Genomic DNA, 57,671 nt, shown 5'->3' with positions numbered 1-57,671 from the left:
GCTACAATCGTTATTATTTTATACTACCGCAGCTTGGATTCCTGAAATTTATATTGCACAAGGCGTAGCCGCTGATCGTGCGGGTTGGATGTTTTCCATCATGCAAATTTCACAAGTGCCTATGGCATTAGTTGTGCCTATCATTGCTAGCAAAATGACATCTCAGCGACCACTCGTTTTAATGTTTACAGCATTTTATGTCATCGGTTTTACAGGCGTTGTGATGGAATGGACTAGTCTTGCTGTGTTATGGATGATATTGCTTGGTTTAGCAGGTGGGGCTTCATTTGCACTTGCCATGATGTTCTTTACATTACGTACACGTACAGCTTTTGAGGCGGCAGATTTATCTGGCTTTGCACAATCATTAGGTTATTTATTAGCCGCAGTTGGTCCAATTTTATTTGGCTATTTACATGATTTATTTGGCGGCTGGGATATCGCTGGGTGGCTATTTGTTGCCGTTACAGCTCTACTCTTCTTCTGTTCATTTAGAGCTTCTAAAAATGAATATATCAATTAATACGAGGCAGTTCATTTTCTACAATGAGCTGCCTCTTCATCATTAGTATGGGGGTTTTTGGTAAAAATAATTAGGTGTATGATAGACATTTACATACGGCTTATGGAAAATATGTGTCGTTGCAGGCGACAATGGTGGAATCAACCAAGTCCAGTTGCCTGTTAAATCGCGCCCTGCCTTGTGCTCTGCTTCTTCAAATAGCTTAAATTGCTGTGCTGCGGTATGATGATCAACAATACTTACGCCATCTTCTTTAAAGGAATGAAGAACAGCAATATTTAATTCTACTAGCGCACGATCACGCCAAAGAGATGCTTGCTTTGTTGTATCAAGATTAAAAATTTCTGCTATCTTCGGTAACATATCATAACGATCATGATCAGCTAAATTCCGTGCTCCAATTTCTGTCCCCATATACCAGCCATTAAAGGGGGCTGCCTGAAAGTCAATACCCGCCATTTGAAAGCGCATGCTCGATATAATTGGCACCGCATACCACTTCATTCCTAGTTCTTCTACCTTAGGATGTTCAGGGTGACGAATCACAACCTCTAATACATCACCACTTGGGATTGGAAACCATTGCGGTTTTCGGCTATCTACTTGAATCACGAGTGGTAGCACATCAAATGCTGTTCTTGCTCCCTGCCAGCCAAGTGACTCGCACACTTTTGTAAATGGCACCGAATGGGAATCACCAATAATCCCTGCTTCTGTTTCATAACCTGCATAACGTATAAGCTGGTGATTCCATATTTTTACTCTATCAGAGGCAAATACCGTTATAGTCGGACGAATCTTACCGCCATTTGTTGCATATCGAATATGGTGAAGTAATTTCTCAAAAATAGCATGCTCATCTAAAACCTCACGAGCATCCTCAACATGAAGTGATTGCCAAAATAATCTCCCAATACATTTATTACTATTACGCCATGCTACTCTTGCGCCAAAAGTAAGCTCTTCCGTTGTAGGAATATATGCTCCCTCTGTGACAACTTGCTGTAATCTATTTGTAAGCCATTGTTCTGACTCATTTTGTTCCAATTGATAAAGTGCTAAAAAACGTTGTACCTCTTGTAAATTCATATCGTTTTCCTCCATCTATCCCCATATTAGATGAACAGCATACAATTCACCACGAAAAAATCCGTAAGAAAACATACATCTTTTATATATGAAATACTTTGTTCAAATTTAAAACGGCAAATTAAAAGTTAGATGATTTACACAATACTTAATGCCTTAATGACAATAATTAAATGCTTAAAAAACAAAAAAAAGCATGTAGCAAAATTTGCTACATGCTTGATGACCTACGGGATTCGAACCCGTGTTACCGCCGTGAAAGGGCGGTGTCTTAACCGCTTGACCAAGGTAGTGGCTCCGAAGGCAGGACTCGAACCTGCGACAACCTGATTAACAGTCAGGTGCTACTACCAACTGAGCTACTTCGGAATAATTTTAAAATGGTATAAATGGACTCGAACCATCGACCTCACGCTTATCAGGCGTGCGCTCTAACCAGCTGAGCTATAGACCTCTTGGAGCGGGTGATGAGAATCGAACTCACGACATCAGCTTGGAAGGCTGAGGTTTTACCATTAAACTACACCCGCAAAAATGATGGGTCAGGACGGAATCGAACCGCCGACACTTAGAGCTTCAATCTAATGCTCTACCAACTGAGCTACTGACCCGGAAAATGGAGGAGGTAGAGGGATTCGAACCCCGCGCGGTGTTACCCGCCTGTCGGTTTTCAAGACCGATCCCTTCAGCCAGACTTGGGTATACCTCCGGAATAAAACAATTATGGTGGAGCCTAGCGGGATCGAACCGCTGACCTCCTGCGTGCAAGGCAGGCGCTCTCCCAGCTGAGCTAAGGCCCTATTTGTTAAAAAGATGGTCGGAATGACAGGATTCGAACCTACGACCCCTTGGTCCCAAACCAAGTGCTCTACCAAGCTGAGCTACATTCCGTTCATTTATTGGCGCGCCCGGCAGGAGTCGAACCCACAACCTTCTGATCCGTAGTCAGACGCTCTATCCAATTGAGCTACGGGCGCTAAATATTAAAAATGGTGCCGAGGGCCGGAATCGAACCGGCACGGTAGTCACCTACCGCAGGATTTTAAGTCCTGTGCGTCTGCCAGTTCCGCCACCCCGGCACATTTGGAGCGGAAGACGAGGTTCGAACTCGCGACCCCCACCTTGGCAAGGTGGTGTTCTACCACTGAACTACTTCCGCATGTGCATAAGATTATTTATCCTGGCAATTATAAATTTAAAATATAGATGATGCGGGTGAAGGGAGTCGAACCCCCACGCCTTGCGGCGCTAGATCCTAAGTCTAGTGCGTCTGCCAATTCCGCCACACCCGCAAATATGATGAGCCATGAAGGACTCGAACCTTCGACCCTCTGATTAAAAGTCAGATGCTCTACCAACTGAGCTAATGGCTCATATTAAGAAATAAATGGCTGGGGTACTAGGATTCGAACCTAGGCATGACGGAATCAAAATCCGTTGCCTTACCGCTTGGCTATACCCCAATATTTTATTATGGGGCGACTGATGGGAATCGAACCCACGAATGTCGGAACCACAATCCGATGCGTTAACCACTTCGCCACAACCGCCATATGTAATATAACAGTAGTCTAACCTAAAAAATTTGGCAGGGGCAGTAGGAATCGAACCCACACCAAAGGTTTTGGAGACCTCTATTCTACCGTTGAACTATGCCCCTATTGAATAAAGAGCTGGTGGAGGGGGACGGATTCGAACCGCCGAACCCTAAGGAGCGGATTTACAGTCCGCCGCGTTTAGCCACTTCGCTACCCCTCCAAGGGATGGTGCCGGCGATAGGAGTCGAACCCACGACCTACTGATTACAAGTCAGTTGCTCTACCAACTGAGCTACACCGGCACAAATAAGGACGGTCCCGACCGGGATCGAACCGGCGATCTCCTGCGTGACAGGCAGGCATGTTAACCGCTACACCACGGGACCTTAATTTTATTTGGTTGCGGAGACAGGATTTGAACCTGTGACCTTCGGGTTATGAGCCCGACGAGCTACCACTGCTCCACCCCGCGATAATAGTACTTTCATAATAAATAAATGGTGGAGGATGACGGGCTCGAACCGCCGACCCTCTGCTTGTAAGGCAGATGCTCTCCCAGCTGAGCTAATCCTCCACATAAAAAATAAGCGAAGCGACGTCCTACTCTCACAGGGGGAAGCCCCCAACTACCATCGGCGCTAAAGAGCTTAACTTCCGTGTTCGGTATGGGAACGGGTGTGACCTCTTTGCCATCATCACTTCACTTATTCAGTTGAAAGAACTCGTTCTCTCAAAACTGGATAAACGTTCATTGAATGTTTCAAACTTTTTGGTTAAGTCCTCGATCGATTAGTATTCGTCAGCTCCATGTGTCACCACACTTCCACCTCGAACCTATCTACCTCATCGTCTTTGAGGGATCTTACTTACTTGCGTAATGGGAAATCTCATCTTGAGGGGGCTTCATGCTTAGATGCTTTCAGCACTTATCCCGTCCACACATAGCTACCCAGCGATGCCTTTGGCAAGACAACTGGTACACCAGCGGTGTGTCCATCCCGGTCCTCTCGTACTAAGGACAGCTCCTCTCAAATTTCCTACGCCCACGACGGATAGGGACCGAACTGTCTCACGACGTTCTGAACCCAGCTCGCGTACCGCTTTAATGGGCGAACAGCCCAACCCTTGGGACCGACTACAGCCCCAGGATGCGATGAGCCGACATCGAGGTGCCAAACCTCCCCGTCGATGTGGACTCTTGGGGAGATAAGCCTGTTATCCCCGGGGTAGCTTTTATCCGTTGAGCGATGGTACTTCCATGCGGAACCACCGGATCACTAAGCCCGTCTTTCGACCCTGCTCGACTTGTAGGTCTCGCAGTCAAGCTCCCTTGTGCCTTTACACTCTACGAATGATTTCCAACCATTCTGAGGGAACCTTTGGGCGCCTCCGTTACCTTTTAGGAGGCGACCGCCCCAGTCAAACTGTCCGCCTGACACTGTCTCCTGCCCCGCTAAGGGGCATGGGTTAGAATTTCAATACAACCAGGGTAGTATCCCACCGACGCCTCCTTCGAAGCTGGCGCTCCGAGATCTCTGGCTCCTACCTATCCTGTACAAGTTGTACCAAAATTCAATATCAGGCTACAGTAAAGCTCCACGGGGTCTTTCCGTCCTGTCGCGGGTAACCTGCATCTTCACAGGTACTATAATTTCACCGAGTCTCTCGTTGAGACAGTGCCCAGATCGTTACGCCTTTCGTGCGGGTCGGAACTTACCCGACAAGGAATTTCGCTACCTTAGGACCGTTATAGTTACGGCCGCCGTTTACTGGGGCTTCAATTCGCAGCTTCGCTTGCGCTAACCACTCCTCTTAACCTTCCAGCACCGGGCAGGCGTCAGCCCCTATACGTCACCTTACGGTTTTGCAGAGACCTGTGTTTTTGCTAAACAGTCGCCTGCCTATTCACTGCGGCTCTCATGCGCTTGCACGCTCAAGAGCACCCCTTCTCCCGAAGTTACGGGGTCATTTTGCCGAGTTCCTTAACGAGAGTTCTCTCGCACACCTTAGGATTCTCTCCTCGACTACCTGTGTCGGTTTGCGGTACGGGCACCTCTCACCTCGATAGAGGCTTTTCTTGGCAGTGTGAAATCAGGAACTTCGTCCATACGGACTCGCCATCACAGCTCAACGTTACAGTGTGCGGATTTGCCTACACACACGCCTTACTGCTTGGACGCGCACAACCAACGGCGCGCTTACCCTATCCTACTGCGTCCCCCCATTTCTCAAACGGTGAGGAGGTGGTACAGGAATATCAACCTGTTGTCCATCGCCTACGCCTATCGGCCTCGGCTTAGGTCCCGACTAACCCTGAGCGGACGAGCCTTCCTCAGGAAACCTTAGTCATACGGTGGACGGGATTCTCACCCGTCTTTCGCTACTCATACCGGCATTCTCACTTCTAAGCGCTCCACCAGTCCTTCCGGTCTGACTTCAACGCACTTAGAACGCTCTCCTACCACTGACATCGTAGATGTCAATCCACAGCTTCGGTGAATCGTTTAGCCCCGATACATTTTCGGCGCAGCGTCACTCGACCAGTGAGCTATTACGCACTCTTTAAATGATGGCTGCTTCTAAGCCAACATCCTGGTTGTCTGTGCAACGCCACATCCTTTTCCACTTAACGATTACTTTGGGACCTTAGCTGGTGGTCTGGGCTGTTTCCCTTTTGACTACGGATCTTATCACTCGCAGTCTGACTCCCGTGTATAAATATCTGGCATTCGGAGTTTGTCTGAATTCGGTAAACCGGGATACCCCTAGTCCAAACAGTGCTCTACCTCCAGTATTCTCATCACGAGGCTAGCCCTAAAGCTATTTCGGAGAGAACCAGCTATCTCCAAGTTCGATTGGAATTTCTCCGCTACCCACACCTCATCCCCGCACTTTTCAACGTGCGTGGGTTCGGCCTCCAGTAAGTGTTACCTCACCTTCACCCTGGACATGGGTAGATCACCTGGTTTCGGGTCTACGACCACGTACTAATTCGCCCTATTCAGACTCGCTTTCGCTGCGGCTCCGCCTTCTAAAGCTTAACCTCGCACGTAATCGTAACTCGCCGGTTCATTCTACAAAAGGCACGCTATCACCCATTAACGGGCTCTAACTACTTGTAGGCACACGGTTTCAGGATCTCTTTCACTCCCCTTCCGGGGTGCTTTTCACCTTTCCCTCACGGTACTGGTTCACTATCGGTCACTAGGTAGTATTTAGCCTTGGGAGATGGTCCTCCCGGATTCCGACGGAATTTCACGTGTTCCGCCGTACTCAGGATCCACTCTGGAGGGAACGAACTTTCGACTACAGGGCTTTTACCTGCTCTGGCGGACCTTTCCAAGTCGCTTCATCTAACTCATTCCTTTGTAACTCCGTATAGAGTGTCCTACAACCCCAAGAGGCAAGCCTCTTGGTTTGGGCTCTTCCCGTTTCGCTCGCCGCTACTCAGGGAATCGATTTTTCTTTCTCTTCCTCCAGGTACTTAGATGTTTCAGTTCCCTGGGTCTGCCTTCAAGACGCTATGTATTCACGTCAAGATACTACGCGATTAAACGTAGTGGGTTCCCCCATTCGGAAATCTCCGGATCAAAGCTCACTTACAGCTCCCCGAAGCATATCGGTGTTAGTGCCGTCCTTCTTCGGCTCCTAGTGCCAAGGCATTCGCCGTGCGCCCTTAATAACTTAACCTATCGGCTTCCAATCCACTGCGCATTTCGTTGTCAGCTTCTCTCGTTCAATCAGTCACGTACGTAAGTACGCTCCTTCATTCACTCGTTCGCTTCCTAGAACTGCTTGTGTCTTGAAACCCTATTTAGTTATTAAGCCTAAAAAACTTAATTAAAAAATAAATGTGTTTGTTACAATTTCAATGTCGTTTTATCCAGTTTTCAAAGAACAAATTTTGAAGTGTTTCATTCAGAAGAATGAACCTTCAAAACTGAACGCAAAACGTAATCTTACAAACCCAAGGTTTGTATTCCGAAAATATCCTTAGAAAGGAGGTGATCCAGCCGCACCTTCCGATACGGCTACCTTGTTACGACTTCACCCCAATCATCTATCCCACCTTCGGCGGCTGGCTCCAAAAGGTTACCTCACCGACTTCGGGTGTTACAAACTCTCGTGGTGTGACGGGCGGTGTGTACAAGGCCGGGAACGTATTCACCGCGGCATGCTGATCCGCGATTACTAGCGATTCCGGCTTCATGTAGGCGAGTTGCAGCCTACAATCCGAACTGAGAACGACTTTATCGGATTAGCTCCCTCTCGCGAGTTGGCAACCGTTTGTATCGTCCATTGTAGCACGTGTGTAGCCCAGGTCATAAGGGGCATGATGATTTGACGTCATCCCCACCTTCCTCCGGTTTGTCACCGGCAGTCACCTTAGAGTGCCCAACTAAATGATGGCAACTAAGATCAAGGGTTGCGCTCGTTGCGGGACTTAACCCAACATCTCACGACACGAGCTGACGACAACCATGCACCACCTGTCACCGTTGTCCCCGAAGGGAAAACCATATCTCTACAGTGGTCAACGGGATGTCAAGACCTGGTAAGGTTCTTCGCGTTGCTTCGAATTAAACCACATGCTCCACCGCTTGTGCCCGTCAATTCCTTTGAGTTTCAGTCTTGCGACCGTACTCCCCAGGCGGAGTGCTTAATGCGTTAGCTGCAGCACTAAGGGGCGGAAACCCCCTAACACTTAGCACTCATCGTTTACGGCGTGGACTACCAGGGTATCTAATCCTGTTTGCTCCCCACGCTTTCGCGCCTCAGTGTCAGTTACAGACCAGATAGTCGCCTTCGCCACTGGTGTTCCTCCAAATCTCTACGCATTTCACCGCTACACTTGGAATTCCACTATCCTCTTCTGCACTCAAGTCTCCCAGTTTCCAATGACCCTCCACGGTTGAGCCGTGGGCTTTCACATCAGACTTAAGAAACCACCTGCGCGCGCTTTACGCCCAATAATTCCGGACAACGCTTGCCACCTACGTATTACCGCGGCTGCTGGCACGTAGTTAGCCGTGGCTTTCTAATAAGGTACCGTCAAGGTACAGCCAGTTACTACTGTACTTGTTCTTCCCTTACAACAGAGTTTTACGAACCGAAATCCTTCTTCACTCACGCGGCGTTGCTCCATCAGGCTTTCGCCCATTGTGGAAGATTCCCTACTGCTGCCTCCCGTAGGAGTCTGGTAGTGTCTCAGTCCCAGTGTGGTGATCACCCTCTCAGGTCGGCTACGCATCGTTGCCTTGGTGAGCCGTTACCTCACCAACTAGCTAATGCGCCGCGGTCATCCTATAGCGACAGCGAGATGCCGTCTTTCAGTATTGTCCCATGAGGGACAAAAGATTATTCGGTATTAGCCCCGGTTTCCCGGAGTTATCCCAAACTATAGGGTAGGTTGCCCACGTGTTACTCACCCGTCCGCCGCTAACGTCAAAGGAGCAAGCTCCTTCTCTGTTCGCTCGACTTGCATGTATTAGGCACGCCGCCAGCGTTCGTCCTGAGCCAGGATCAAACTCTCCATAAAAGAAATTTGATTAGCTCAAATTGTTTTGCTGGCATCAATTTTGATGTCCAAAATTTTGTTTTGTTCACTAACGAAGTTAGCTAGTAAAAACTATATTGATTACGTTTTGCTTGTTCAGTTTTCAAGGTTCATTTTGTCACCGTTTGTTTTTAGCGACTTTTATATAATAACATTTTCTTTTTTTATTGTCAACAAGTTTTTTTAAAACTTTTTATCTTCTTTCAGAAGCGACAACTTTTATATCGTACTATTTACAAACATTCTTGTCAACACTTTTTTGTAATGTTTTTAAGAAGTTTGTGTTATTAATGTTACGTCGTCTTAGCGACAAGTAATAATTTATCATGATTCTATAACCTTTGCAAGTGTTTTTTCTATAAAAATATCAAATTATATTAAATACCTTTATATAATTATACTTTATAAATTAGAAAATCGAAAACCTTCCTATATATATGCCCAATTTTTTTATTGTCCTATTAATTCTACTTTCTTTTTAAAACGCGCATCTTTCTTTACTCGAATGCCTAGCTTTACATAAAGGATTATTCCTAAAATAAATAAGTTCTTATATAAAACAAACCTCATCCCTCTTTCTCGTTTTCATTATACAAATTTCTATTTGCTTTAAATCTAATGCCATTGCTTTTCGCTTTCCACTGTAGCTTAACTAACACTACAGTGGAAAACAGCAAGAAACTAAACAAAAATACAAATTCTAAAATGGAAAGAAAAATGGCACTGCAAGCATCATCACAATAAACATAATAACTTGTAAAGGTACGCCAATCTTTACAAAATCCATAAATTTATAGCCACCAGCAGTCATAACTAACGCATTAGTAGGTGAGGCAATTGGCGTGGCAAACGCCATACTTGCTGCTACCGCTACACCAATCATAAAGGTTGTAGGATTTGCATCCATTGCAATCGCTGCGTTCATAGCAATGGGTGCAAACAAAACAGCGGTTGCGGTATTACTAATAAATTGACCAAAAATAACTGTCAGTACATAAATACCTATCAATACCCCGTAAGGACCGTATTTACCAAGAACATCAATGATGCCGTTGGATAAAATAACCATGCCCCCTGTTTTCTCTAATGCTGTAGCCATCGGAAGCATTGCCGCAACGAGTACAATACTTTCAAAATTCATATTGTTATACGCATCTTCCATATTCCGCAAACAGCCAGTTATAATCATCAATACTGCCCCAACCATAACGGAAATAACAGCAGGGAATACTTCAAAAGCCATGAGCCCAATCATTAAAAGCATAATCGCACCAGCTATTCCTGCTTTACCAGTTGCCGCTGCAACACTCGCATGCTCTTTCGGTTGACCGACAACAACAACGTCCTGTGTCTCTCGAGCAAGCACTAATATTTCATCCCATGCGCCTTGTACTAAGATGGCATCTCCAAATTTCAACTTATGCGTCACCATATCTTGAAGCTTATAGCTACCTCTATGGTTAATGCCAATAATATTGAGATTATACTTTTCTCGGAATCCTAGTGAACTGACCGTCTCATTAATAAAACTTGAATTTGGCGTTAATAGCACTTCCGCAATACCAAGATGCTTTGTTACCAACTCATCCGCTTCATTCTCAGTCAATTCTTGCATCACTAAACCGTAATCTGCAGTTAAATTACCAATCGCCCCTTCCTCACCTTGTACATAGAGCTCATCTAAAGCATGGATTACACTCGTTGGGCCTGCCATTTCTTGATAGGTCATCGGGAGTAAATTGATTCCATCTTGTGATTTACGGTGAATTTTCATCATACAAAGTCCATATTTTGCGGGAAGCTTTAATTCTGCCAGTGATGTTCCTATAATTGTAGAATCCTCAGGTACAAACACCTTAAATAATCGATTGTTTAAATCATATTGCTTCATAATTTTCTTTGGCGAGAGCTTATAGCCAGTAGATGTTTGCGTTCTTTTTTTATCATTTGGTAACAGAATATTACGCACAAGCACCAAATATAAAATACCGACAATCATCCCAACTAGGCTAATAGGCGTCACCTCAAAAAACCCAAGCTTCGGATAGCCTTGATCGACTAAAAGCTGGCTGACAATTAAATTGGGCGGGGAAGCAATTAATGTCATTAAGCCCGATAAACTAGCGACATAAGATAGTGGTAATAAAAACTTTGAAGGACTTTCCTTCATACTAATCGCGATGCTGACAACAATCGGCATCATCAAAGCAACTGTACCCGTATTACTCATAAAAGCACCTACAGAGCCTACAATAATGAGCAATAGGATAAATAACTTGAGCTCGCTATTACCTGACCATTTCAATAATAGTTGTCCAGCCATTGCTGCAAGACCCGTACGCAAAATACCAGCACCAACTACAAAAAGGCCAGCAATCATTAGCACAACCGAATTTGAAAAGCCTGCCAAAGCCTCTGCTGGCGTTAAAATATTAGCGATAACAAATGCGAGAAGAGAGACAATAGCAACAAAATCTGCACGCACTCGATTCGTCATAAATACAATAATCGTCATTCCTAAAATAAGAAATGTTAATGTTAGCTGCACGCAAAGCATTCCTTTCTAACTATAGTAACAACTACATTCTATACGAAAAAAAGCATAAATAACGGAATTCTCCCTATTTATGCTTTTTCTGTAATATTTAATTGGTAAATCTATGCACAACTGAGATTAATCGTTCACCAAAACTCTTTATTTATTACAAAAGAATACCATGACGCACTACAACTTGCCCTTTTTTAATTACCGTATCGGTATGATTCATGCCGTAAAAGTATTGTAGCTGTTTGTAATTGGCAACATCCAATATAATAACATCCGCTTGTTTACCCGCTTCTAGCGTACCAATCTGGTGGCCTCTGTTCAATGCATGCGCGGCATTAATGGTCGTAGCAGTGATTACTTCCTCTAATGTCAACCCCATATGCATACAAGCTAAATTCATTATAAATGGCAAACTCATTGTCGGCGAAGAGCCCGGGTTAAAGTCTGTTGAGATGGCTACTGGCACTCCTTCATCAATCATTAACCTGCCTCTAGCAAACGGTGCGCGTAAGAAGAAGGCAGTGCCAGGTAGCAAGACGGCAATCGTTCCTGCTTCAGCCATATTTTGAATACCTTCATCCGAAGCAACTAACAAATGCTCTGCCGAGATAGCTCCCACATCAGCGGCTAATTCCGCACCGTTATACGGCTCTATTTCATCAGCATGAATTTTCGGTGTTAGTCCAAGCGCTTTACCCGCCTCTAAAATGCGTCTAGATTGCGCTGGTGTAAATACGCCTTTTTCACAAAACACATCATTGAATTCTGCAAGCTCTAATGCCGAAACTTTTGGCAGCATATCATTAATAATAACGTCGACAAATTCATCTTCTCGTCCTTTAAAATCGCGTGGAACCGCATGTGCGCCCATAAAGGTACTGATGACATCTACCACATGTGTGTCCTGTAGCTTTTTAGCTACTTCCAGTTGTTTCTTTTCCGTTTCCCAATCCAGACCGTAACCTGACTTCGCTTCCACAGTAGTCACACCATGCTTTAAAAAAACATCTAAATGGTGCATCGTTTTTTCATATAACGCTTCAAAACTTGTTTCTCGTGTGCGCTTTGTTGTAGCATGAATGCCTCCACCTGCATTCATAATGTCCATATAAGTGGAACCGTTAAGTCGCATATTAAATTCCTGCTCACGTGTACCGCCATGCACTAAATGTGTATGGCAATCCACAAGACCTGGCATGACAATCTTTCCAGATGCATCTATAACCTCTGCTTCCTCCACTAAATGAGGGAAATCTATAACTAACTGCTCGTAAGCCCCGACAGCGACAACCTGACTTCCCGCTACGAGCACACTTCCCTTTTCTACAACGGCAATCTCTCGCATTTGTTCTTTTATTCGAGGCTCTTGTAAAGCGCTTTTCAAAGTAATGACTTCATTTGCATTTTTAATTAAAAGGGTCATTTCACATCATCCTTTAACATTGGCATATGGACACCCTTATTCTTTGCTGTATTGATAGCAATGTCATAACCTGCATCTGCATGCCGAACAATGCCCATTCCAGGGTCTGAAATCAACACGCGCGCTATTTTCTCAGCCGCTAGTGTTGATCCATCAGCAACTAACACTTGACCTGCATGCTGTGAATAGCCCATTCCTACACCGCCACCATGGTGAACACTTACCCAGCTAGCTCCACTCGCTGTGTTAACAAGTGCGTTTAAAATCGGCCTATCGGATACTGCATCTGACCCATCCAACATTCCTTCTGTTTCACGGTTGGGAGAAGCCACCGAGCCAGAGTCTAAATGATCCCGTCCGAAAACAATTGGTGCAGACAACTCGCCATTTGCCACCATTTCATTTACCTTCAATGCAAAGCGATGGCGATCACCATACCCTAACCAGCAAATACGTGCAGGTAGTCCCTGCCATTTCACCATTTTTTGCGCCATATCAATCCAATTGACAAGACCTTCATCTTCAGCAAACATTTCTTTCGCTAAAGCATCTGTTTTATAAATATCTTCCGGATTACCAGAAAGTGCTGCCCAACGGAACGGCCTCTTACCTTCACAAAACAATGGACGAATATACGCTGGTACAAAGCCTGGGAAGTCAAAAGCATTTGTCACACCCATCTCTTTTGCGTAAGCACGAATATTATTACCGTAATCAAATACTTCAGCACCCGCCTGTTGAAATTCAAGCATTGTACGAACATGCTCTGCCATCGTTTCTTTCGCCTTATGCTCATACGTTTTGACATCATTTTTCCGTAACGCTAACGCTTCTTCAAACGTCATACCATTCGGTACATAGCCATTGATAGGGTCATGCGCAGATGTTTGGTCTGTCACAAAATCTGGAATGATACCTCGGTTTAACAATTCACGGTTAACATCTGCACAGTTGCCAACTAGCCCAATTGACGCTGGCTCCCGTTGAGCACGGAGTTGATTGACTAATGCCACCGCTTCATCTACTGTCTCAACAAGATAATCACAGTAGCCTTCTTTTATTTTTCGTTCAATACGAGCACGTTCCACTTCCACTACTAAAATGACTGCCCCTGCCATTTTCCCAGCTAAAGGCTGTGCACCACTCATACCACCCATACCACCAGTAAGAATGAATTTCCCGCGTAAGTCCGCACTACCAAACACTTTCTTTCCAGCCTCTACAAACGATAAATATGTGCCTTGTAAAATACCTTGAGCACCAATATATATCCAACTACCAGCAGTCATTTGACCGTACATCATTAAATCACGGTCCTCTAGCTCATAGAAATGCTCCCAATTGGACCATGCAGGCACTAAGTTTGAATTGGCGATTAAAACGCGTGGTGCATGTTCATGCGTACGGAAGACAGCTACTGGCTTACCCGATTGAATAAGCAATGTTTCATCATTCTCTAATTCTTTTAAAGAAGCAATGATTTGTTCATAGCTTTGCCAATTTCGCGCCGCTTTTCCTATTCCTCCATACACAATAAGCTCATCAGGATTTTCTGCAACTTCAGGATCTAGATTATTCATCAGCATGCGCATCGCCGCTTCCTGTGTCCAACCTTTACATGTTATTTCATTCCCTCTTGGTGCACGAATATTAGTTTTATATACCATTAAAAACACGCTCCTTTAAAATAGTAAAAATGCTATTGGTGTTACAATAATTAAAGATAAGACGACACGCTCAAACCAAATCAGCAAGATTTCACGCAATGTCAATGGAATTTCTGATGATAAGATCAGTGGAATCACAGCAGAAAAGAATAATATTGAAGAAATAGATACGACAGACACAATAAATTTCGTTATCAATGTTGCTTGTGTGACAACAAGTGCTGGTAAAAACACTTCCGCCAACGATAAAGACAATGCTTTCGCTGTTAAAAATGGTTCTGGAACTTGTAATACATATGTAAAAGGAACAAAAATATACGCAAGCCAATCAAAAACAGGCGTATATGTTGCGAGTACAAGCCCTAGAAGACCAATTGATAAAATAGAAGGCATAACAGCCATTGCCATCACAAGGCCATCCTTTAAATTCATCCATAAAATTTTTGCTAACGGCGGATTTTGCTCAACCGCCACCATCGCTTGACGCCACGCTTCTTTAAAACGATTTTGCATTACTATTTTTTCTGGCATCGGTGTCGAGCCTGCAAAGTATTCATCCTTCATTGAACGCAGTGGATACATACGTGCTGTTATTGCCGTAACTAGAAATGTCACAACGAGCGATACCCAAAAAAATGTATTCCAATGTGGCATAATATCGAGCGTGCTTGCAATGACAACCATAAATGTGGCAGATACAGTTGAAAAGCCTGTTGCAATAATTGCGGCCTCCTTCGCTGTATAACGACCTTCCATATAGACACGGTTCGTTAAAAGTAACCCGACTGAATAACTGCCAACAAATGAGGCTACTGCATCTACTGCCGAACGGCCAGGCGTCTTAAAAATAGGTTGCATAAAACGCTGTGTTAAAACACCAATAAATTCAAGTAACCCAAAGCTAACAAGAATAGCTAAAAATAAAGAGCCTATTGGAATAAGTACCCCTACTGGCTTAATTAGTTTCTCCATTAAGTAAGGGCTTATATTTTCATTGGCAAGCCATGCAGGAGCAACATTAAAAATTAGCAAAACCCCAGCTACCATTCCACCCACTTTAAAAATTGACAACAACATATCGATTGACGACTTTTTCCACCTATAAGAAATAAATGGATAGATTGCTCCTCCAACAAGCATCATAACCACATAAACAGTGACAAGCGAGGGTGCTTCTGTACGAATATAATTCACAATATGATCGATTAGAATTGTGTTTTTTCCATGCCATTCAAACGAAATGAAAAAGCTGAATATTCCGACTAAGCTACAGATAACCATTTTTATAATTGAGGAAACTCTAAATGACGAGTCGTGCCTCAACGCCTGTTGCTTATAATCCATCGCCGTCCTCCTTGCTTATTTATAGCAAATCAGTCACCCAATAGTGCCCACCAAATTCATTTAAGTAAAAGAACTTGGCGGGAACATAAAGGATGTTATGCAAGAAGCTTAAATGCTCTCATCTAATAGAACATCACTTGCTAATAAGTACTTCGCTAATGCTTCAATTTCGTCACCAATAGGTTGATCTGCCAATAAAGGCGGACAGAATTCACGCACTTTTTCTAAATACTTTCTTGTTGTTGGCGCTAACTGCTCTTCCGCCTTATCTAGATGGATAGCTTGCGACGCACAAATCATTTCTATTGCAATAACCCGAGCTGCATTGTGGACAATTTGTCGCACTTGACGAGCGGATGTTGTCCCCATACTGACATGATCTTCTTGATTGCCTGATGTAGGTATCGAATCCACACTTGAAGGATGTGCCAGCACTTTGTTTTCTGACACAATCGAAGCAGCTGTATATTGTGCAATCATCAGTCCACATTCAATACCAGGATTTGTTGCTAAAAATGGTGGCAAACCATCATTAAGTTGCGGATTGACCATGCGCTCTGTACGTCTTTCGGAAATATTAGCCCATTCACTGACCCCAACCTTTAAAAAGTCCATAGCTAATGCTATCGGCTGACCGTGAAAATGACCTCCTGATAGAACTTCTCCATTTTCTAAAACGATAGGATTGTCTGTCGTAGCGTTCATCTCTATTTGCACACGCTGCTCCGCATAGATAAATGATTGCCAAGATGCCCCGTGTACTTGGGGAATGCATCGCAGAGAATACGCATCCTGCATCCTTATTTCCCCCTGCTTGGTCACGCGTTTACTACCATCAAGCCATTTGCGAATACGCCCTCCTACCAACTCTAATTCTGGATGTGGTCTTACAGCTAATAGTGCCGGATCAAATGCAGACGTAATCCCTTTTAACGCCTCTAATGACAGACTCGCAGCCATATCCGCGGCAAGCCCAATACGCTCCGCCTCGTTTAATGTCAAAACGCCAATACCAGTCATTGCTTGCGTACCATTTACTAGCGCCAATCCTTCCTTTGCCTGTAATCGCACAGGTGTTAAGCCTGCTTTCTGTAATGCGATGTCACCTGACACAAGCTCGCCCTTAAATTCAGCTTTCCCTTCACCTACAAGCACTAATGCTAAATGCGATAATGGTGCTAAATCTCCACTTGCTCCAACTGATCCTTGGGATGGCACGATTGGATGTACCCCTTTATTGATGCAGTCTAGCAATAATTGCAATGTTTCTTGTCGAATACCCGAAAACCCACGTGCTAATGCATTTGCGCGTAAAATCATCATCGCACGCACGACATCCGTTGGAAATGGTTCGCCAACACCTGTAGCATCTGAACGAAGTAAATTTAATTGCAGTAACTCAATATCTGATTCTTCAATTCGTATATTACTTAACTTGCCAAACCCAGTATTGACACCGTAAATTACTTGCCCCTCTGCTAAGCGTTTTTCAATTCTTTCTCTACTTGCTCGAACGCGTTCCGTACTGTCAGCAGATAATACGACCGAAGCCTGCCCCCTCACGATTTTCTCAATTTGTTGCCTTGTTAACGTATTGCCATCAAGTTCGATGATTGTTTGCATACGATATCCCCCTATCCTTAACAGCTTATGTAAATGTATTTGTATAAAAAAGAATTTCTCTATATCCATTGTACAAACTACTTTTTTCAGAAAATATAGAATTTTAAAAGAGAAAACAGGAATTATTTCAGATTTTTATGTTATTTTTAATAATATAATCGTATTTTTTTACGAAACAGGATTTTTTTAAGAAAGGCTGATTTAAATGAAATTATTATTAATTGATCGAGATCTTACGGAACTTTCGGGCATTCGTTGGTTTTTACATACATACTTTCCAGGAGAATTATCAATTGAGATGTGCACGACTATTTCCGAGGCTGCAAAAAGCATTCAACAATTTGTACCAGAAGTTATTTTGTTAAATATCGACATGCTACCGAATAATCGTTTAACAGCTCTGTACGGGCTTTTACAAAAACACTCAGGAAAAATCCTAGCCATCACCACAGAGCCGTTATTTAAAAACGCATTAAAAGCAATAGATTTACAGGTGGCGCATCTTTTTGTAAAACCAATAGATTTAGAAGTTTTAAAGCAAAAGCTTAGTGCTATTTCGCTTCATACACCTCAAATCCCAAAAGTTAGTGCTGATGCTAAAGGTGAATCTTTTTACTATCAATTATTTTTAGAGAACACAACTAACTCATTAACAACCGATATCCAGTTCACAATGATTGAACCTGAGCATCCAGAAACATTAAATAAATTGTTCATTTGGCTTCAACAAACACCGATTTATTATCAAATGAGCATTTATCCGTTATCAGGTGCAATCATCTGCCTCTTTCAAACAAGCGATTTAAAAATTATTGAAAAAGATATAAGAACCTTGCTAAAGGAATGGCAAATGACGAATAACGGCGCTCTGAATATCGGCGTTTATGATGGTGCGCCGACAACTTTAAAAGAAATGTATGCATTAACAAAGCGAGCCCTACTGCAAAGCTTTTATGAAGGCTACGGCCATATTTTTTATGCAACGAAACAATACCAAACACACCCTCTCGACCCTTTACTGACACCAGAGGAGCAACAATTACTTATTAAAAGTTTAGAGGAAGGTAATATTGAAGCAGTAAAAACGTTCTTATATCGCTTATCAAATGGAGGTATCTATTACGAGCAAGATGATTTGCGCATCCACCTTACCAGTGTACTGGCGCAAATCCGCCGATTTATGCTGAAATACAAACTGCATGAAAAAGCTGCTATCGAGCAAAATTATCGGCAACTTTTTCATTTGATTATTGAACACCCTATATTCTATACAATTCTCAATGGCATTATTTTATTCACACAGCGACTTATTGAATTGGCACGTGAAGCTCGAATGGAGAAAAAAGCGGACTATATAGAATTAGCTTTGGAAATAATCGATCATCAATATCATAATCATGAACTATCCTTACCATTTATCGCAAATAAGTTAGGGATTAGCCCCAATTATTTAAGTACAATATTTTCACGAAAACAAGGCCAGCCATTCAAACGCTATTTACAGCAAGTTCGTATTCATAATTCAACTAAAATGCTTATTGAAACCGATTTTGCCATTAGTGAAATTGCGCTGTTAAATGGCTTTGATGATCCGAATTATTTCAGCAAATTATTCAAACAGCTCATAGGGACTACACCTAACCGCTATCGAAAAGGATGGAAAAATCAAGGAGGCATTATCCAATCGTAATTTTCATTTAGACTACCTTATTTTCAATATCAATATTAAATAAGAAGGATTCCCAAATATACTTTGTCTTTAATCTTATATACTTGCAAATCACTTATTCCTTTAAAATAACCGTAAAAACTATAAAAACAGTGAAAATATTCTAAAAAAATATGTATATTGGTTGAAAGCTATGCATATATTTATAGTTTATACATTGCTATATAAATTCTTTAACAATAATTATTATAATGTACTAGCAATTCTATTTTATATTTGTTATAGTTATTTACGAGGAGTTTGACTCACAATATTTTTCAGGAGGTAAACTAATATGACAAACGCAAATGATCGTAGCCGTCGTTTCACAACAGCAGGTGGTGCTCCAGTAGTAAGCAACCACGACTCTATGTCTGCAGGTCCTCGTGGTCCACTTTTACTTCAAGATGTATGGTTAGTTGAAAAATTAGCAAACTTCAACCGTGAAGTTATTCCGGAGCGCCGTATGCATGCTAAAGGTTCAGGAGCATTCGGTACATTCACTGTGACACATGATATTTCTCAATATACGAAAGCTAAAATCTTCTCTGAAATCGGGAAGAAAACACCAATGTTCGCTCGTTTCTCAACTGTAGCGGGAGAACGCGGTGCTGCAGATGCAGAGCGCGATATTCGAGGCTTTGCATTGAAATTCTATACAGAAGAAGGTAACTGGGATTTAGTTGGTAATAACACACCTGTATTCTTCTTCCGTGATCCGTTACACTTTACAGATTTAAACCACGTAGTAAAACGCGATCCACGCACAAATATGAAAAACGCAAACTCTAACTGGGATTTCTGGACTTTATTACCAGAAGCGTTACACCAAATTACAATTGTTATGTCTGACCGTGGTATTCCAACAGGTTATCGTAATATGCATGGTTTCGGCTCACACACTTACAGCTTCATCAATGCACAAAATGAGCGTGTATGGGTGAAATTCCACTTCCGTACAGAGCAAGGCATTAAAAACTTAACAGGTGCTGAAGCAGCTGAAATTATCGGTAAAGACCGCGAATCTTCACAACGTGACTTGTACGAAGCTATCGAACGAGGCGATTTCCCAAAATGGAAAATGTACATTCAAGTCATGACAGAAGAACAAGCGCGTGAATTACCTTATAACCCATTCGACTTAACAAAAGTTTGGTATAAAAAAGACTTCCCACTAATTCCAGTTGGCGAATTCGAGTTAAATAAAAACCCTGATAACTACTTTGCAGAAGTAGAACAATCATCGTTTGCACCATCTAACATTGTGCCTGGTATCAGCTACTCTCCAGACAAAATGTTACAAGCTCGTATTTTTGCATACGCAGATGCAGCTCGCTATCGCTTAGGCGTAAACCACCACAGTCTGCCTGTAAACGCACCAAAATGCCCATTCCGTTCATTCCACCGCGATGGCGCTATGCGTTTTGATGGCAATCTCGGTTCTACATTAAGCTATGAACCAAACAGCTACGGTGAATGGGAGCACAATCTAGACTATAAAGAGCCACCATTACGTATTGATGGTCATGCTGATATCCACGACTTCCGAGAAGATGACAATAACTACTTCGAACAACCAGGTAAATTATTCCGTCTGTTATCTGCGGAAGAGCAACAACGCTTATTCGAAAATACAGCAAATGATATGGCTTCAGTTGAAGAATTCATCAAACGTCGCCACATCTTACACTGCTATTTAGCTGACCCTGCATATGGTGAGGGTGTAGCGAAAGCAATGGGTCTATCATTAGAAGGTATGGATCTTTCAAATCCGTATGTAAAAAAAGAAGTAAAACAAGTAGCAAACATCTAATATTCCCCTATATTGATATCCAATAATACTTGCAGTCATTGGCAAGTAGACAAAAGGTAGCGAGAATGTGCATTTCTCGATGCCTTTTGTCATTTTTACTTCGTTATTTTGCTAGTCCCAATAAGCTTTATAACAAGTAGCTACATTGGAAGACTATCGTACATATTTCAATCTTCCTTCGTTCTAAAGCTTTCGCATCTGTCACTTAGACTATCTTTACCGTTTACTATTCAGTAGATTGGCGTAAGCTGCCTCAACTGACTTAAAGGTAACTCCCCCACTCACTGAAAAAGTAATATGCAGTGGAATTCATTTTTTATTGTTTCCTTTTACTATGTATATCTGTCATCGTCATATAGGTGTTCTTGTATACCATTTATATGAAAATTCCACAACTTTGTACTGTTCTTATTCCTAATGTCGATAAAATTTTTTGGGCATTGATACGTGACAACTATTACAAAACTGGAATGGAGGAAAAAAGATGTCGATTCGAATGAAACTATATATTGGATTTAGTACAATCATTCTTTTATTACTAACTATTTCCTCAATCGCTTACTACCAACTGAATCACATTAATAATTTAAATAAAGACTTATTTGAAAACCGTGTTTATAAGCTGATTCAAGTCGATAAAATTGTCATTGCTTCTTCAATGCAGAGCAACTATCTTCGTTCATATATTCTCGAACCCAATGAAGCAACCATTAAAAACCTCGATGACCAAGAAAAGTTGATTCAAGACAAGGTGGAAGAGCTAGATAGCTTATTCACTTCAGAAACGACACAAAAGCAAATGGAAGTTATTAAAGCCAATCAGGCGATTTTTGAAAAAGCAGCACTGGAGATTATTAATACATACAGTCCCGATAATTTACAACCTGCCATTGACATTCTTCGAACAAAAGCACGCCCTGCTGCTGCTGCAATCCAACAAGCCGCACATGAAATTGCATTTTATGAGGAAAGACAAGTACAGTTAGCACGTGCTGAGTCGTCAAAAGTGGAAACTATAAGCTCATCGATTATCTTAATTCTCGCTGCCTTTTCCACAAGTTTAGCCTTTCTCATCGCCTTCATTATGACAAGGATTATTACAAAGCCTGTCAATCGCCTAGCTAAGGCAGCAAATATCATTGCTACCGGTGATTTACGTCAAGAGGATGTGAAAGTAAAGACAAAAGATGAGATTCGAAAGTTAGCCGATTCATTTAATGTAATGAAAGCAAATTTGCGCTCTCTCATTGACAATATAGCGATCAATGTAGAACATACTACTACAAGTGCAGGAGAATTAGCCGCAAGCACTGACGACGTTACTTCTTCTTCAAATGACGTTGCTAAACGCGTAGAATTAATGGCTCGAGGCGGTAGTCAGGCTGTCATGACAGGGCAAGAAACCGCTATGGCCATGGACGAAACTGCACGTGGAGTCCAGCGCATCGCTGAAGCCACACAGATGCTTCATTCGAAAGCGCTTGATACACAAAGCGTTGCGACTAATGGTGAAAAGATGTTGCAAAAGACCGAAAATCAAATGATGGTTATTCAACAATCTTCAGATAAGACAAATGCGCTTATTAAACAGTTAAGTACGCAATCGACTGAGATTGAAAATATAACGAAAGTCATTACTGAAATTACCGATCAGACCAACCTACTAGCTTTGAATGCTGCCATCGAAGCAGTGCGGGCTGGCGAACATGGGCAAGGATTTGCTGTCGTGGCAGATGAAGTACGTAAATTAGCGGAGGAATCCAAAATATCAGCCAACCAAATCATTAACTTAATTAATGATATTCAGCAAAATACATTGGAAGTCGAAAAAGCGGTGAGCGTTACAGTACAAAATATTGATGAAGGCGTTTCATACATTCAACATGCGCAAAACGCATTTAATGGCATTATGGGCGCAATTGAAGATATGGCATCCGAAATAGAAGACGTTTCTGCTTCTACTCAACAAATTTCTGCAAGTACTGAAGAGGTTGCTGCATCTGTCAATGAAATGTCTGCGGTAGCAAAAAACGTGGCAGAACAATCCGAAACGATTTCAAGCGCAATTGAAGAACAAACATCCACCATCCAAGAAATGAATGCTGTTGCACAATCTTTAAACGACGGGGCTACCACCCTTCAAGCACATATAAATAAATTTAAAGTCTAAAAAGCTAAGACAAAAAAGTGTTAGATTGATTGCAGTCAATCTAACACTTTTTGCTACTATGGTGAATCGGATGTTGTCCGCGGTTTATCGGTGATTTCTTTTGTTACTGATACAATCGGCTACCAGCTTTTTTAAACTCTTGAGCCTTTTCCTTCATTCCTTGATGGATAGCTTCTGTCGTATTTAAATCTTTTTCTTTAGCATAGTTACGAATATCTTGAGAAATTCTCATACTGCAAAACTTAGGGCCACACATTGAGCAGAAATGGGCTGTTTTTGCTCCCTCTGCGGGTAATGTTTCATCGTGGTATTCTACTGCTCGTTCTGGGTCTAATGATAAGTTAAACTGATCGCGCCAGCGGAACTCAAATCGCGCTTTGGATAGCGCATCATCTCTTTGTTGTGCCCCAGGGTGCCCTTTCGCTAAGTCAGCCGCGTGTGCCGCAATTTTATAGGTAATGACCCCTACACGAACATCTTCTCGATTTGGTAAGCCTAAATGTTCCTTCGGTGTCACATAACATAGCATCGCTGTGCCAAACCAGCCAATCATCGCTGCGCCAATGGCAGATGTAATATGGTCATAGCCTGGCGCGATATCCGTTGTAAGAGGCCTCAATGTGTAAAAAGGTGCTTCTTTGCAAACTTCCAATTGTTTGTCCATATTTTCTTTAATGAGATGCATCGGTACGTGCCCAGGTCCCTCTACCATTACTTGTACATCGTGCTTCCATGCAATTTGCGTTAACTCTCCTAACGTATCAAGCTCCGCAAACTGTGCCTCATCATTGGCATCAGCAATTGAACCTGGGCGTAAACCATCCCCTAATGAAAAAGCAACATCATACGTTTTCATAATTTCACAAATTTCTTCAAAATGAGTATATAAGAAGTTTTCTTGGTGATGGAATAGGCACCATTGCGCCATAATCGAACCACCACGCGACACAATGCCCGTTACGCGATTAGCTGTGAGTGGTACATAACGAAGCAACACGCCTGCATGAATCGTAAAGTAATCCACCCCTTGTTCAGCTTGCTCGATCAACGTATCACGATACACTTCCCATGTTAAATCCTCGGCTACACCATTGACCTTTTCGAGTGCCTGATAAATTGGCACAGTTCCTACAGGTACAGCTGCATTCCGAATAATCCATTCGCGGGTTGTATGAATATGCTTGCCAGTAGATAGGTCCATTATATTATCTGCGCCCCATCGTGTAGCCCATGTCATTTTTTCAACTTCCTCTGCTATAGAGGAAGAAACAGCCGAATTACCAATATTGGCATTAATTTTGACATGAAAGTTTCGGCCAATAATCATCGGCTCTGCCTCTGGATGATTAATATTGGATGGCATAATGGCACGTCCTGCAGCAATTTCTGCACGTACAAATTCTGGTTCTACATGTTCACGAATCGCTACAAATTCCATTTCCGGGGTAATAATCCCTTGTCTTGCATAATGCAGTTGTGTCACGTTGCGACCTTTTTTTGCACGTAATGGTTTTCGGGAAAGCTCCGGAAAAACGTTTTCCTTCATACGAGGGTCGTCTGCTTTGCGGAAGCCATTATCCTCTGGTTTAATCGTCCGCCCTTCGTACTCCTCTACATCTCCACGTTCTTTTATCCACGCACTACGCAATGCAGGTAAACCTTTTGTAATATCCACTTTGTAAGTTGGATCCGTATAAGGACCGCTCGTATCATAAACACGTACTGGTGCATTATCTTCTTCTCCAAAACTACCCGTTGTTGGGCTTAGCTGAATTTCACGCATCGGTACTAAAATATCTGGGCGTGTTCCTTCTACATATACTTTTTTACTTCCGTCAAAACTTGTCATAATGGTAATGTTCTTTTCGCTAACTGTTGTCATATACTATTCCGCTCCCTTTTCCATAAATTTTCAAAAAGGACCGAATCTAGCTCACGCCAATAGGTAGCATTACAAATAAAAAAGCCGAATCCAAAAATATTGGATCCGGCTGTACATGTAAGGTTTATTTATCGCAAAAAATTCTAGGAGTGCGATGTTCATTAACTTTCCCACGCTGGTATGAGCCAGATCAGGTCCAAAGGGTCAAGAAACCTCTATGCGTTTCCCTCTCAGCCCGACTCATCGGACTCCCCTAGTTATAGCTATTAAGTTTGATGATAGTGTAACAGATTTTTCTAATAGATGGAAGTTATAATTAGATTTATCTTGCTATTATCCTCGAGTAATTACGTAAATAGCAGTTCTGCTAGATAAATGACAATTGTTACTGTTAGACAGCTAACAATCGTGGAAAAAAGAACCGTTTGCGCAGCAGTTGCCGACTCAACATCATATTCTAATGCCAAGCTAGAGCTATTGCGTGAGGTCGGAAATGCACTTGCAATGAAGAGTGACTGAGCGACAACACCATCTAAACCGAGGACAAAAATAATAAGCAATGCAACGGCTGTACTACTACTAGACGTGTAATGCAGCTAACAAACACCGTTTTATTGAACATGGACTTGATTTCAAGCTGTGATAGTTGTGCACCCAGTGTAATAAGCGCTACGGCAATAAAGCCATCAGCTACGTGGTCAATTGGAATACGGATAAATTGTGGAATGCCAATATTAAAAAAATTCATTGCCACGCCTATTATAAGGGCATGAATAATAGGCATTTTCAGGAAGTCCTTTATGATCGCCATCCCTGATTTAGTCGAAGAGATTAAATTATATAAACCATATGTATAGGTCGTCATATTTTGAAAAATAACGAGAATCACTTGGATTGCCACCCCAATGGGCTGCGTTGCAAAAATCATTTGTGCAACTGGAATACCATAGTTGCCGGAGTTAATTAGGACAACACTATTTTTAAACACTGCCGTCTCTGTTTTCGCTAGACCAAGCCCCTTCGCTAAAAAATGACTAAGCACCATTTGACTGCCGATAAAGAGCACAATAAATAATGCCACTTCCCCCAGCACTGATAACTCCACACTTGTTTCATATAAATTCACAAATACCGCAGCTGGCATAAAACAATACGTAATGAGCTGAGATAATGCTTTTAAATTAAAAGAAAATTTCTTTTGTAAAAATGCACCAAGTACAAGCAACACTAAAATAGGGGCAACTATTTTAAAGAAAATCATACCGAGATACATCATGGAGGTGACCCCCTTTCATCTCTTTCTATAGTAAAACTGTTCACGACATGGGTCAATGCTCCCCCGCTAGTATAAGTTTACATAAAAAAGAACTGCCCCTTGCTAGGACAGCTCCTTTTTATGTTTGTAGGTTTTTGCTTTGCTTTGGGGTATTTAATCTTGCTTCGCGGGTAAATCTCTTTGCTTCACGGGTATCACCCTGCTTCACGGGTAAATCACTCTGCTTCGCGGGTAAACCTCCCTATTTCCCGGATAAATCGCCCTGCTCCGCGGGGAAATCTCCCTGCTCCGCGGGGAAATCTCTCTGCTCCGCGGGTAAACCTCCCTGCTTCGCGGGTATTTCATCTTGCTCCGCGGGTAAACCACTTTGCTCCGCGGATATCACCCTGCTTCGCGGGTATTTCACCTTGTTTCGCGGATAAACCTCTCTGCTTCGCGGGGAAATCACCTTGCTCCGCGGGTATCACCCTGTTTCGCGGGTAAATCTCTCTGCTCCGCGGGTAAACCTCCCTGCTTCGCGGGTAAATCTCTCTGCTCCGCGGGTAAACCTCCCTGCTTCGCGGGTATTTCATCTTGCTCCGCGGGTAAACCACTTTGCTCCGCGGATATCACGCTGCTCCGCGGGTATTTCACCTTGTTCCGCGGGTAAATCACCTTGCTTCGCGGGTAAATCTCCCTGCTCCGCGGGTAAATCACCTTGCTCCGCGGATATCACCCTGTTTCGCGGGTAAATCTCCCTGTTCCGCGGATATTTCACTCTATTTCGCGGGTAAATCTCTCTGCTCCACGGGTATCACCCTACTCCGCGGGTAAACCTCTATGCTTCACGGGTATCACCCTGTTTCGCGGGTAAATCTCCCTGCTTCGCGGGTAAACCTCCTTGCTTCGCGGGTAAATCTCCCTGCTCCGCGGGTAAACCTCTTTGCTTCGCGGGTATTTCACCTTGTTTCGCGGATAAACCTCCCTGCTTCGCGGGTAAACCTCCTTGCTTCGCGGGTAAATCTCCCTGCTCCGCGGGTAAACCTCTCTACTTCGCGGGTATTTCCATCTCTCTTTATTAAGCAAGTTTAAATCGATTCACGACCTCTTGGAGTTCTTTAGAAATTTGGTTCATGTTGTTGATAGATTCTGCGACCTTTTCCATTTCTGCCTGTTGGTCTGCGGCTGATGCACTCACCTGTTCTGCAGAAGCAGCAGTTTCCTCTGAAACGGCAGAAATACTTTGAATCGCCGTAATGGCTTGGTCCTTTTGCTCCAACATTTGTGAAAGCTCTGACAATAGTTCATTAATTGCTGTTGCAATTGATTGAGATAGCTCGTTATTATCCTTAAAAGCTAACTCTGTATTTTGTACCGATTCATTTTGCGCTTGCATTAAGCTTGCATTGGAAGCAATAACGGATACCGTTTGCTTTGAATCTGCTAGAATGCTAGAGACCGTTTGTTTAATAACTTCTGTTTCGTTTTTAGACTGCTCTGCCAGTTTACGCACTTCCTCTGCTACTACTGCAAAGCCTTTGCCGTGTTCTCCCGCTCGAGCAGCTTCTATACTTGCATTCAGTGCTAATAGATTCGTTTGCTCTGTTATTCCTTGAATAGATGCAATAATTTGATTGATATTGTTAATATTGCTAGACAAAGATTCCATTTGACGTTGGATACGTCCATTCATTTCATTCGTTTCCGCATTTCGGTCACGTAAACTTTCCACTTCTTTCATGCCCTGCTCTGTAGAAGTTTGTGTTTTGATTGACAGCTCGTCCATTTGCTTTGACAACCTTGTAATGGCGTCAATTTGGTCAGATAAGTCAATCATTCGATAATTCGTTTCTTCTGTATCCTCTGATTGTTTTGATGCACCTTGCGCTATTTCGTTAATTGCGACAGATACTTCCTGACTTGATGCTACAATTTCATTAAAGGCTTCATGAACATGGTCGGATGATTGATTGAGCAATGTTGAAGAATTTAATACCGTATGTATGGCATCATTCGTCTTATCCAGCATATTATTATAAGCTAATGCAACAGCACCAATTTCATCGGCTTTTATAAATTTATCATCTATCTTTTTCGTTAAATCGCCTTCTGCTGCTGTTTCAATCGATGTACGTAAAACCTTTAAAGGCTTCAACTGCTTAAATATAAACATCGCACTAGCAGCGGCCATTAAAATTACCATAATAATTGCTGATACAATCGTGAAGACAAGGATTTTATTATATGTTTCTAATATTTTAGAATTAGGTAAAACTAATTGCACTGACCATACTTCATCGATATTCTCTAACATCATTGGAGCAAAAGCATTAAATGATTTTTCCCCAAGCTGCTTCGAGTCTACATATAGACTGTCCGCTTTTCCTTCATCCATAGATTGTCTAATACTTGTCCAATCAACCGCATCCTGCATATTTGTCCCATCTAACTTTTCGTTAATACTATTGACCGTTAACATGCCTTGATCTGTAATAATGCCTGCATAACCACCATCAGGCTGTATAGAGTCAGCTAATTCCTTTAAAAAATCGATAGATAAATCAGCTGTTAATACGCCAAAATATGTACCAGAAGCGTTATACAGTGGCACAGCAATAGTCGTCATCGAGACAGTTTTACCGTTCACATTATAATCATACGGCTCTGTTAATACAGCACGCCCTTCTCCTTTTGGTATCCGATACCAATCATCCTCCGCTTTCGGGTCATCAATTCCTTCTATAGGATCTGTGTTGATTTGGTTGCCATCTTTAGTTAGATAAGGGATAAAGCGATTTTTCACATCAATTAATGCCGTATCAGTAGTTGGTCCTACTTTTACCGCACCATTTTCTATAACGGCTCCTACACCAAGTAAATCATTATTATTCGTTAAATTCGTATTCAGTATATCCATTACACTTTCTGTCGAAAGCGCATCATTTTTTTCCATTGCTTCAACAATACGTTTTGTTGTTTGTAATGTATCATTGGCTTTTTTAAACCGTTCGCTCATTTTTGCAGCAGATAACTCCGCATTTTGCAACGTTGCCTTTTCTGAATCATCGACACTCTGATTATGTAGAGTAGCGCTAGTTACTAATGTATAAGCAACAAATAATACTAAAAATACACCTAAAATTAAAGAAGTGAGCTTTAATGCAATACTTTTGGATTTTTTCATTACAAACACCTCCATTTTTATAAAATAATCATAATGTATCATTGGTAGTATAACAATAAAAGTTTCACTGAATTTACCAAGCAACGTAAAGTTTTCAATTAATAAAGTCCGTTTACAATCCTATTTGTCGTAAATAAGACGTATTGAGTTTAAAAAAACATCGGACCTTTTTACCTATTCAGCTAAAATATGCATATAAAATCCTTAAGCTATGATAAAATTAAGTATAAAATATAGGAGGTTTGCCCATATGAAACACAAAAGAAACCTAGCCTTGCTTGCACTAGTAGCAGTACCTTCACTTATCTATTCAACACCTATAACGTCTGCCTCAGCTGCTGATCATTCGGCACATGCCAAGACTGCTTACATATATAATAATTACTATAATGCTAACGTTAACAACGTTATCCAGTTGATTTCCAATATTAATGATACATCCTTCTCGTTTCAGCCATACTTAGAAGCTGCACTAAAGGCGTACAATGCGTTAACAGAAACTGAAAAGCAATATGTAACGAATTATGGGACACTATCCAATCATCAACAAACAAGAGTAAGTTATCGTCGACTAGCTGCACAAATAGAAGAAAAATTAGCTTCCGTTGACTCTACTTCTGTTAACTATTATCAAAATGTAATTGAAACGAGAGATTGGTACAATAGGTTAAATGCTGCGCAAAAAACCTTTGTAAGTGAAGCAACCCAAAAAATACTGACGTCAACAATTACACCGAATACTTCTGTTGATAAAGTTGTTAATAAAATTCAATTGTTAAACGCTTCTCGAATTAGCTTCCATAAAGATGTGGCAGAAGCGCGCGCTGAGTATAATGCATTGCGAAAATTCTCCAATGTTGTTTTACCTGCAGGGATTGAAAAACAATTATTAGATGCCGAACAGGTCGTTATATTGGATAAATCCGCAGCGAAGCAAGTAGAAAATACCATTGCTGCCTTATCGCCAAAAACGTCTACAACACAGGATGTCCAAGCAGCAAAAAACGCTTTTGAAGCATTAACACCCGTACAACAACAGCTTGTTCCAAACGTTTGGAAATTAGTAGACTTTGTAAAAGGGAAATATAAACTACCTGAAAATGGTCATACAATCGATACACCAACATTGTCAGACTCGGCAGCAGTACCTGGTAAAAATACACTAATGTCTAAGAGTAGAAGAAACACGTATAAAGCAAAAATTAATGTTGCTGATTCTGAAAATAAAAATGAACGTTTTGTTTTAACAACGAAAGCAAATATGGTTCTAGTCATCCCACCGCTCAATACACTTGTTAATAAGGATTCAGGCGTAATGGATGTTCAGCTGACAAGAAATTTAAATCGCATTACTTTCCAAGCCGTATTAAATAAAAAACCTGTTAAATTTGATGCGAATATTGAAATTATTTTAGAAAATTTACCTGACAATGCTTCCATTGTTCAGCTCAATGAATTCGGTGACCAAGAACCTGTTTCCTATACAGTCAATGGCAATCAATACATTATAGAAACACAAACTTCTGGTACGTTCCAAATTATTAGAAATTAACTTATAGAAATCCCATACCCTGTCTTAAGCGGTGTGGGATTTGTCATTGCAAATAAACCACAATTAAACAGTAAGCCACTAGCATGAATATTAGCTAGTGGCTTTCTCTTTTTATATTTATTGTGTTCTAGGTTGAATTAATACATAATCTAAAGCTGCTGGATCTGTAGAAGCTTTTGCATAGACAATATTTCCATATTTATCTTTCGTGAATAGATAAATTCGTTGCTCTTTTTGGAATACGTTTGTTGAATTTGGATCACTACCTGTTTGAATCGCTGTGAAAGTCTTCGCAGAACTTGCATCAGAAGGTGCTGTAATCTTACCTTTACCATAGGAAACAATTGCTCCCCCAGGAATATACGTAAAGTTATTACTATCTGCTTTCGTAATAACATCCATAACATTATCAGGCGTTAGATTATATCCTGAGTTCAATACAGCGTAGTAATACTGCTGATCCCATGTAATATCGGCATTCAGATTCGCAACAACTTCAACTTTCTTAGAAATATTTAAATTACTTGGGAATTGCGTATCTGGTAATAATGTCGCAGAAGTAATTGTATTCTCTTTTGTTGGATATTTATACTCTGCTCGATCCTTACTAAATGTCCAGCCGCCTTTATCTTTCGCGGCAGCATTGACACTAATATCAAAGCTTTCTTTTACTTCGGTATTAAACTTGATAATGAGCTTGCGAGATTCCCAATCATTTGTACCCGTAACATCTTTCCAGCTATGTGTGTAAGTTGGTGTAATAGGCGTTGTTGTACCTGGTTGAACTAATTTAAAATCAAATCCTGTATCGACAGCCTCTGAAAATGTTACTTCAAATGTTTTGCCATCAATTCGTTTATAGATTGGATCTTCTACCTTTGGTGGTGTTCCATCTGCAAAGAATGTATATTTCATAACACCCGTACCATTTGAACCAGGCGTTAGCGTTATAAGTTTATTTTGCTTCTCATCAAATGTGTAAACTTTTGATTCTGTCCCTTTTTGCACCATCGTGACATTATTATATCGGTCTTTTACTGCTACATATAGCTCATACTCTTGATGTGGCTCAAGCGTTAAAGAAATCTCATTTGTATCTTTACGCATGCTGCTCGTAATTCCCTTAGCCATTACTTCTTCAGGCGTTGTTGGTCCAGGCGTTGGATCGCCAACCTTTCGAAGGACGTAGTAATACGAACCATCCTCATCTGACATAAATTTAAAGGTTGCTTTCCGATCACCTTCCAATATTTTAATAGACGTATTGTCAATAACAGGAGGTGTACGGTCATCAATTACATGTTTTGATTGAATATCCGAGACATTTCCTGAACGGTCTCGCAACACCATATAAATGGAATAGCTCTTAAACGGATCTAACGGCGGAATTGTATTAGGGAGCGGAACTGTCACCTTTTGTTTCCCTAATTGTGCTGGCTTATTGCCACCACTGCCGATAATCGGGATATTTTTGCCCCCTACATTAAATTCTTTTGCATTTAATTGTACAGCTTCGATTAATCGTAGACGGTCATCTCTTGTTAAATTTAAATCGGATTCCATAATTAAATAATGGTAGGTTCCGGCTTTTGTCGCATTAAATTCAACTAGTGTTTGGTCTTTAGCAGCGTTAATAGCAGGTTCTCCGATAATCGTTAAATATGGCCATTCACCATCTTTATGAATATATTCTGCAGTATTGCGCGGAACAGTATTCACTGGTGTATTGTTAATATTTTCGAATTCATTATCAGCAAGGTCTTTTACATTTGGAGATATCGTTACAACCAAGTTATCTCCATTAACGAAACCTGTTAAAGAAGGGATTGTGAATGTTAATCTTTTTTGAGCTTTATTGTATACAACCTTTTCTGGTCGAATTGGCTTTTGTAATCCTTGATTGACAATACCTGTTCCTGTCAGTTCATAGTTTTCAACTTTTTCAGCTGCAATCGGATCTAACTCCTCACTGACCGTTACATAAAATTCATTTTTAATTTCATCTTGTAAAAAGAGCTCTCCACCCACAATATATGGAGGTAGATTGTCTAAAGCACCTGTTTTGAATTCTTTGATTGCTTCTTTTGGAATAGGATCAATTGAATTGTTCCCTGAATCATCCTTCATCACTACAAAAAGTTGATATTCTTGTTCAGGGTCTAATCCTGTCAGCAATCCGGAAATTCCTAATTTACCTGCAAGTGCCTTCCCTTTACCTGTTGGGTTAGCTATTACATCTGCAGTTGTCGGATCTGCGGCAGTTGTCTTTTTACGTACATAGTAGAAGTATTCCCCAGGTTCACTCGCTGTAAATGTAAACTCTGCCCGTGTTCCACCATGTAGAGGGGTTACCATTAGCGATTTTACTGATGGTGGTGATGAATCTTTCATTTGGAACGATTGCGATTTAATATCTGAAGCATTTTTCGCTCCATCTACTACCATGACATAGACAACGTATTCTTTTTTCTCACCTAAATTAGAAATTTTGAACGTATTTTTACCGTTTACCGCTGCACTCGTGCCACTTGCTGCATTATCTGTAGAAATACGATTCACCATTTCTCGTTTGGTTGGTACTTCTACGCCCTTTTCTCGCACAATATAGTAATACGTGCCTACTTTATCTGACGTAAACTCTACTTGAACATCGCTACCATTTAAGACCGTTAACTTGGTAATATCAATTAACGGTTTTGTTTTATCCGCTGGCTTTTGGTTATCAATATCATCTTTATCGATTGGTTTACCGTCAGGGTCAGTAATATTCCCCACATTATCTTTATCATTTAAGAAGTCATCAAAAATATTATTTGGTCCTTCGTCTTTTGGCAGAATTACTTTATCGATATATGTGTAATCACCAATATCAACCCAACCATATGCATTATCTACATAAAGCGTGCCTACGCGACCATCAATATACAGTTTTAAATCGGTATAGCTATTGTAATTTATCCAGTCAATATTGCTATCTCCGTATATTGTAAGGGCTGTTTCTGTATCTAAATTTAACGTACCGATATTACCTTGGATTTCAAACTCACGTACGTTTCCGATAATATCAACACGCGGTAATTTTGTATTTGTTTCAATTTTTGTACCACTTTGCGACACAACAAGTCGTGATACGGTGCTATTGTAAAACTCAATGTGCTTTTCGACATTTTTCATAGTCACTTTGTCTTTTGACCAGTTTTCGAAAGGCTTGTTTTTATCTGGATTTTGATTGGAATCGGTCCAATTTTGAAGATCGCCTGATGGGTTGCTATTAGAGCTTTCATCTTCTGGCTTATCTGGATTTGACCAGTTAATAAATGAAAAATTATTGCTTGCTACACGGCCAATTGCTAATGGCTTATAGTAGGATACATCTAAATGTAAAGGTGGACGAACTGTTTCATTTACTAACATTGTGCCGGTTAGCGTAACATTATCGAACGCAATATAGTTCCCATTGACAACGATTGTGCCACCAAACGATTTATAGTCACCGTCAAACTGTAACTTTCGAGAGCTCGTCCCGCTTGCATTCAACGTTAACTTTGCAACTGAATAAATAGATTTCCCTGAAATATCTCCCTCAATAAATGCACCCTTTAATACATCTGCATTGTATTCATTGAAAATATGTGAAAGGTTTTCAGGTACTGAATAAGGTTCAGAATTTATGTAAACAGTATCATCTTCAACACCAGTAATCTTATAAGTTGATACATTCCCCTTTTTCTCTTGTGAACGAACAATAAAAGAAGCAATTTGACCTCGAGTTACTGCATTGAACGGAGAAAATGTGACAGGTGTTGTTCCTTCTGTAATCTTTAAATCTACTAATGTTTGAATATAGTAAGCATTGCTTGATTGGCTATTAATATCTTGGAAGCTATGATTAAAATTCGATGCTACCTCGAATTTAAAGCCAAGCACTAAAATTTTGGCTAGTTGCCCGCGTGTAATCACTTCATTTGGCATAAATGAGCCATTTGCATAACCAGACATAATGCCTGCATTTTGCAACGCTGCTACATATTTATAATATTCATTGCTCTTTGGTACGTCTCTAAAATAGGGATCTTCTACATTTTTTAAATCTAACTTTAAAACTGTAGCGAGCATTTTTGCTGCTTGACCACGTGTTACATTTTGATTTGGTCGGAATGTTTTATCTGCAAATCCACTAATTGCACCTTGAGCGTATAATTTTAAAATATTGTCATAGTGACTTGAATATTGGTTAATATCTACAAATGGTGAAGTAGCTGCTGCTACTTTTTGTGGTGGTGGTACAACAACAGCAATCCCGCTAGTAGCAAAAACAGTTGCGATCAGTGCTTTGTTCACTTTTTGGATTTTTGTTTTATCCATCTCACTCTTCCTTTCACATCTAATTGATACGCACAAACTTCATTTTCATCATACCCTTTATATCGACAGGTAGATAGCGAACCTTCATAGTATTTCTAAAATAATGGAAGAAAGTCTTGCCCAAATTAAAAAGCCAAGAAGCATCGGTGCTCTCTTGGCTTTAACAAAATATAGGCATACATCATATCATACTTGTTTTGTCATAAGGGAAAGGGGGATAACCTTAAGTCCTGTCAAGTTTGATCAAGAGATGTGTCCCGAATTTACATATCAAATTCATAATAAGCGTGTGTCACACAAGGATGACTTATACTTAAGCTTACCCAACTATTCGTCACATTAATCAAGTACCCTAAAATAAAAAATGTAAACATCATTTTTATGAAAATTCTATCAGTGATTTACTCATCCGTATCAGCATTTCTACCAGCTTTCACTCCCTTTGCACGTCCTCCACCATCTAAATTCTAAATTTTTTTACTTTTATTGTTATTCTGACATATAATTTTCTGATAAATTAATTTATAATGAAAATTAACATAGTCAATCTAATCGTTCATCTGTTATAATACTGATTAAAATAAATAAAATCTGTATTAATACAGAATGGTATAAAGCTTGCTTTTCACACTATGGGGATAATGAGAAAAGCGCTACCAATGCATGTTAAACGACAGCATTGTAGCCTACACAAAAAGGGGTTGGAAGATTTGGGTATTTTAAAGGGGTTAAAAATTCTCGATTTTTCTGCATTACTACCAGGGCAAATGGCGACAATGATTTTTGCTGACCTAGGTGCGGAGGTTATTCATGTAGAATCCTCCAAACGCGTTGACTTAACGCGTATTATGCCTCCCTATGATGAAGATCATGAGGCATATATTCATCAACACTTGAATCGTTCTAAAAAGTCTCTTACATTAAATTTGAAAGCGCCTGAGGCTATAGATATTGTAAAGACACTCGTACAAGAATATGACGTTATCATTGAAGGTTTTCGACCAGGGGTTATGCAAAGACTTGGTATCGGCTATGAAACGTTAAAAGAAGTGAATCCAAAATTGATTTATTGTGCGATTACAGGCTATGGTCAAACGGGTCCGTATAGCAACCGACCTGGGCATGATAATAATTATTTGGCACTAGCAGGGGTGCTCGATTACTCTCGTCATAAAGACAAAAAGCCCGTTTCTATGGGGATTCAGCTAGCAGATATTGCTGGCGGTACGATGCATGCTGCCATCGGGGTACTTGCTGCTGCACTGCACCGTGAAAAAACTGGAGAAGGTCAGTTTGTGGATATTAGTATGACCGATGCGGTATTTTCTCTTAACGCAATGTATGGCTCTGCCTATATCGGCGGCGGTCGTGTACCGCAACCCGAACAAGAAATTTTAAATGGCGGTAGCTACTATGATTTTTATAAAACAAAGGATGGTCGATTTTTCTCCGTGGGCAGTCTTGAGCCACAGTTTCGTAGGTTGCTCTGTGAAGCACTAGATATTCCTGAACTAATCGATAATACGTTTAATGATTCGTACTATACACAAATTCGCTTTAAAGAGGCTGTGCATGATGCCTTTTTATCGAAAACCTACAACGAATGGCTTGAAGTCTTTAATGAAGATTTTGAAGGTTGTGTCGAGCCAGTGTTAACTTTTCCAGAAGCATGCGAGCATCCACAGTTACAAGCTCGTGGCATGATTGTGGAGATTCCGAAAAACGATGGTACGACGCAAAAACAAATTGCATCTGCTTTTAAATTTGATGGCGTCAATCCAGCGTACAAGCATGTTGGCGCAAAGCTTGGTGAACATAACGAAGAAGTACTGACATCACTTGGCTATAGTGCTGAACAAATCAACGCACTTCAAGAAAAAGGGGTTTTAGAGTAAGTAGTGTCAGGCACGCAAACAATTTAAAAAATTAAAATGAGTGTCCAAGTAAGTCATTGTTTGACTTCAGTGGACACTCTTTTGTCTATTACACATACGCACTAATAAATATCCGTAATTGTTCGAAATGGTCTTCAACAAGTAAATATTTTTTATATACTTCGATTAATTTCTCAAATAGCTCAAATTGTTCCGTAACAAAAAGAATTTTGAGTATATTAATCATATGCAATGAAGCGCTTTGAGCGACTAAATAATACGAGCTATCAGGTTGACGATAATGTTGGCGCCATTCTTCTACAGATAGTCCAATATGTTGTAATGAGTTATTAACATGAAGGGCAATATCTTTTTGCACAGATGCCTCAAGAGCGATTAATTGCTCTTTACTGTAGTCTTGCTGTACCAGTACGGCGTTTATTTTTTTATTGGATGCCAGTACATGTTCTTTTAAGAGCAGTAGCCCCTCTTCGTAACGTTCCATTCTGACATACGTATCTAGCAATACCGCATACAAATTTTCTAAATAATTAAGATGATAATTTTTAATAATGGCCGGTGGTGTTGGCTTTCGATTTGGCAGTAAATCCTTATATTCTAGCAAAATTTCGATTGCGTAGTTATTAAGCCGTTCATCTTCTAATAAATATTCACCATAATGAAGAACATTGTCATAATCTCGCTCTTGATGTGCTATATGCAATAAAATATAGGCAATTAAGACCTTTTCTTTCTCTGTTAATGCATACATAGAATAACGCCAATCAGCCTCAAATGAAGTAATTAAATCTTTAATATGTTGATATTGCCCCTCTGACAAACGATAGTGGGTCACAATTTGATAAAGACGTAACTGTTTTTTCGCTAAACAGGAAGAATTGCATTTATCCACATAAGTTATACACTTATCCAGATTTTTTCTGTAATTATGCACAAAGTTATTCACATGTGTATAAGTAATTGCTGAAGATTGTTCAAAATGTCCCATAATTTCATAAATAAATGTGAATTGTTCTAATGGTTTGTGGATAAGCAGTGAATAAACTTTTTTCATAAACAGCCAATGCCAAAATAAATGTTCTTCTTTATAAATCATATGCACAAAATAATCATTTTCAAATTTATATAAATATATCGTTTGTAAGTCATCTTCTGGCAACTGTACCTGCCATCGCTTGCCAAACACAAGCCAGACTAAACGCTCCAAATCCATTGTATGCTGGGCAAAAAGTTGGTCAAAAAAGATTTCCTTCCCTTTTTGAGTGTAAAAAAAGGCATTCAGTCGGTCATTCACATATTTTGTATCCAGGCCCTGCTTAGTGAAAAAAAGTTGTAACGTCGTAGAAACACGTCCCCAATATTTTCGAGCTGTCGAAAATGCAATGTTCATCGCCGCTTCTTCATTCACTAAAAATAATTGTGGTGACAAAGCAGAACCTAATATTTTAGGATCAGCTTGTGCTGTGACCTCAGCCTCTGCCCATTTTGAAAGTAACTTTTCGGCTCCGTTTTCGCCACTTTGTCTATATGTTATGAATAATTGCTCATCACAATCCAACAGCATACAACCAGAGCCCCCCATCAATTTCACGCAACAAAGATCTTCCCCTATCATGGTATAATTCGTTTTTAAATTATTTTTATTCTTTCTTCAATATAACAAATCCTATCCAAGATATGCTAATAAGTTATGAATAAGCACAGACAAAAGAGCTAAAGTGTTCATCAAGACAAACACTTTAGCTCTAATTAGCTATATATACTTACAAAGCTCATTACTTTACATACTAAGGCAAATGAGCGCATCTGACAACTGCTCTTAAGTTGGTAGCCCAGTGCATTGTCTCAGACGGCTCATTGCTGACGCTATTTTATGGAAGCGTCCATTTATTAAATATTTAAAGTGTAAACTGTTTCCAAAATCAGTTTATACTTTACTTCCTAGACAGTAGACGGACAACGAAACAAAATAGTTACACATTTTAATAAAAATTTTTCAAAAAAATTTGTTTACCAAAATTGTGGGTACTTTCTCGTTTGTCGTAAATTATTAATTAGCAAGCCAAAAATGACAATAATCACTGCCCCTATGAATACTGGCATTATTAAATAGCTCCAGCCGTAGCCGCCTAAAATAATGATAATCGGGTTTGCTCCTGCCGGTGGATGTATTACCCCAGCAAGTGCCATACAGAAAATAGTCAAGCCGACTGCAAGACTAATCGAAATAACGCTCGATCCTAACAATGAATACATCGCCACGCCGATAAAAGCTGAAATCATATGCCCACCTATAATATTTCGAGGTTGTGACAGCGGCGCATTCCATACGACAAATACCAGTACACAGCTCCCCCCAAGTGATGCCATTAACCACGGTGTCCCTGTATAGTTTGTTAAACAAAGTAATACAAAGATACATAGTAAACCACCAGCAGCACCTGTTAACGCATCAGCGAAATTAGTTCTAGAAGGAGCATGTCCACCTCCACTCATCTTAGCTAAATATGCTTTTAAACGATGATTTTTTACATCTTTTTCTTGTAAACGTACGAAATCGGCCATAGTCACCATCCTAGAAATCAACTTTATATGAATTGTCATCATCTATACATGTAGAAGCTTTTTCTATTATATCAGCTAAAAATAAGATTTCAATTTCAGAACTTCATATTTTTGACAATGCTGAAAAGTTAAAATAGTAAAGCACGAGCCCAATGTATGCATACATTTACTAGGCTCGTGCCGAGGTATTTAAAATATCGTTTTTGTGGTAAGAGTTTTCATGTTTACTTGTTTTTAATCATATTGCTTTTTAATCGGTTTGTATATTCGTGCTTTTTTTAGCACCGTCTTCGGAACTTGGAATGTTGCCGTAACGACACCTGGATGGCGGCCTATTTCTATGGAACCCGTAATGGTTGCACGATTCATTACTTCTGGCTCAGTCATTTCAAATAGCTTTGCGGCTCTGCTAATTGCATTAGTTGTCGCATCATTTAATGTTGTACCTGTACCCACTATCGAAACAGGGAACACTTCTTCCACCTGTTTGACACCAAATTCCTCCGCAAGTTCGCGGGCTCTACGTTTTTCTTCTTTTGAAAAAGGCTTTGCTGTGTATGGAAGATCTTCTTCATTTGGTAATAATATCGGACCTTCAAGTGCTACTTTTTTCAATACACTTACCTGTAGTTGTACGATTCCTGCGACATCTGTTGTATGTCCAGCAATTTCACCGTCTCCTTGCATGGCATGCATATCACCAATGTACACGCCACCACCTGGTACTTTTACAGGGCAAATAATTGTAGCCCCCTCACGAACACGGCTAATATCCATGTGCCCATCTGTTCGGTGAGTATCTAATTCTGCTTGCGTAAATGCATATTCATGTGGAGCTCCTATTAAAAATGAGCCAAAATCACCAGCATTATGAGAATCTGGCATCGCCTTTGAAGGCGTTGTCCCTAGCTGACCTAAAAATGGTCGCATTCTTGCCATAACGCCGATTAAGTCACTTGGTGCAAGAGCAACGACAGGGTTTTGCACAGAATTTTCAGGCGTGCGCATATAATTTTTTGCATCCAATGCAATACGTCGAGCACCCTCTCGCCCTACGGTTAAACCGATATTCCCCTTTTGGTCTAGTGCCATTGTATAACCATTTGTCATTTTAAATGGCGCAGTTTCAGTATCACAAGTTGAACAGCGTATTGCATGCGGTCCAATACCATCCACTACAGTAGCTGGATGAAGTTTACCACAGCCGGGACATTTTACTGATACGAACGGATCACCGATAAAACGGTCAATTATTGCCTCGTCATGCCCAGATGCCGTCGCAAGTGATGTTACCTGTATAGATTTTATTGTGATAACAATTGCATCGCCTACTTCGGCACCTTCTACAAAGACCGGCTTTGTTACTTCGTGTCCACCACGAATGGTTGGCGTTAACATCGGCCCCCAACACCCTGGTGTCGTATTGGCAATAATTGTGCCACCATTTTTGACAGGACCAAGCATTTTTTGCTGTGGATCTAAAATACCGTCTATGAAATCATTCACAAACAATGTTTCCACAGCTTTAGGCTGCTGAACACTTTCGTCATTTTCTGGTTGATTAGCTTTTTCATGCATTTGTAAATCAGAAATCATGTTTATTCACTCTCCCAATCCAAAAAATTATTTTATGTAGTCTACACAAGGGTAAAAGATAGCTCTCCACTTATACGAGCAGAGAGCCATTATTATTAGTTATTCAAGAACAAATCTACTATGTGAGAAGACTTCATTTAAAGCTTATTGCGTTTACTTGATAGCTACGCATCACTGCGTATACCATTCATTTCGACAGCGAGTTCGATAGTTCCTGCAAATACGAGTAAAACTACACTAAATTTACAATTATCATATCGAAGTATGAGCGGTGCTGGTTAACAGCGTAGTTGTTACTTGTTGCTCCATTCATCGTGCTTCGTCTTTGTCTCACTTTCATTTATAATAAGGCTGATAAAGAAGTAATATTTAACAACAAGACCTTTATTTAAACTAAAAATAGAAAGGGTGTAAGCATCCGATGGCAGAACCAACCATATTAATTGTAGAAGATGAAGCTGATTTAGCCAATCTTCTAAAGGTCAGTCTCCTAAAAGAAGGCTATAAACAAATTCATACAGCTGACTCCATTGAAAAAGCTTGGATAAGCTTTCAACAAACAACCCCCGACATTGTGCTCCTTGATGTCATGCTTCCAGACGGTGAAGGCTATGATTTGTGTCGTCGAATTCGTGAAGTTTCGCATATCCCAGTGCTGTTCTTATCAGCCAAAAATGAAGAAATCGATAAAATATTAGGGCTCGCTATTGGTGGTGACGATTATATTACAAAACCTTTTAGCCCTAAAGAAGTTGCTTATCGTGTAAAGGCTCAGCTACGTCGAGCCGGCTATCAAATACAGGAGACGCCATTACCTGTTGCAAAGGCGATTCAAGTTGGACCATTCGTGCTCAATAGTGATGAAACAGAAGTACATAAAGACGGTACTTTATTAGAGTTAACGGCTAAGGAGATTGGTTTAATGGCTTGTTTTATGCATAATCCTAACCGTATTTTAAGCAAGGAAACATTATTTGAACGTGTATGGAGCGAGGATTTCTTTGGCTCAGACAATACAGTTATGGTGCACATACGTCGTCTTCGTGAAAAGATTGAAGTAGATCCATCTAAACCGGTTTTTATTACAACTGTTAAAGGGCTTGGCTATAAATTAGTTGTGCCAAAAGAGTTACAACGATGAAATGGCGCTTAACAGCACGCTTTTTACTTTCCATCTTATCGATTGTCATCATCGTTATTTTTGTTAATACTGCCATATTATTTGGACTAATTCTCTATCAGCAATTTAACAAATTTAATGATGCTACCGCAGATACCGAGGAAATTTTTGTACGCGAGTTCCAGCAGTATATTGATGTGAGCAATGGGCTTCCTTCTGTCAGTAAAGAAGGGCTTCAACAATTACACCAACGAAATGCTTGGATTCAATTGCTTGATGTAAATGGCCAAGTGACGGATGCTTATTTTGAACCTCAAGAGGCACTTTCTCATTATGCGCCTATTGATTTAATTCAAGTTTATAAATATAAAGAATTCGATGTTGATACAACAGTTTATGTAGGAAGTAAAGATAACATTAACTATTTAATCGGTATTAAAGGCAGTGGCGTTTCAAGATACGTGGTTCATCTTTCAGGCGCATCTACATTACAACTTATCGGAAAGTATGGCTTGCTTATCATTATTGCGGATTTACTAGTTGCAACGCTTGTTGGTTGGTTATTCGGTCGCACGCTCACTAAGCCCCTTTACGCCATGATTGAACGCATTCAGCATTTAAAAAATCACAAACATTTACCTATAAAAGTGCCAAAAGGTCTGTATCGTCCAGTCTTTGAAAATTTAAGTGAAGTATCGAGCGAGTTGGCTGCCCATGAGCAAGAACGCAAGCGTTTAGAGATGATGCGTGAGGAGTGGATTAGTAACGTCTCGCACGATATGAAGACGCCACTTGCATCCATTCGGGGTTATGCAGAGTTATTAAATGATCGGAACTTATCGCCAAGCGATCGAACGGAATATGCCCAAATTATTGAAAAGCAGTCTTTGCATATGCAAGAATTACTAGATGATTTAAATTTAACAATGCGACTTAGACATCAGCAACTTCCGCTAACTTTAACGGAAGTGAATATGGTACAGTTTATGCGCGAAATTGTCATTGACACACTCAATACACCTCCCGATGAGCAAGCAAATATCGACTTTGATGCTACATCAGAGGTTATTCTACATTCTATAGATGAACATTTTATGCGACGGGCTGTAGTGAATTTTTTATACAATGCATTGCTGCATAATCCTCCCGATGTAAACGTACATGTAACGGTTGATACGAACACCATTACTATAGCCGATAATGGTCGGGGCATAAGTGCCGAAGATTTAGCCCATATTTTTGAGCGCTATTACCGTGGAACCAATACTGAGCAAATACAAGGTACTGGACTGGGAACTGCAATTGCACGAGATATTATTGAAGCTCACGGAGGAACCGTAACCATCCTATCTGAAGAGCAAAAAGGAACTACAGTAACTATTCAATTATAAACAATCAAAATGTAAAAGGAGCAGCCCCCATTCTTTATGGACTGCTCCTCTTTATTATTTCATTTGAGCCTGCACTTTTGCTGGCATATCATCAAATTGTATTTCATCATAAGATGTCACTTCATTTTCCTTTTTCACGTAAAGCTTTAAATAGGCGTCCAGACGCAGATTTTTTTGTGCAGAAAATTTCAATGTCATCTCTTCTCCGTTTTCTTTAAATGCCGGTAGCTCATACCAATACGTTTGGAGTATTTGTCCATCATCAGCCTTATATTCTTCCAATTCCCCATCTGAGGTAATATGCACATAGTAAGTATCTTTATTTAAACGATTAAAGTCTACGGTCATAAGTACAATTAGACCTGCCACAAACAGGATAAACAGTGCTCCTATACTAATAAACATCTTTTTCATATTAATTCCCCTGTCTCACAATTTTATAAAACGACCGTACAGTAAAGAGATAATACAAGCCGTAAATGATTGAATAGGCAATCATCCATAATAGTACAGGCTTCGTTATATCCATATTAAATAATTGTGAAAACGCTAGTAGCGCGAAAGCACTGTGTACGATACCGACCACAAGTGGTGCGCTAAATATAACAGCAACCTGTCCTGCGACTGTCTTCAATATTTGCTTACTATTTACACCGATTTTATTTAATACTGCATACTTCGCCTGATCTTCTTCTGCCTCTGTTAACACTTTAAAGTAAATAATACTGCCAGTAGCGGCTAAAAATACAAGCCCTAAAAAACTGCCTACAAATAGTAATGAGCCGACTGTACCTAAACTATCCTCATAGCTTTGAGGAACACTTGAAAACCACTCTTGTTGCTCATTTGATAGTTGTTCATAAATTTCTTTAGACACACTTTGCTGCTTTAAATCATCATCCATAGCAATAAGCTGCATGGTTACCGCTTCGGCATTGGTCGCAGCAAAAACTTGGTCGTTTACGACAAGCACCGTACCAGCTGACATAAAGTTTAGCACACTATCTGTGTACATTTTGTCGATATAAAAGGATTCCCCACTCTGCAATTTAAAGTTTTCACCCGTAAAGTCATGTGAAAAACGTTCATCAAAATTAACATCTAGTAAAATAGCTGAACCATCTGCTATATGCAGTTCACGATTTGTCCCCTGTAATGTCGCTAAACGATTGTAATCGGATTCCTTCAATAATGTATATTCAAAAAAAGCAAATTCATTATCGACACGTAAATTTTTGGCATCAATCGTTTCATTGTATAACACGTTTTGTTGGTCAAACTCTACTGCTTCACCTTTCCACATAAATGTGTTTGGTAACATATGACGCACCGTTGCTTCGGTATTGTAGTACATTCCAAAAACACCACCACCTGCGGTAATCGTTGTAGCACTTAGAATGGCGATGATAGACAACGATTTAGCATTTGCACGTATACGATACAATAGCTGTGAAACACCTATTAAATTTAACCCTCTCCACGACCAAGATGTAGCGTTTTTTAGCGCCGTCAGCACGAACACGCTGACACTATGAAACAATAAGTATGTCCCTGCAATTGTCAAACCTATTACTAGAAGTGGCGTACCAAGAATCGAGAATAATTTCCAAATAGAGCTTGTGAAAATATCTGTAGAGGCTGTGTAATAACTAAATCCAATAAACACTGTGCCCAGTATTGCTGCCAAAAGGGATGCACGGGGAATTTTCTCCCCTTGCTTCTCTGCATGAAACAAGTCGATTAATTTAAATTGGTAGATAACTCTGTAGCCCTGTAAGGACGTAAATAAGAATAGCACCGCAAAAATCCCTGCTGTTTGAAGCACTGCTTCCGGTGTAAATGTTAAATTTGCTACGACTTGATAGCCCATCAGTCGCACTAAAATTGTTACTAGCACTTTTGACATAAAAAAGCCTAGTACAATGCCTAAAATCAATGATAAAAGCCCAATAACTAAATTCTCAAAAAAGAGCATTAATCCTATTTTTTGCTTACGTACACCTAATAGTGAATAGAGTGCCACTTCTTTTTTCCGCTTCTTCATAAAAAACGAATTGGAATACGCGATAAAAATCACAATGAAAAATAACAGTACAATCGACGATGCACTCATTAGTCCTTTAATTTGTTGCGACATATTTGTTGAAGCCGCAAGCTCATCATTGTATTTTAACGTGACAAATGTAAAGTAAATGACGATGCTAAACACCATCGAAGCGATGTATAAAAAATAATTCGACAAATTGCGCTGAATATTTTTGCGCGCCAAGCTAAATAACGTCATTTACTCCACCTCCGATGCCTGCAAGCACCTGTAATATCTCCTGAAAAAACTGCTTTCTCGTTTGTATCCCACGATGAATTTCCTTAGATAGCTGCCCATCTTGTATAAAGAGAATGCGTTGACAGAAGCTTGCTGCAAACGCATCGTGTGTAACCATCATGATGGTTGCGGCATGGGATTGATTTAAATCACTTAAACTTTCGAGTAAATCTGTCGCTGATTTTGAATCGAGTGCTCCTGTTGGTTCATCAGCGAAAATAAGCTTCGGTGCTGTTACTAATGCACGAGATGATGCTGTTCTTTGCTTTTGACCACCTGAAATTTGGTAAGGATATTTTTCAAGTAGCTCACTAATGCCAAATAACTGTGCAATACGCTCTACCCGTATAGCAATTTCCTTCTGTGGTACCTTTGCAATGGCAAGTGGTAGTACAATATTTTCGCGCACGGTTAATGAATCGAGCAAATTATAATCTTGGAAGATAAACCCTAAATTATCACGACGAAAATCTGCTAATTGCGTATCTTTCATATGCGCTAAATTTGTATTACCTATCACAATATCGCCCGTTGTTGGCGTATCAATGGTTGCTAAAACATTTAAAAGCGTCGATTTCCCTGCACCAGAAGGTCCCATTACACCGACGAACTCACCTTGCGCTACTTCAAATGTTATATTTGCTAGTGCTGTAAATGTATTCGCGCCTTTGCCATACGTTTTACCTACATTTTCTACTTTTAATAATGGCGTCATATACGCTCACCTCTTTCTGATTACAGTATACGACCCCAAACTTACAGCAAAATTGTCGCAAGCTTACAGCAACCTTAACTTTATCCATTACAAACAAAGGATTCATACACAAAATGTGCATGAATCCTTTGTTTTGTTTACGTTGTATTCATCTGTTCGCGGGTATTTCTCTCTACTTCGCGGGTATTCATACTTTTTCCGCGGGTATCACCCTCTATTTCGCGGGTATTCATACCTTTTCCGCGGGTATCACCCTCTATTTCGCGGGTATTCACACCTTCATTGCTAACTAACTATTCACTAGATCCGTCCATTCATTCTTGCAGCTTGTTGTAAAGGATCCCATACCCCATTGAAAGGTGGGGCATATGCTAAATCTAAATCGAGTAAGTCCGGTAATGTCATTTTATTGTATAAAGCCGTAGCAAAGACATCAATACGTTTATCTACACCAGCAGGTCCAACGATTTGTGCCCCTAATAGTTGCTGATCTCTCTTTTGCACAACAATTTTAATATACATCCGTTGTGCGCCTGGGTAGTAGCCTGCAATATGACGTGCTGAGAGTTTATATGCCTCGTAATCGAACCCAAGCTTTTTGGCAGTGTTTTCATTGATGCCTGTAGTAGCGATTGTCAAATCAAAGAATTTCATTATAGAGGTGCCAACAATGCCCCGAAACGGTGCAAACTTTCCAGACATATTCAGTCCAGCTAAGCGCCCCTGCTTATTTGCTGTCGTTCCAAGAGGTACATAATCTAAGCGTTCCTTTACAATATGAAAATGGGTTGCACAATCTCCAGCCGCATAGATATTCTCAACCGACGTCTCTAAATGGCGGTTAACAACGATGGCTCCATTTTTAGCTAGTGCAATGTTTGTCCCATCTAAAAATTGTGTGTTCGGTTTTATGCCAGCAGCGACAATTACTAAATCCGTCTCTAACACGCCATTATTTGTAATGATTCGTTCAACTCGTGAAGAGCCTTCAAAGCCTTCAACATTCGTATTTAATAGAAGCTCTATTCCTTGCTTTTTCGCCTCATCATGAACATGCTTTGCTAGTTCTTCATCTAAAATATTGGCAACTTGACTACCTCGTTGTATCAGTCGAACTTTTTTATTACATGCATGAATCGTTTCGGCCATTTCAAGTCCGATATAGCCTCCACCAAGAATGGTCACCTGTTCGATATTTGGCGATAAATCAGTAAGTAATTCTTCTAATCCAGGTATTGTTTTAATTTTATGAATACCAGCTAATTCTGCACCTTTCTTTACTGGCATTATCGGATCCGCTCCAGTAGCGATAAGAAGCTTATCATAAGCAATTTCGAATGGTTCGCCTGAAAATTGCGTACCCATAACAAGCTGGTTCTCTACATCGATGCGTTCGACCTCATGTCCAACGCGCGCATCAATACCGTATTTATCACGGAATGTCTCCACATCTCGCGCGATTAGGCGCTTTGTCGATGAAATCCGACCATCTACTACATAAGGCAATCCACATTGTCCATATGAATAAATAAATCCACGCTCTAAAGAGGTAATTTCTGCCCCTGGTACATTTCTATAAATCTCCATAGCGGCTGACATTCCCGCCGCATCTCCCCCAATAATTACGAACTTCATCCTACAAACCCCCTTATTCATATCCTAATTCTATATACTGGTTCATATATAGAGGACACGTTCCGCCTCACACAGCGACTTTAAATCAATGTTAACAAAAAGCGAAATACAAATGCACGTTTCCAGTACTACCATTTTCTAATTTATCGTGACAAAAAAACAGGTAAAGAAAAACAATTGTTTTTCTCTACCCGTTTTACGTACTTAAGCTTTTGTGATTTCTTCTTTGCAGAACGTTAAAATTTCTTCTAATTCATCATCTTCCAGTGCAAAGTCTAAATACTCTCCCTCTGCCTTCTCCATAATGAAATAATTTAAAATAAATGGAGCTCCTTCTTTTTCACCAATTAAAACACGAATTTCAATACCTGCTTCATGGTATAGCTCATCCTCTTCGTCAATGTCCACATCTAAAATAAATTCAAAACGTTTACCTTCAATAATATTCGTCGGATCTAAAATTTCTTCCATCGAGAATTGTGTAATATCCATTTATACTAGCTCCTTTATCTTTACCTATTCTTTTCTATAATAAATCAATTTCAGCATGGGTCAACTAGAAAACCTGTATACACCTTCATGCAATTATGACACAATAAAATAAAACTTTTAGCCTTATGCTATTTTTCAGCAATCAAAATGAGCTAACAGTTAACGCTTGGCAAGCTACATACCTATTACATAAAGGAGGCTTTTTAATGAAAGAGCTACTATATTATCAAGACGCTATGCAACAAGAGTTTACAGCAACGGTTGTACGTACCGGTAGTGAGCCGGATGGACGCCAGTACGTTGTGCTTTCTAATACCGCCTTTTACCCTACCGGCGGTGGTCAACCACATGATACAGGTACTTTAAACAATACTAACGTAATCGATGTCGAAAAGATTGACGATGAAATACGCCACTATATCGAGGGTGAAGCTTCCACTCTTTCTGGCGAAGTACATGGCAAATTGAACTGGAAGCGCAGATTTGATCATATGCAACAGCACGCTGGACAGCATATTTTAACAGCAGCATTTGTCGAACTTTTTGATGCACCAACCGTAAGCTTTCACCTCGGTAGTGAGCAAGTTACAATAGATATTGCTGTAGACTCATTATCAAATGAACAGCTTGCGGCAGCTGAAGCTCGGGCAAATGCTATTATTTTAGAAAACCGTCCAATAGAAACAAAATGGATTACCGAACAGCAACTTGCTGACTATAACTTGCGTAAAGAGGTAGCTGTCACAGGAGCTATTCGTTTAGTCATCATCCCTGATTTCGACTACAATGGCTGCGGTGGAACACACCCGACATCTACAGGGCAAGTTAGCGCAATTAAAATTCTAGGAACAGAAAAAATGAAAGGCAATGTACGGGTCTCCTTTGTATGCGGAGGGAGAGTTTTAGCAGAGCTAGCGATGCGCAAGACCGTACTGGCGGACGTGGCTAGACAGTTAAGTGTGCCAGAAACCGAAGCAGCAACTGCCCTTACAAAGCTTTTAGCAAGCCAAAAAGCGACAGAAAAAGCGCTTGTAGCGGCAAGAGAGGAATTGCTTACCTATGAGGCAAAAGCATTAGCTGCTAGTGATACACATATTATCGCTATTGCTTTTCATAATCGCACGATACAAGAGCTCCAAAAATTAGCCCGTTTTATTGTCGCTGAACGTGCTGATGTGATTGCCCTACTTGTTTCAGAAAATGAAGATAAATTACAATTTGTAGCTGCTCGCGGTACACAAGTAGACACCAGCATGAAAGAGCTTGCTACAAACGTTTTACCATGTATTAATGGTAAAGGCGGTGGTAGCGATCAAATGGTGCAAGGCGGTGGTGAGCGTATTATTGCTTGCGAACAACTGCTCACTGCTATGCAAGAAGCGCTACAATAAATCTATATACAGTAACAAGCCTCGCACAGCAAAACTGCTATGCGAGGCTTGTTGTATAATGGCTTAATTTTTTTAATCAATTAACTTTGAAGTTTTTAGGAAGCGCTCGATTATTACCGCAACCTCTGCACGTGTAATATTATCTGCTGGGGCTATCATTTGATTGCTTCTTCCTGTAACAAGACCTGTTTTCACCGATAGGGCAATGTAACGTTTTGCATCATCAGCTATTTGTTGATTGTCACTAAATGGGGCTAAAATTGAATTAATTTCATCCTCTGTGATACTTGTATTGATATTCGTTAGGGACAATGCTCTGGCTAAAATAGTCATCGCTTGCTGACGTGTTATTTTATCATTTGGTCCAAATTTGCCGTTACCATAACCTTGAATAAGATTATATTCTGTAGCTGTATTTAAATAGTGTGCGTACCATGCATCTTGTGCAACGTCGCTATATTTTATTGTACCTTCACTTGGCTTCAACCCTAAACCGCGCACCATTATTGCGACAAATTGCGAACGTGTAATATCTTTATTTGGTTCAAATACACCCTGACTCGTGCCATCAATAATGAAGCGAGAGCTAAGATTATTAATGCTATCCTTTGCCCAATGGGTTGTTACATCATTAAATGCAACAGGATGCCATACGACCGTATATAAACTATTTGTTAAACTATTGATTACTGCATAGTGCTTTCCTTCTTTTTGAACAACTTTCGTTGGCACGTGGTAAGTTGTGCCATCTGGTCTCACCACAACAGCTGTTGTGATTTTGCTTAAATCCGTATCGTTTGGAAGTGCAATTGTACGTTCTATATAGGTGTTAAATTTACTAATTTCACCTGTAGTGTTTCCAAATGTATAAGTCACTTTAAAGTCAATTGGCTTTGTCACTAAAGAGAAATTCTGTTCATTTGCGGCAGTATCTACTATTTGTGCTGCTTCTGCCGTTACTTTAGAAAACTCTATACGAATTTTAATATCTTTTAGTGCAACTGTTGCGCCTAATTGTTGCGAGATAGCATCAATATTAATTTGTTGGGCAGGTAATTTGTAAGAGGCTGTCGGTGTTTGGACGACAATTGTTGCCTGCTTATTCTCCATAGTTTTCACGATTTCACCATTTAGCTCACCGATCATCATGTCTGCATTGGTGTCACTAATAGGAATCGTTATGATAGCGTTATTACCTGTAGTTTGTAGCTTTTCTTGAAGTTTGGCTGAATCCGCCAGTAGTGTAATTACCTTCTGATTATTAACTGTCGATTTTATAGCCTTACCAAGTGACATCTCTTCACCATTGACGATAATAATTGCTGCATCTGACGGTGCCGGATCTGGTGTCGGCGTTGTGCTTGGTGTGTCAGAGCTATTGTTACTATCACTTGTAGCAGGAGGCGCTTCCTTTGATATTAAAATTGTGTAGAGCTGATACGCTCCATCAACCGCCGTTACTATCACAGAAATTGTATTTAAACCTGTAGCTAGTTTTACAGACTGTGTAGCGAGTGTTCCGTTTACAGTCACTGTGGATTTGCTATCTTCTACAGTCGGTGTAATGATGACACTATCTACTCCAGCAGAAACTTTCGCTGTATATGTTTTTATATCTTTGTTAAAAGCAGGGCTTAATGTACCGCTTGAAATCGTTAAATTTTTCAAATTCGCATTTGAAGAATTTGATAAAGCTTTCACAATAATTGTGAATGTTTTCGATTCTGTTACATTTCCTTTTGAAATGGTCGCCGATAACACTACAGATTGATTACCCTGCATTGCAGTCGGTCGAGTCACCTTACCATCATTCGCTATAATGTCAGACATATTGGATGACCAACTAATTGTTGTGCCATTCTTACCTACAGTCGGTAATGTAAGTTTTTGTGTGACTGATGTTGCTGAATCCCCTGCGCTATATATCACTGCCAAGGAACTTTTATCGTTTTGCACTTTATTCGACAGCACTTGATAAAGTATGGTATTGATTTCAGTTTGTAACATTTCAATTTTATCAAAACCTTCAATAGGTCGAACTTGAAGCAATTGTTTACACACTTCATCTTGTTCTTCCGTAGTTAACAAATTGTAGTCACTCAAGTCCAACTGTGTTTCTTCTTCAAATACTGTCCATAACTCAAAAGCATCAACAGCACTATTGACATTTATTAATAATGAACGAGCTATGAGAGCATTTAAATAGGTCTGTCTTAATAGAGTAATTGAATTATAACCAGCTTGTGGACGCTTCTCTATCATCCAATTGGCTAATTCGTTCTGATCCGCTAATTTGAAATTCAAATACAATTGATGTGCACCAGATGTATAGTGTAATACATTCCAATCACTAAGCATTGCGGATTTCATATCCTCTATATTACTAGCATTATTAAAAGAACCTAAGTCATTTTGTGCTGCTGAGGCGTTAGACATTGGCGCTAAGCATAGCGCCAATGCAATTAAAATGAGCAATAAGCTTGATCCTTTATTTTTTTTGTATCGAATACGACTCACCCATTTCTGATCAAAATATAAAACACTTATTAGTTCGCTTTATTTATTAATAGTAGAATAATCACCAGGCTGTAACTGTCTCCATTCAGAGCTTTCAAAGATAGAAGACCCTGATTGGAATCTGCTATATCGTGCAAGACCACCATTATTCGGTAAAAGAGCAGTTGTCGAAGTTGGATCTCCTAGTAAATCGACGATTTGGTCATTGCGCTCTAAAGCGATTGCTACAATATAACTACCATTTTCAACATGGAACTCATTATTATAATATTGAGCATTTGTTAGATCAAAAAAATCATAAAATATTTCATTAATTATGATGTAATTTGCATTATTTGCTCTAAAAATCTCTACTCTCTCAACATTGCGAGTGCTGGCTGTTGGATTATACTGATGAAGTACAATTTCATATCCTACAGTTTCTTCAAACAAATTAGGATTAGATAGTTGGATGACATCTCTACCGCTCCCACCTTGTAAAAAATCAGTTATAAAAAATGTAGGTGCTTCAATAGTTACTATAAAGATTGTTGACACTTGTCCACCATTACCATCACTAGCAGTTACCATAATCCTGCTAGTTCCGATTGCTTTCGGTTGTAGTGAGAGAGTAGTCCCATTTAAAGTAACAGCAGCAACTGCCTCATTACTTGAATTCACACTTAATGTTAGGGCATCTTGATCTTCGTCGGTAAATACATCGTTCAGTTCTATATTCCAAATAACTCCATTTTCATTTCCTCGTTGATCTTTAATCGTTTTCGCTACGATTGGCGCATGATTAGAAGAAGCTGCTGTAACTGTTACTGTAAAGTTTGTTGAAATAGTGCCCCCATTGCCATCAGTAGCCGTTAAAGTAATCGTAGCAGCACCAACTTTTTGGGGTGAAATGCTCAAAATTGTGCCATTCAAACTAACAGTAGCTATGTCTGTATCATTCGATACGGCACTCAATGTTAAAACATCATTATCTGCATCTGTAAATACATTGCTAATATCAATAGTACTATCCGCGCTATTAACAGCTAATGTTTGATTTGTAAGAGCCTCTGCTACTACGGGATTTGTATTGGCTTGAAGTAAAACCTCCACTTCGAAGCTGGTCATAGCTCGTCCTACCTTCCCATCATCTGCAGTTACTTTTATTCTTGTATTGCCAGGTGCTACCCCTTCAATAATAAGTTGGTCGCCGGTAACTTGTGTCGCAACAATTCCAAAAGGAGATGGCACCACCTTATAAGTTAATGTGTCTCCATCGGCATCATAGAAAACCTTACTTAAGTCAATCACCTTTTGCGGTTGTCCCAGCGTAATAGTTTGCTTTGGGATTCTCTCAGATGCTACAACAATGGGCGATTGATTGTTAGAAGCCGCATAAGTAGAGAAACTAAGAATAGTAGAAATGACCAACATTAGACAGAGCGTTACTAAAATTTTTCTCGTATTTACTTTAATATCCAACACGAAGCCTCCTCTAATAATGTAATTGTTTTTCTTTTGATAATGCTTGTTATGTAACCCTTAAAAACGTTAAAACATCTAAAAATGTATAGATGTCCTGACTGATTATATCAATCGAAACTCTCCAATTTCTCTCCAATCCAGTGTGTAAATCCTTCCGATTCATAAAAAAATAAGCTGTCCAAATCACTTTGGACAGCTTTAACATGTATTTTATAATTTAAATTTTTGGATGGCTCCATGTAGACGGTTTGCCATGTCCGACATTTTTACAGTTTGCTTGTTCATTGCCTCTACCGTGTTCATTTGCTCGGCAGTAGCATTTTTCACTTCCGCTACATAATCACTTGCTGCATGGGCAGTTGCCGCCATTTCTTCCATAGAGGCAGAAACCTCTTCTGTATTAGCTGACATTTGTTCTGCGGAAGCATTCATTTCCTCAATTTGACCTGCTATTTCACCGACAGCTTGAACTATCTCTTCAAAGCGCTCTCCTACTGCTTCAATTGCTACTAGACCTCGCGCTACATTCTCTTCGCCATTTTCTGCTGCTTTTACAACCTCTAATGTGTGTGCCTGTACTCTATCAATTAATATATTAATTTGAGCAGCAGAGCCAGCTGTTTGCTCCGAAAGTTTTCTTACCTCCTCTGCGACTACGGCAAAGCCTTTGCCTGCATCTCCTGCACGTGCAGCTTCAATTGAAGCGTTTAATGCTAATAGGTTTGTTTGGTCTGAAATATCCGTAATCATTTTAGAAATTAGCTCTATTTCTTTCGATTCCTGTTCAAGCTTATGGATAATGTCCAGTTCTATAGCTGTTCCACGTTGTATTTCATCCATACGGCTAATCGATTGCTGGACTGCTCCGTTACTTTCACTTATTTTCTCGGAAATAAAATCCGTATTCGTAGCTATCGTTGAAGCAACTTCAGCAAAGTTTTGAATACCAAGTGCCATTTGTTCCATCGCTGAGGCACTTTCCTCCGCCATTGCCGTTTGACTTTGTGCGCCACGATCTACCTCACCTATTGCAAGTGCGATTTGCTCGGAATGTTTAGTGACAGCAATTACATCTCCCATTAACTCACAAGAGGTTTCATTTACCGCAGTCGCTTCTTTACCAGCTTGCGATATCATATCTCGCATATTATCTGCCATTTTATCTAAAGCCCGCACCATTGTCCCCATTTCATCAATGCGCTTCAAATATTTAGCTGGGATTTCTTGTGTAAAATCTCCCTCTGACAATCCTTCACTAATACGAAGTACGTGGCGAAGCGGTTTGCTTACAGATTTCGATATCGCAAACGAAATCAACATTCCTAAGATAGAGACGATAATCGTCATTATAATAAAGTTTGTCTTCAATTGTGAAAGCCCTGCTAGCATTTCATCCTCTAGTGCGACGACCCCCATTTTCCAACCATTATCTAACGTATGATACCCCATTAAACTTGTACCTTGTTCCTTTGTATCGAAAGAGAAATAGCCATTTGTATTACGAATCATTTCTTTTGCAGCTAACGATTCCCCTGTTATTTCGCCAGATTCTTCTGCGGCAGAAATTGCATTCACTTGCTCTTTCACAAGGGCATGGTTCTTATGTCCGATAACGGTACCTTTTGCATCTAACATAAGGGCATAACCATTTTCTCCAACTTGAATGTCTTCAACAATGTTAGATAAATAATAACCATCTATACGCGCTAACAATAATGCTTTTTCACCTGTCACAGTATCGATTGGTGCTACGATTAATATAACTGGTTCACCTGTGACACGACTAATCGTGATTTCTGACATTACTGTCTTGCCTGTAAATCCTTGCTTTATATAATCTCGATCACCTAAATCTGCTGTTGTATTATCTAAATAATGGGCTACGCCATCAGATGTGATAATGCCAAAGCCTAGATAATTTTTACTATCATCCATACGCTTTGTTAAATAGGTTTTTTGCTCCTCAAAGTCCATACCACGGATAACTGCTTGTTCCGCAATAGCCTCCACTTCCACTAAAGCTAGCTGAAAGTGCTCCTCTATATATTTTGATACATCTGCTGCTCTCGCTATCAAATTCGATTCAACCTGTTCTTCAACTGCTTTTGTACTATTCATCCATGTAGAAAAACCAAGGGTACCACATGTAACAAATACTAAAGCGATAATTGCTATAACTAATTTACCACCAATACCTTTAATCCACATATTCGCTTTGCTCATTTCTCCAAATTTATTTTTCATTATCATTTTAATTTTTGTAATTTTTTGCCCTTCTTCCTCAAGAGTAAGGTCACTATAACTAGAAGTCAATAAAAGTTTTCCAATAAGAATAAAAATTGTCTAAAATTGTATTTATCATCATACTCATAGTGCTTATAGTCTAATACATTTTATCCATACACTTCCTAAATCGTTATTAAATAGATTGTTTTAATGGATAAAATTAAAACTTTTTCCATGGTAATTTGATTATAATTTGCTTTTTTTGTTGATTATAAAAAATAGAACACAATCTGTTTACTTTGGAGGGGTGTATTTTATATGAGTGCAGATAAGAATGTCTCACGTCGTGATTTTTTAAAAACAACAGGTATTGCAGCTGGTACATTAGTCGGTGGTGGATTAATTGGTGGTCTTGTTGGCTATAACATCAACGGTAAAGGCACTTCTACATTAGAGCATGGTAATGGGACGACAAATGAAGCTGCCGGTTCACCTAAAGCAAAAATGTTTTTCATGAACGAACGCGATTTTAAAATTTTATCGAATGCTACTGAACGTATTTTTCCTAAGGATGATTTAGGACCTGGTGCAATTGATTTAGATGTACCTTACTTCATAGATCATCAGTTAGCCGGACAATATGGCAGTAATTCCAAAGAATATATGCAGGGACCTTTTGGTGAAGGCTCTCCTACACAAGGCTATCAAAGTCGCTTAACACGCGCTGAAATTTTTAAACAAGGCATTGCCAAAATGGAAACGGAAGCTCAAAGTCGATTCAAAAAAAGCTTTAATGATTTAGAGGGCAAGCAAATGGATGAACTATTAACAGCTTTTCAAAAAGGTGACATCCAAATGAGTGGTGTAACTTCCGCGTTCTTTTTTGCACTATTACGTGCCGCTACTTTAGAAGGTGCATATTCAGATCCTTTATACGGTGGGAACCGAAATATGGAGGGTTGGCGTATGAAAGGCTTCCCTGGTCATCAAATGGCTTATATCACAATGATTGAAGATACTAAGTTCCAAAAAATTGAACCAAATCAATTAGGCAATCACTAATCTAAGGGGGGTTTATAAATGGCAACAACATTACCAAG

32 protein-coding genes, 20 tRNA genes, 3 rRNA genes, 1 pseudogene and 1 riboswitch (2 of these 57 only partly in view) are annotated in these 57,671 nt (G+C 40.1%); of the genes and pseudogenes, 11 read left to right on the top strand and 45 right to left on the bottom strand.

All coding sequences use genetic code 11. The annotated features are described in order from the left end of the window. Positions 1 to 523 carry the 3' portion of a CynX/NimT family MFS transporter gene (locus LO754_RS01105; RefSeq protein ID WP_231785411.1) on the top strand. The gene continues 683 nt to the left of window position 1, outside the view, so the window shows 523 of its 1,206 coding nt (coding positions 684-1,206); its start codon lies beyond the left edge, outside the window; the stop codon is at positions 521 to 523. A 42-nt stretch (positions 524 to 565) separates the two neighbouring features. Here the strand turns inward: LO754_RS01105 and LO754_RS01100 are convergent, their stop codons facing one another. From LO754_RS01100 to hutH, 29 genes are all read right to left on the bottom strand, one after another. Continuing rightward, positions 566 to 1,612 (bottom strand): nitric oxide synthase oxygenase, encoded by a 1,047-nt coding sequence (locus LO754_RS01100; RefSeq protein WP_305068879.1) that lies wholly within the window; start codon positions 1,610 to 1,612, stop codon positions 566 to 568. Between the two features lie 223 nt (positions 1,613 to 1,835). Beyond that, a tRNA-Glu gene (locus LO754_RS01095) sits at positions 1,836 to 1,900 on the bottom strand. A gap of 4 nt (positions 1,901 to 1,904) precedes the next feature. Next, positions 1,905 to 1,981 (bottom strand) — tRNA-Asn (locus LO754_RS01090). Positions 1,982 to 1,992: 11 nt separating this feature from the next. After that, positions 1,993 to 2,066 (bottom strand) — tRNA-Ile (locus LO754_RS01085). A gap of 2 nt (positions 2,067 to 2,068) precedes the next feature. Then, a tRNA-Gly gene (locus LO754_RS01080) sits at positions 2,069 to 2,142 on the bottom strand. A gap of 8 nt (positions 2,143 to 2,150) precedes the next feature. Continuing rightward, positions 2,151 to 2,223: transfer RNA gene (locus tag LO754_RS01075), tRNA-Phe, on the bottom strand. Between the two features lie 6 nt (positions 2,224 to 2,229). Continuing rightward, positions 2,230 to 2,321 (bottom strand) — tRNA-Ser (locus LO754_RS01070). A 105-nt stretch (positions 2,322 to 2,426) separates the two neighbouring features. Further along, positions 2,427 to 2,503, bottom strand: a tRNA-Pro gene (locus LO754_RS01065). Positions 2,504 to 2,512: 9 nt separating this feature from the next. Next, a tRNA-Arg gene (locus LO754_RS01060) sits at positions 2,513 to 2,589 on the bottom strand. 13 nt (positions 2,590 to 2,602) lie between these two features. After that, positions 2,603 to 2,691: transfer RNA gene (locus tag LO754_RS01055), tRNA-Leu, on the bottom strand. Between the two features lie 5 nt (positions 2,692 to 2,696). Continuing rightward, a tRNA-Gly gene (locus tag LO754_RS01050) sits at positions 2,697 to 2,771 on the bottom strand. A 51-nt stretch (positions 2,772 to 2,822) separates the two neighbouring features. Then, positions 2,823 to 2,904, bottom strand: a tRNA-Leu gene (locus LO754_RS01045). Positions 2,905 to 2,912: 8 nt separating this feature from the next. After that, positions 2,913 to 2,985 (bottom strand) — tRNA-Lys (locus LO754_RS01040). A 15-nt stretch (positions 2,986 to 3,000) separates the two neighbouring features. Beyond that, a tRNA-Gln gene (locus LO754_RS01035) sits at positions 3,001 to 3,075 on the bottom strand. Between the two features lie 11 nt (positions 3,076 to 3,086). Further along, positions 3,087 to 3,162, bottom strand: a tRNA-His gene (locus LO754_RS01030). 36 nt (positions 3,163 to 3,198) lie between these two features. After that, positions 3,199 to 3,272, bottom strand: a tRNA-Trp gene (locus tag LO754_RS01025). A gap of 14 nt (positions 3,273 to 3,286) precedes the next feature. Next, positions 3,287 to 3,370 (bottom strand) — tRNA-Tyr (locus LO754_RS01020). Positions 3,371 to 3,376: 6 nt separating this feature from the next. After that, a tRNA-Thr gene (locus LO754_RS01015) sits at positions 3,377 to 3,452 on the bottom strand. An 11-nt stretch (positions 3,453 to 3,463) separates the two neighbouring features. Continuing rightward, positions 3,464 to 3,536 (bottom strand) — tRNA-Asp (locus tag LO754_RS01010). Positions 3,537 to 3,547: 11 nt separating this feature from the next. After that, positions 3,548 to 3,622 (bottom strand) — tRNA-Met (locus LO754_RS01005). A 26-nt stretch (positions 3,623 to 3,648) separates the two neighbouring features. Next, positions 3,649 to 3,724 (bottom strand) — tRNA-Val (locus tag LO754_RS01000). 13 nt (positions 3,725 to 3,737) lie between these two features. Next, positions 3,738 to 3,853: ribosomal RNA gene (gene rrf, locus LO754_RS00995) — 5S ribosomal RNA — on the bottom strand. A gap of 66 nt (positions 3,854 to 3,919) precedes the next feature. Then, a 23S ribosomal RNA gene (locus LO754_RS00990) occupies positions 3,920 to 6,840 on the bottom strand. Between the two features lie 307 nt (positions 6,841 to 7,147). Next, positions 7,148 to 8,689 (bottom strand): 16S ribosomal RNA (locus LO754_RS00985). Together the 16S, 23S and 5S rRNA genes with 20 tRNA genes alongside form the textbook arrangement of a ribosomal RNA operon. Before the next feature lie 718 nt (positions 8,690 to 9,407). Then, complete coding sequence (locus LO754_RS00980) at positions 9,408 to 11,264, bottom strand: SLC13 family permease (protein WP_231785409.1); 1,857 nt, start codon at positions 11,262 to 11,264, stop codon at positions 9,408 to 9,410. A 145-nt stretch (positions 11,265 to 11,409) separates the two neighbouring features. After that, positions 11,410 to 12,678 (bottom strand): imidazolonepropionase, encoded by a 1,269-nt coding sequence (hutI, locus tag LO754_RS00975; RefSeq protein ID WP_231785408.1) that lies wholly within the window; start codon positions 12,676 to 12,678, stop codon positions 11,410 to 11,412. Then, positions 12,675 to 14,345 (bottom strand): urocanate hydratase, encoded by a 1,671-nt coding sequence (hutU, locus tag LO754_RS00970; RefSeq protein WP_231785407.1) that lies wholly within the window; start codon positions 14,343 to 14,345, stop codon positions 12,675 to 12,677. Before hutU ends, hutI begins: the two co-directional genes overlap by 4 nt. A 15-nt stretch (positions 14,346 to 14,360) precedes the next feature. Continuing rightward, on the bottom strand, positions 14,361 to 15,689 hold the full coding sequence (locus LO754_RS00965; RefSeq protein ID WP_231785406.1) for a YjiH family protein: 1,329 nt from the start codon (positions 15,687 to 15,689) through the stop codon (positions 14,361 to 14,363). 108 nt (positions 15,690 to 15,797) lie between these two features. Next, positions 15,798 to 17,312 carry a histidine ammonia-lyase gene (gene hutH / locus LO754_RS00960; RefSeq protein ID WP_231785405.1) on the bottom strand — a complete coding sequence of 505 codons (1,515 nt, stop codon included), beginning with the start codon at positions 17,310 to 17,312 and terminating at the stop codon, positions 15,798 to 15,800. A 205-nt stretch (positions 17,313 to 17,517) separates the two neighbouring features. On the opposite strand from hutH, the gene LO754_RS00955 reads away from it, so the two are divergent. From LO754_RS00955 to LO754_RS00945, 3 genes are all read left to right on the top strand, one after another. Then, complete coding sequence (locus tag LO754_RS00955) at positions 17,518 to 19,002, top strand: helix-turn-helix domain-containing protein (RefSeq protein WP_231785404.1); 1,485 nt, start codon at positions 17,518 to 17,520, stop codon at positions 19,000 to 19,002. Between the two features lie 313 nt (positions 19,003 to 19,315). After that, positions 19,316 to 20,833, top strand: coding sequence for a catalase (locus LO754_RS00950; protein ID WP_024360746.1), 1,518 nt, complete (start codon positions 19,316 to 19,318; stop codon positions 20,831 to 20,833). 484 nt (positions 20,834 to 21,317) lie between these two features. Further along, positions 21,318 to 23,003 carry a methyl-accepting chemotaxis protein gene (locus tag LO754_RS00945; protein WP_231785403.1) on the top strand — a complete coding sequence of 562 codons (1,686 nt, stop codon included), beginning with the start codon at positions 21,318 to 21,320 and terminating at the stop codon, positions 23,001 to 23,003. Between the two features lie 103 nt (positions 23,004 to 23,106). On the opposite strand, the gene thiC is transcribed toward LO754_RS00945, so the two are convergent. The 4 genes and pseudogenes from thiC to LO754_RS00925 form a co-directional block, all read right to left on the bottom strand. Next, positions 23,107 to 24,885: a phosphomethylpyrimidine synthase ThiC gene (thiC, locus tag LO754_RS00940; RefSeq protein ID WP_231785402.1), complete on the bottom strand. Its 1,779-nt coding sequence runs from the start codon at positions 24,883 to 24,885 to the stop codon at positions 23,107 to 23,109. Between the two features lie 150 nt (positions 24,886 to 25,035). Then, positions 25,036 to 25,150: riboswitch (TPP riboswitch) on the bottom strand. A gap of 82 nt (positions 25,151 to 25,232) precedes the next feature. Beyond that, a pseudogene (locus tag LO754_RS00935) lies at positions 25,233 to 26,161 on the bottom strand (AEC family transporter). A 444-nt stretch (positions 26,162 to 26,605) separates the two neighbouring features. Beyond that, the gene (locus LO754_RS00930) at positions 26,606 to 26,773 is read right to left on the bottom strand and encodes a hypothetical protein (RefSeq protein WP_231785401.1); all 168 of its coding nucleotides are present in this window, start codon (positions 26,771 to 26,773) and stop codon (positions 26,606 to 26,608) included. Positions 26,774 to 27,218: 445 nt separating this feature from the next. Further along, positions 27,219 to 29,324, bottom strand: coding sequence for a methyl-accepting chemotaxis protein (locus tag LO754_RS00925; RefSeq protein WP_231785400.1), 2,106 nt, complete (start codon positions 29,322 to 29,324; stop codon positions 27,219 to 27,221). 250 nt (positions 29,325 to 29,574) lie between these two features. On the opposite strand from LO754_RS00925, the gene LO754_RS00920 reads away from it, so the two are divergent. After that, a complete protein-coding gene (locus tag LO754_RS00920; protein WP_231785399.1) occupies positions 29,575 to 30,876 on the top strand; it encodes a hypothetical protein in 1,302 nt (433 codons plus the stop codon). A 117-nt stretch (positions 30,877 to 30,993) separates the two neighbouring features. On the opposite strand, the gene LO754_RS00915 is transcribed toward LO754_RS00920, so the two are convergent. Then, positions 30,994 to 35,241 carry an S-layer homology domain-containing protein gene (locus LO754_RS00915; RefSeq protein ID WP_231785398.1) on the bottom strand — a complete coding sequence of 1,416 codons (4,248 nt, stop codon included), beginning with the start codon at positions 35,239 to 35,241 and terminating at the stop codon, positions 30,994 to 30,996. 710 nt (positions 35,242 to 35,951) lie between these two features. Between LO754_RS00915 and LO754_RS00910 the strand changes: the two genes are divergently transcribed. Next, complete coding sequence (locus tag LO754_RS00910) at positions 35,952 to 37,136, top strand: CaiB/BaiF CoA transferase family protein (protein WP_231785397.1); 1,185 nt, start codon at positions 35,952 to 35,954, stop codon at positions 37,134 to 37,136. Positions 37,137 to 37,224: 88 nt separating this feature from the next. On the opposite strand, the gene LO754_RS00905 is transcribed toward LO754_RS00910, so the two are convergent. The 3 genes from LO754_RS00905 to LO754_RS00895 all read right to left on the bottom strand — a co-directional run bounded on the left by LO754_RS00905 (position 37,225) and on the right by LO754_RS00895 (position 41,279). Further along, positions 37,225 to 38,700 carry a hypothetical protein gene (locus LO754_RS00905; RefSeq protein ID WP_024360756.1) on the bottom strand — a complete coding sequence of 492 codons (1,476 nt, stop codon included), beginning with the start codon at positions 38,698 to 38,700 and terminating at the stop codon, positions 37,225 to 37,227. Between the two features lie 446 nt (positions 38,701 to 39,146). Further along, entirely contained in the window at positions 39,147 to 39,701 is a 555-nt protein-coding gene (locus LO754_RS00900) for an HPP family protein (RefSeq protein WP_024360757.1), read from the bottom strand. A gap of 234 nt (positions 39,702 to 39,935) precedes the next feature. After that, entirely contained in the window at positions 39,936 to 41,279 is a 1,344-nt protein-coding gene (locus LO754_RS00895; RefSeq protein WP_402834685.1) for an acetamidase/formamidase family protein, read from the bottom strand. A 439-nt stretch (positions 41,280 to 41,718) separates the two neighbouring features. Between LO754_RS00895 and LO754_RS00890 the strand changes: the two genes are divergently transcribed. Beyond that, positions 41,719 to 42,438, top strand: a complete 720-nt coding sequence (locus LO754_RS00890; RefSeq protein ID WP_024360759.1) for a response regulator transcription factor — start codon at positions 41,719 to 41,721, stop codon at positions 42,436 to 42,438. Next, positions 42,435 to 43,808: a sensor histidine kinase gene (locus tag LO754_RS00885; protein ID WP_231785396.1), complete on the top strand. Its 1,374-nt coding sequence runs from the start codon at positions 42,435 to 42,437 to the stop codon at positions 43,806 to 43,808. The genes LO754_RS00890 and LO754_RS00885 overlap by 4 nt, the downstream gene beginning before the upstream one ends. Positions 43,809 to 43,862: 54 nt before the next feature. Here the strand turns inward: LO754_RS00885 and LO754_RS00880 are convergent, their stop codons facing one another. The 5 genes from LO754_RS00880 to LO754_RS00860 all read right to left on the bottom strand — a co-directional run bounded on the left by LO754_RS00880 (position 43,863) and on the right by LO754_RS00860 (position 48,973). Then, positions 43,863 to 44,222 carry a YxeA family protein gene (locus tag LO754_RS00880; RefSeq protein WP_024360761.1) on the bottom strand — a complete coding sequence of 120 codons (360 nt, stop codon included), beginning with the start codon at positions 44,220 to 44,222 and terminating at the stop codon, positions 43,863 to 43,865. Position 44,223: 1 nt separating this feature from the next. After that, positions 44,224 to 46,092: an ABC transporter permease gene (locus LO754_RS00875; RefSeq protein ID WP_231785395.1), complete on the bottom strand. Its 1,869-nt coding sequence runs from the start codon at positions 46,090 to 46,092 to the stop codon at positions 44,224 to 44,226. Further along, the gene (locus LO754_RS00870) at positions 46,079 to 46,846 is read right to left on the bottom strand and encodes an ABC transporter ATP-binding protein (protein ID WP_024360763.1); all 768 of its coding nucleotides are present in this window, start codon (positions 46,844 to 46,846) and stop codon (positions 46,079 to 46,081) included. Before LO754_RS00870 ends, LO754_RS00875 begins: the two co-directional genes overlap by 14 nt. Positions 46,847 to 47,146: 300 nt before the next feature. Then, the gene (locus LO754_RS00865) at positions 47,147 to 48,481 is read right to left on the bottom strand and encodes an FAD-dependent oxidoreductase (RefSeq protein ID WP_231785394.1); all 1,335 of its coding nucleotides are present in this window, start codon (positions 48,479 to 48,481) and stop codon (positions 47,147 to 47,149) included. Positions 48,482 to 48,685: 204 nt separating this feature from the next. Further along, positions 48,686 to 48,973 (bottom strand): DUF6509 family protein, encoded by a 288-nt coding sequence (locus tag LO754_RS00860; RefSeq protein WP_024360765.1) that lies wholly within the window; start codon positions 48,971 to 48,973, stop codon positions 48,686 to 48,688. A gap of 206 nt (positions 48,974 to 49,179) precedes the next feature. On the opposite strand from LO754_RS00860, the gene LO754_RS00855 reads away from it, so the two are divergent. Next, positions 49,180 to 50,364 (top strand): alanyl-tRNA editing protein, encoded by a 1,185-nt coding sequence (locus tag LO754_RS00855; protein WP_229388224.1) that lies wholly within the window; start codon positions 49,180 to 49,182, stop codon positions 50,362 to 50,364. 72 nt (positions 50,365 to 50,436) lie between these two features. Here LO754_RS00855 and LO754_RS00850 read toward each other — a convergent pair whose 3' ends face one another. From LO754_RS00850 to LO754_RS00840, 3 genes are all read right to left on the bottom strand, one after another. Then, a complete protein-coding gene (locus LO754_RS00850; protein ID WP_231785393.1) occupies positions 50,437 to 52,839 on the bottom strand; it encodes an S-layer homology domain-containing protein in 2,403 nt (800 codons plus the stop codon). Positions 52,840 to 52,920: 81 nt separating this feature from the next. After that, entirely contained in the window at positions 52,921 to 54,342 is a 1,422-nt protein-coding gene (locus LO754_RS00845; protein ID WP_231785392.1) for an Ig-like domain-containing protein, read from the bottom strand. Positions 54,343 to 54,555: 213 nt separating this feature from the next. Further along, on the bottom strand, positions 54,556 to 56,658 hold the full coding sequence (locus LO754_RS00840) for a methyl-accepting chemotaxis protein (protein WP_231785391.1): 2,103 nt from the start codon (positions 56,656 to 56,658) through the stop codon (positions 54,556 to 54,558). A 231-nt stretch (positions 56,659 to 56,889) separates the two neighbouring features. Between LO754_RS00840 and LO754_RS00835 the strand changes: the two genes are divergently transcribed. Together LO754_RS00835 and LO754_RS00830 are read left to right on the top strand one after the other, a co-directional pair. Continuing rightward, positions 56,890 to 57,633: a gluconate 2-dehydrogenase subunit 3 family protein gene (locus tag LO754_RS00835; protein ID WP_231785390.1), complete on the top strand. Its 744-nt coding sequence runs from the start codon at positions 56,890 to 56,892 to the stop codon at positions 57,631 to 57,633. An 18-nt stretch (positions 57,634 to 57,651) separates the two neighbouring features. Continuing rightward, positions 57,652 to 57,671, top strand: the beginning of a protein-coding gene (locus LO754_RS00830; protein ID WP_231785389.1) for a GMC family oxidoreductase. The gene runs 1,693 nt beyond the window's last position; only the first 20 of its 1,713 coding nucleotides appear in the window; its start codon is at positions 57,652 to 57,654; the stop codon falls past the right edge of the window.

Origin of the sequence: Lysinibacillus sp. GJ-1 (genome assembly GCF_021166035.1) — a bacterium.
In the GTDB taxonomy this organism is placed as follows: Bacteria; Bacillota; Bacilli; order Bacillales_A; family Planococcaceae; genus Lysinibacillus; species Lysinibacillus sphaericus.
Note: the sequence above shows the minus strand (reverse complement) of the source record. Positions and strands in the feature narration are given on the sequence as shown.

What these genes read in the sequence shown, in the direction of transcription:
- LO754_RS01100 (WP_305068879.1), bottom strand. Translation starts at nt 1,612, where the DNA reads ATGAATTTACAAGAGGTACAACGTTTTTTAGCACTTTATCAATTGGAA.
- LO754_RS00980 (WP_231785409.1), bottom strand. Translation starts at nt 11,264, where the DNA reads ATGCTTTGCGTGCAGCTAACATTAACATTTCTTATTTTAGGAATGACG.
- hutI (WP_231785408.1), bottom strand. Translation starts at nt 12,678, where the DNA reads ATGACCCTTTTAATTAAAAATGCAAATGAAGTCATTACTTTGAAAAGC.
- hutU (WP_231785407.1), bottom strand. Translation starts at nt 14,345, where the DNA reads ATGGTATATAAAACTAATATTCGTGCACCAAGAGGGAATGAAATAACA.
- LO754_RS00965 (WP_231785406.1), bottom strand. Translation starts at nt 15,689, where the DNA reads ATGGATTATAAGCAACAGGCGTTGAGGCACGACTCGTCATTTAGAGTT.
- hutH (WP_231785405.1), bottom strand. Translation starts at nt 17,312, where the DNA reads ATGCAAACAATCATCGAACTTGATGGCAATACGTTAACAAGGCAACAA.
- LO754_RS00955 (WP_231785404.1), top strand. Translation starts at nt 17,518, where the DNA reads ATGAAATTATTATTAATTGATCGAGATCTTACGGAACTTTCGGGCATT.
- LO754_RS00950 (WP_024360746.1), top strand. Translation starts at nt 19,316, where the DNA reads ATGACAAACGCAAATGATCGTAGCCGTCGTTTCACAACAGCAGGTGGT.
- LO754_RS00945 (WP_231785403.1), top strand. Translation starts at nt 21,318, where the DNA reads ATGTCGATTCGAATGAAACTATATATTGGATTTAGTACAATCATTCTT.
- thiC (WP_231785402.1), bottom strand. Translation starts at nt 24,885, where the DNA reads ATGACAACAGTTAGCGAAAAGAACATTACCATTATGACAAGTTTTGAC.
- LO754_RS00925 (WP_231785400.1), bottom strand. Translation starts at nt 29,324, where the DNA reads ATGAAAAAATCCAAAAGTATTGCATTAAAGCTCACTTCTTTAATTTTA.
- LO754_RS00920 (WP_231785399.1), top strand. Translation starts at nt 29,575, where the DNA reads ATGAAACACAAAAGAAACCTAGCCTTGCTTGCACTAGTAGCAGTACCT.
- LO754_RS00915 (WP_231785398.1), bottom strand. Translation starts at nt 35,241, where the DNA reads ATGGATAAAACAAAAATCCAAAAAGTGAACAAAGCACTGATCGCAACT.
- LO754_RS00905 (WP_024360756.1), bottom strand. Translation starts at nt 38,700, where the DNA reads ATGCTGTTGGATTGTGATGAGCAATTATTCATAACATATAGACAAAGT.
- LO754_RS00900 (WP_024360757.1), bottom strand. Translation starts at nt 39,701, where the DNA reads ATGGCCGATTTCGTACGTTTACAAGAAAAAGATGTAAAAAATCATCGT.
- LO754_RS00895 (WP_402834685.1), bottom strand. Translation starts at nt 41,279, where the DNA reads ATGCATGAAAAAGCTAATCAACCAGAAAATGACGAAAGTGTTCAGCAG.
- LO754_RS00890 (WP_024360759.1), top strand. Translation starts at nt 41,719, where the DNA reads ATGGCAGAACCAACCATATTAATTGTAGAAGATGAAGCTGATTTAGCC.
- LO754_RS00885 (WP_231785396.1), top strand. Translation starts at nt 42,435, where the DNA reads ATGAAATGGCGCTTAACAGCACGCTTTTTACTTTCCATCTTATCGATT.
- LO754_RS00880 (WP_024360761.1), bottom strand. Translation starts at nt 44,222, where the DNA reads ATGAAAAAGATGTTTATTAGTATAGGAGCACTGTTTATCCTGTTTGTG.
- LO754_RS00875 (WP_231785395.1), bottom strand. Translation starts at nt 46,092, where the DNA reads ATGACGTTATTTAGCTTGGCGCGCAAAAATATTCAGCGCAATTTGTCG.
- LO754_RS00870 (WP_024360763.1), bottom strand. Translation starts at nt 46,846, where the DNA reads ATGACGCCATTATTAAAAGTAGAAAATGTAGGTAAAACGTATGGCAAA.
- LO754_RS00865 (WP_231785394.1), bottom strand. Translation starts at nt 48,481, where the DNA reads ATGAAGTTCGTAATTATTGGGGGAGATGCGGCGGGAATGTCAGCCGCT.
- LO754_RS00860 (WP_024360765.1), bottom strand. Translation starts at nt 48,973, where the DNA reads ATGGATATTACACAATTCTCGATGGAAGAAATTTTAGATCCGACGAAT.
- LO754_RS00855 (WP_229388224.1), top strand. Translation starts at nt 49,180, where the DNA reads ATGAAAGAGCTACTATATTATCAAGACGCTATGCAACAAGAGTTTACA.
- LO754_RS00835 (WP_231785390.1), top strand. Translation starts at nt 56,890, where the DNA reads ATGAGTGCAGATAAGAATGTCTCACGTCGTGATTTTTTAAAAACAACA.